The 57,671-nt window shown below is 57.7% G+C and carries 45 protein-coding genes, 3 pseudogenes and 1 riboswitch (2 of these 49 only partly in view); of the genes and pseudogenes, 30 read left to right on the top strand and 18 right to left on the bottom strand.

What is annotated here, in order from left to right:
* From Q1A74_RS02085 to Q1A74_RS02055, 7 genes are all read left to right on the top strand, one after another.
* On the top strand, positions 1–2,613 hold the 3' portion of the coding sequence (locus Q1A74_RS02085) for a [protein-PII] uridylyltransferase (RefSeq protein ID WP_299591935.1). 123 nt of this gene lie to the left of the window's left edge; 2,613 of the gene's 2,736 nt are visible here — the last part of the coding sequence; its start codon lies off the left edge, out of view; it ends in the stop codon at positions 2,611–2,613.
* A gap of 82 nt (positions 2,614–2,695) precedes the next feature.
* Positions 2,696–3,871: a succinyldiaminopimelate transaminase gene (gene dapC, locus Q1A74_RS02080; protein WP_299593814.1), complete on the top strand. Its 1,176-nt coding sequence runs from the start codon at positions 2,696–2,698 to the stop codon at positions 3,869–3,871.
* Positions 3,872–3,894: 23 nt separating this feature from the next.
* Positions 3,895–4,563, top strand: a complete 669-nt coding sequence (gene nth / locus Q1A74_RS02075; RefSeq protein ID WP_299591933.1) for an endonuclease III — start codon at positions 3,895–3,897, stop codon at positions 4,561–4,563.
* A 39-nt stretch (positions 4,564–4,602) separates the two neighbouring features.
* Positions 4,603–4,947, top strand: coding sequence for an ArsC family reductase (locus Q1A74_RS02070; RefSeq protein ID WP_299591931.1), 345 nt, complete (start codon positions 4,603–4,605; stop codon positions 4,945–4,947).
* Positions 4,948–5,017: 70 nt separating this feature from the next.
* Positions 5,018–6,049, top strand: a complete 1,032-nt coding sequence (dapD, locus tag Q1A74_RS02065) for a 2,3,4,5-tetrahydropyridine-2,6-dicarboxylate N-succinyltransferase (RefSeq protein WP_299591929.1) — start codon at positions 5,018–5,020, stop codon at positions 6,047–6,049.
* 297 nt (positions 6,050–6,346) lie between these two features.
* Entirely contained in the window at positions 6,347–7,477 is a 1,131-nt protein-coding gene (gene dapE, locus Q1A74_RS02060) for a succinyl-diaminopimelate desuccinylase (protein ID WP_299591927.1), read from the top strand.
* A 138-nt stretch (positions 7,478–7,615) separates the two neighbouring features.
* Positions 7,616–9,580: a prolyl oligopeptidase family serine peptidase gene (locus tag Q1A74_RS02055; protein ID WP_299591925.1), complete on the top strand. Its 1,965-nt coding sequence runs from the start codon at positions 7,616–7,618 to the stop codon at positions 9,578–9,580.
* Positions 9,581–9,663: 83 nt separating this feature from the next.
* On the opposite strand, the gene Q1A74_RS02050 is transcribed toward Q1A74_RS02055, so the two are convergent.
* The 3 genes from Q1A74_RS02050 to Q1A74_RS02040 all read right to left on the bottom strand — a co-directional run bounded on the left by Q1A74_RS02050 (position 9,664) and on the right by Q1A74_RS02040 (position 11,353).
* Positions 9,664–10,041 carry a hypothetical protein gene (locus Q1A74_RS02050; protein ID WP_299591924.1) on the bottom strand — a complete coding sequence of 126 codons (378 nt, stop codon included), beginning with the start codon at positions 10,039–10,041 and terminating at the stop codon, positions 9,664–9,666.
* Positions 10,042–10,048: 7 nt separating this feature from the next.
* The gene (locus Q1A74_RS02045) at positions 10,049–10,600 is read right to left on the bottom strand and encodes a flavodoxin (protein ID WP_299591923.1); all 552 of its coding nucleotides are present in this window, start codon (positions 10,598–10,600) and stop codon (positions 10,049–10,051) included.
* Positions 10,601–10,855: 255 nt separating this feature from the next.
* Positions 10,856–11,353, bottom strand: a complete 498-nt coding sequence (locus tag Q1A74_RS02040) for a Spy/CpxP family protein refolding chaperone (RefSeq protein WP_299591922.1) — start codon at positions 11,351–11,353, stop codon at positions 10,856–10,858.
* 272 nt (positions 11,354–11,625) lie between these two features.
* Between Q1A74_RS02040 and Q1A74_RS02035 the strand changes: the two genes are divergently transcribed.
* The 3 genes from Q1A74_RS02035 to Q1A74_RS02025 all read left to right on the top strand — a co-directional run bounded on the left by Q1A74_RS02035 (position 11,626) and on the right by Q1A74_RS02025 (position 14,586).
* Complete coding sequence (locus tag Q1A74_RS02035; RefSeq protein WP_299591920.1) at positions 11,626–12,330, top strand: response regulator transcription factor; 705 nt, start codon at positions 11,626–11,628, stop codon at positions 12,328–12,330.
* A gap of 9 nt (positions 12,331–12,339) precedes the next feature.
* Positions 12,340–13,713 carry an ATP-binding protein gene (locus Q1A74_RS02030; protein WP_299591918.1) on the top strand — a complete coding sequence of 458 codons (1,374 nt, stop codon included), beginning with the start codon at positions 12,340–12,342 and terminating at the stop codon, positions 13,711–13,713.
* 165 nt (positions 13,714–13,878) lie between these two features.
* Entirely contained in the window at positions 13,879–14,586 is a 708-nt protein-coding gene (locus tag Q1A74_RS02025) for an SRPBCC family protein (protein WP_299591916.1), read from the top strand.
* Between the two features lie 370 nt (positions 14,587–14,956).
* Here Q1A74_RS02025 and rluB read toward each other — a convergent pair.
* The 5 genes and pseudogenes from rluB to Q1A74_RS02000 all read right to left on the bottom strand — a co-directional run.
* Positions 14,957–15,781, bottom strand: a pseudogene (gene rluB / locus Q1A74_RS02020) (23S rRNA pseudouridine(2605) synthase RluB); the annotation flags it as partial.
* Positions 15,778–16,785, bottom strand: a complete 1,008-nt coding sequence (gene scpB / locus Q1A74_RS02015) for an SMC-Scp complex subunit ScpB (RefSeq protein WP_299591912.1) — start codon at positions 16,783–16,785, stop codon at positions 15,778–15,780. The gene scpB and the pseudogene rluB, both read right to left, overlap by 4 nt.
* Positions 16,786–17,118: 333 nt before the next feature.
* Positions 17,119–18,054 (bottom strand): annotated as a pseudogene (locus Q1A74_RS02010) (ScpA family protein); the annotation flags it as partial.
* Between the two features lie 114 nt (positions 18,055–18,168).
* Positions 18,169–18,792: an L-threonylcarbamoyladenylate synthase gene (locus tag Q1A74_RS02005; RefSeq protein WP_299591911.1), complete on the bottom strand. Its 624-nt coding sequence runs from the start codon at positions 18,790–18,792 to the stop codon at positions 18,169–18,171.
* Positions 18,793–18,841: 49 nt separating this feature from the next.
* Positions 18,842–19,786 carry a PHP domain-containing protein gene (locus Q1A74_RS02000; protein ID WP_299591909.1) on the bottom strand — a complete coding sequence of 315 codons (945 nt, stop codon included), beginning with the start codon at positions 19,784–19,786 and terminating at the stop codon, positions 18,842–18,844.
* 337 nt (positions 19,787–20,123) lie between these two features.
* Between Q1A74_RS02000 and Q1A74_RS01995 the strand changes: the two genes are divergently transcribed.
* From Q1A74_RS01995 to Q1A74_RS01960, 8 genes are all read left to right on the top strand, one after another.
* Positions 20,124–20,861 (top strand): VC0807 family protein, encoded by a 738-nt coding sequence (locus Q1A74_RS01995; protein WP_299593812.1) that lies wholly within the window; start codon positions 20,124–20,126, stop codon positions 20,859–20,861.
* A 76-nt stretch (positions 20,862–20,937) separates the two neighbouring features.
* Positions 20,938–21,237: a YciI family protein gene (locus Q1A74_RS01990; protein ID WP_299591908.1), complete on the top strand. Its 300-nt coding sequence runs from the start codon at positions 20,938–20,940 to the stop codon at positions 21,235–21,237.
* 73 nt (positions 21,238–21,310) lie between these two features.
* Positions 21,311–21,994, top strand: coding sequence for a TIGR04211 family SH3 domain-containing protein (locus Q1A74_RS01985; RefSeq protein ID WP_299591906.1), 684 nt, complete (start codon positions 21,311–21,313; stop codon positions 21,992–21,994).
* A gap of 113 nt (positions 21,995–22,107) precedes the next feature.
* On the top strand, positions 22,108–22,752 hold the full coding sequence (locus tag Q1A74_RS01980) for a peptidylprolyl isomerase (protein WP_299591905.1): 645 nt from the start codon (positions 22,108–22,110) through the stop codon (positions 22,750–22,752).
* The gene (locus Q1A74_RS01975) at positions 22,749–23,504 is read left to right on the top strand and encodes a pyridoxine 5'-phosphate synthase (RefSeq protein WP_299591904.1); all 756 of its coding nucleotides are present in this window, start codon (positions 22,749–22,751) and stop codon (positions 23,502–23,504) included. Before Q1A74_RS01980 ends, Q1A74_RS01975 begins: the two co-directional genes overlap by 4 nt.
* On the top strand, positions 23,505–24,461 hold the full coding sequence (locus Q1A74_RS01970) for a Rossmann-like and DUF2520 domain-containing protein (protein ID WP_299591902.1): 957 nt from the start codon (positions 23,505–23,507) through the stop codon (positions 24,459–24,461).
* A 4-nt stretch (positions 24,462–24,465) separates the two neighbouring features.
* On the top strand, positions 24,466–25,236 hold the full coding sequence (locus Q1A74_RS01965; RefSeq protein WP_299591900.1) for an RNA methyltransferase: 771 nt from the start codon (positions 24,466–24,468) through the stop codon (positions 25,234–25,236).
* Between the two features lie 305 nt (positions 25,237–25,541).
* A complete protein-coding gene (locus Q1A74_RS01960) occupies positions 25,542–26,633 on the top strand; it encodes an OmpA family protein (RefSeq protein ID WP_299591898.1) in 1,092 nt (363 codons plus the stop codon).
* Between the two features lie 538 nt (positions 26,634–27,171).
* Here Q1A74_RS01960 and Q1A74_RS01955 read toward each other — a convergent pair.
* Genes Q1A74_RS01955 through Q1A74_RS01940 form a run of 4 tightly spaced genes read right to left on the bottom strand, consistent with a single transcriptional unit; the run spans position 27,172 to position 31,624 of the window.
* Positions 27,172–28,191 (bottom strand): ABC transporter ATP-binding protein, encoded by a 1,020-nt coding sequence (locus Q1A74_RS01955; protein WP_299591897.1) that lies wholly within the window; start codon positions 28,189–28,191, stop codon positions 27,172–27,174.
* 8 nt (positions 28,192–28,199) lie between these two features.
* On the bottom strand, positions 28,200–29,726 hold the full coding sequence (locus tag Q1A74_RS01950) for an iron ABC transporter permease (RefSeq protein WP_299591895.1): 1,527 nt from the start codon (positions 29,724–29,726) through the stop codon (positions 28,200–28,202).
* Positions 29,723–30,760, bottom strand: a complete 1,038-nt coding sequence (locus Q1A74_RS01945) for an extracellular solute-binding protein (protein ID WP_299591893.1) — start codon at positions 30,758–30,760, stop codon at positions 29,723–29,725. Before Q1A74_RS01945 ends, Q1A74_RS01950 begins: the two co-directional genes overlap by 4 nt.
* A gap of 45 nt (positions 30,761–30,805) precedes the next feature.
* Entirely contained in the window at positions 30,806–31,624 is an 819-nt protein-coding gene (locus Q1A74_RS01940) for a hypothetical protein (protein ID WP_299591891.1), read from the bottom strand.
* A 386-nt stretch (positions 31,625–32,010) separates the two neighbouring features.
* Here Q1A74_RS01940 and Q1A74_RS01935 point away from each other — a divergent pair, with 386 nt between their 5' ends.
* Both Q1A74_RS01935 and Q1A74_RS01930 read left to right on the top strand, forming a co-directional pair.
* Positions 32,011–33,534 (top strand): adenylate/guanylate cyclase domain-containing protein, encoded by a 1,524-nt coding sequence (locus Q1A74_RS01935; RefSeq protein WP_299591889.1) that lies wholly within the window; start codon positions 32,011–32,013, stop codon positions 33,532–33,534.
* Positions 33,527–34,615 (top strand): hypothetical protein, encoded by a 1,089-nt coding sequence (locus Q1A74_RS01930; protein ID WP_299591887.1) that lies wholly within the window; start codon positions 33,527–33,529, stop codon positions 34,613–34,615. The genes Q1A74_RS01935 and Q1A74_RS01930 overlap by 8 nt, the downstream gene beginning before the upstream one ends.
* A gap of 27 nt (positions 34,616–34,642) precedes the next feature.
* On the opposite strand, the gene guaA is transcribed toward Q1A74_RS01930, so the two are convergent.
* Complete coding sequence (gene guaA, locus Q1A74_RS01925) at positions 34,643–36,220, bottom strand: glutamine-hydrolyzing GMP synthase (RefSeq protein ID WP_299591885.1); 1,578 nt, start codon at positions 36,218–36,220, stop codon at positions 34,643–34,645.
* Between the two features lie 112 nt (positions 36,221–36,332).
* Positions 36,333–37,817 carry an IMP dehydrogenase gene (guaB, locus tag Q1A74_RS01920; RefSeq protein WP_299591883.1) on the bottom strand — a complete coding sequence of 495 codons (1,485 nt, stop codon included), beginning with the start codon at positions 37,815–37,817 and terminating at the stop codon, positions 36,333–36,335.
* 160 nt (positions 37,818–37,977) lie between these two features.
* Here guaB and xseA point away from each other — a divergent pair, with 160 nt between their 5' ends.
* The 3 genes and pseudogenes from xseA to Q1A74_RS01905 all read left to right on the top strand — a co-directional run.
* Positions 37,978–39,333, top strand: coding sequence for an exodeoxyribonuclease VII large subunit (xseA, locus tag Q1A74_RS01915; RefSeq protein WP_299591881.1), 1,356 nt, complete (start codon positions 37,978–37,980; stop codon positions 39,331–39,333).
* 88 nt (positions 39,334–39,421) lie between these two features.
* Positions 39,422–41,734 carry a transporter substrate-binding domain-containing protein gene (locus tag Q1A74_RS01910; RefSeq protein ID WP_299591879.1) on the top strand — a complete coding sequence of 771 codons (2,313 nt, stop codon included), beginning with the start codon at positions 39,422–39,424 and terminating at the stop codon, positions 41,732–41,734.
* A 58-nt stretch (positions 41,735–41,792) separates the two neighbouring features.
* Positions 41,793–43,829, top strand: a pseudogene (locus tag Q1A74_RS01905) (transporter substrate-binding domain-containing protein); the annotation flags it as partial.
* Between the two features lie 238 nt (positions 43,830–44,067).
* On the opposite strand, the gene Q1A74_RS01900 reads toward Q1A74_RS01905, so the two are convergent.
* Entirely contained in the window at positions 44,068–45,045 is a 978-nt protein-coding gene (locus Q1A74_RS01900; RefSeq protein WP_299591877.1) for an NAD(P)H-quinone oxidoreductase, read from the bottom strand.
* Positions 45,046–45,148: 103 nt separating this feature from the next.
* Positions 45,149–47,461 (bottom strand): TonB-dependent receptor, encoded by a 2,313-nt coding sequence (locus Q1A74_RS01895; protein WP_299591875.1) that lies wholly within the window; start codon positions 47,459–47,461, stop codon positions 45,149–45,151.
* 675 nt (positions 47,462–48,136) lie between these two features.
* Between Q1A74_RS01895 and Q1A74_RS01890 the strand changes: the two genes are divergently transcribed.
* Positions 48,137–49,336: an acyl-CoA dehydrogenase family protein gene (locus Q1A74_RS01890; RefSeq protein WP_299591873.1), complete on the top strand. Its 1,200-nt coding sequence runs from the start codon at positions 48,137–48,139 to the stop codon at positions 49,334–49,336.
* Positions 49,337–49,351: 15 nt separating this feature from the next.
* On the top strand, positions 49,352–50,473 hold the full coding sequence (locus Q1A74_RS01885; protein WP_299591871.1) for an acyl-CoA dehydrogenase: 1,122 nt from the start codon (positions 49,352–49,354) through the stop codon (positions 50,471–50,473).
* A gap of 63 nt (positions 50,474–50,536) precedes the next feature.
* Here Q1A74_RS01885 and pdxH read toward each other — a convergent pair whose 3' ends face one another.
* On the bottom strand, positions 50,537–51,175 hold the full coding sequence (pdxH, locus tag Q1A74_RS01880) for a pyridoxamine 5'-phosphate oxidase (protein ID WP_299593810.1): 639 nt from the start codon (positions 51,173–51,175) through the stop codon (positions 50,537–50,539).
* A gap of 268 nt (positions 51,176–51,443) precedes the next feature.
* On the opposite strand from pdxH, the gene Q1A74_RS01875 reads away from it, so the two are divergent.
* The 5 genes from Q1A74_RS01875 to tdh all read left to right on the top strand — a co-directional run bounded on the left by Q1A74_RS01875 (position 51,444) and on the right by tdh (position 57,504).
* Complete coding sequence (locus Q1A74_RS01875) at positions 51,444–53,069, top strand: 5-guanidino-2-oxopentanoate decarboxylase (RefSeq protein ID WP_299591869.1); 1,626 nt, start codon at positions 51,444–51,446, stop codon at positions 53,067–53,069.
* 114 nt (positions 53,070–53,183) lie between these two features.
* On the top strand, positions 53,184–54,614 hold the full coding sequence (locus Q1A74_RS01870) for an aldehyde dehydrogenase family protein (protein ID WP_299591867.1): 1,431 nt from the start codon (positions 53,184–53,186) through the stop codon (positions 54,612–54,614).
* 65 nt (positions 54,615–54,679) lie between these two features.
* Positions 54,680–54,810, top strand: a riboswitch (SAM-I-IV-variant riboswitch).
* A gap of 84 nt (positions 54,811–54,894) precedes the next feature.
* On the top strand, positions 54,895–55,110 hold the full coding sequence (locus tag Q1A74_RS01865; RefSeq protein ID WP_299591866.1) for a hypothetical protein: 216 nt from the start codon (positions 54,895–54,897) through the stop codon (positions 55,108–55,110).
* Between the two features lie 160 nt (positions 55,111–55,270).
* Positions 55,271–56,470: a glycine C-acetyltransferase gene (locus Q1A74_RS01860; protein WP_299591864.1), complete on the top strand. Its 1,200-nt coding sequence runs from the start codon at positions 55,271–55,273 to the stop codon at positions 56,468–56,470.
* Positions 56,471–56,478: 8 nt separating this feature from the next.
* The gene (gene tdh, locus Q1A74_RS01855; RefSeq protein WP_299591862.1) at positions 56,479–57,504 is read left to right on the top strand and encodes an L-threonine 3-dehydrogenase; all 1,026 of its coding nucleotides are present in this window, start codon (positions 56,479–56,481) and stop codon (positions 57,502–57,504) included.
* Between the two features lie 100 nt (positions 57,505–57,604).
* Here the strand turns inward: tdh and Q1A74_RS01850 are convergent, their stop codons facing one another.
* Positions 57,605–57,671, bottom strand: partial view of a phospholipase A gene (locus Q1A74_RS01850; RefSeq protein ID WP_299591860.1) — the 3' portion only. 947 nt of this gene lie beyond the right edge of the window; the window shows 67 of its 1,014 coding nt (coding positions 948–1,014); the start codon falls outside the window, past its right edge; the stop codon is at positions 57,605–57,607.

The raw sequence follows: 57,671 nt of genomic DNA, 5'->3' as shown, positions 1-57,671 counted from the left end.
GCGGTGGGCGCCGCCGACACACATATGGGCCGCCGCTTTCGCGAGGGCGAAGACGTGCGCACCCTGGTGTACGAGCGCGCCCTGTTTGTGGACTGCCTGCTGCACTATGCCTGGCACCAGTTCCAATGGTCGGACGATATCAGCCTACTGGCGGTGGGCGGCTACGGCCGCGGTGAACTGCACCCAAAATCTGACATCGACCTGCTGATCCTCAGCCGCGAAAAGCTCGACGGCTGCACTGTGGACAATATCGAACGCTTGGTCGCCTTCCTGTGGGACCTGAAGCTGGACATTGGCCACGCAGTGCGAACTGTTGACCACTGTATTGAGATGGCCGCGGAAGACATCACCGTGGCCACCAACCTGATGGAGTGCCGCACGGTTGTCGGCAACCCGGCCCTGGGTGAAGACCTGGCCGAACGCATGACTCCGGAGGAGATCTGGCCTGCAGACAAATTCTTCAGTGCCAAATACGACGAGCAAGAATCCCGCCACAGTCGGCAACAGGGAGCCGAGTACAACCTCGAACCCAATATCAAAAATGCCCCCGGTGGCCTGCGGGATATCCAGACCATCAACTGGGTAGCCAAACGCTACTTCAAAGTGCGCACCCTCAAGCAGCTTCAGGGCAAAGGGTTTTTCACCGAAGAAGAGTTCGCCATTCTGCAGTCCGGCGAAGACTTCCTGTGGCGGGTACGCTACGGCCTGCACCTGCTGGCCGGACGCCCGGAAGAGCGCCTGCTGTTCGACTACCAGCGCGAGCTGGCGCGGGAATTCGGTTATAAGGACAACGACACGCACCTGGCGGTCGAGCAGTTCATGCACAACTACTACCGTATCGTCATGGCGCTACGGGAACTGAACGACGTAATGCTGCAATTCCTCGACGAGGTAATTTTGCAGCGCGGTAAACACCTGCCAGTTACCCCTATCAACGAGCGCTTCCAGCTGCGCGGCAACACTATTGAAGCCGCAGTCACGCGTACGTTTATCGAATACCCTCCGGCGCTGCTGGAGATCTTTGTGTTGATGGCCAACAACCCGGAGATTCACGGCGTACGTGCGTCCACCATCCGCTTGATCCGCGAGCACCGCCACCTGATCGACGACCAGTTCCGCGCAGACCCGGCCAATACACGCCTGTTTATGCAACTGTTGCGCAGCCCTCGCGGGCTGTCCACACAGTTAACCCGCATGACCCGCTACGGCATTCTCGGGCGCTATCTGCCCGAGTTCGGTCGCGTGACCGGGCAGATGCAGCACGACCTTTTCCATATCTATACCGTGGACGCCCACACCCTGCAGGTGGTGCGCAATATGCGCAGTTTCCGCGGCGAAGATGCCTGGGAAAAATACCCGCTCGCCGCCGAGATACTGTCGCGTATGCGCAAGCCGGAGCTGCTGTACATCTCCGGCCTGTACCACGATATCGCCAAGGGCCGCGGGGGCGACCACTCCAAGCTGGGCGTTATCGACGCCGATGCCTTCTGCCGCCGCCACGGGCTCTCCGCGCGGGATCGCCGCCTGGTATGTTGGCTGGTGGAAAAACACCTGCTGATGAGTGCGGTATCCCAGAAGCAGGATATTTCCGACCCGGAAGTGGTACACGCCTTCGCCGCCGAAGTGGGCGACCGCGAACACCTGGATTACCTGTTTGCATTGACCGTCGCCGACATCAATGCAACCAACCCGGACCTGTGGAACAGCTGGCGTGCCAGCCTGATGCGCCAGCTCTACCAACACACCCAACGCGCCCTGCGCCGCGGTCTGGAAAACCCCATCGACCGCGACGAAATCTACGTGGAAACCCAGGCGCAGGCACGCAATATGCTGCGCGCCATGGGGCTGCCCAGCAATGCGGTGGAAGACATCTGGTCGGAAATGGGTGAAGACTATTTCGTGCGCGAAAGTGCCGACAATATTACCTGGCACACCGCCGCCATTTATCAGCTGCAAAAAGATCCGCAGCGGGACGAAGACACCGATACTGTGGTGCTCACCCGCAACTCCGGCCCCGGTGAGCACGACGGAGCCACCGAAGTGTTCGTGTACACACCCGACCGCGCCAACGTGTTTGCCGCGGTGGTAACCGGCCTCGACATGCTCAACCTGAACATTCACGACGCGCGCCTGTACAGCTCCGCCGGCGGTTATACCCTGGATACCTTTTATGTACTGGACGAATCCGGGCAACCACTGCTGGACGAGCCCCACCGCCTGGAACAGATCCGCAATACCCTGCAGCAGGAACTGAAACTGGTTGAGGACTACTCCAAGGTCATCAAACGCCGCACCCCGCGTCGTCTGAAAATGTTCCACCTGCCCAGCCAGGCCCACATTTCCACCGAGCCGGAAGACACCTACAGTACTCTGGAAATCACCAGTGCCGACCGCCCGGGCCTGCTGGCACGGATCGCACGTATTTTCATTACCCACGACCTGCGTCTACACAACGCCAAAATTTCCACATTGGGGGAGCGCGTCGAAGATATCTTCCATATCACCGATGCCGAGGATCAGCCACTCACCGACGAAACGCTGATCGAGACACTGGAACAGGCCATCTGCCAGGAACTGGATGCGCACCAGGCAACACTGCCACCACAACCCTGATGTGCAGCTGCGTTACACACTGAGACCGAAACATTCAGACCAGAACACTGGCACCGAAAAAAAGCCAGCAAGCAGAAAAATGATGAACCCGAATTTGCAACAGCTGCAGCCCTACCCCTTCGCCAAACTGGCGAAACTGAAGGAGGGGCTGGAACCACCGGCAGAACTCGCGCATATCGCACTATCGATTGGCGAACCCAAGCACACGCCCCCCGCGTTTGTGCGTGATGAACTGATTGATAACCTGAACAAACTCTCCGCCTATCCGCTCACCAAAGGACTGGATCCTTTGCGGGAAACCATCGCTGGCTGGCTGTGTGAGCGTTTTAAACTGGACGTGGTGAATGCAGAAACCCAGGTCATTCCCGTCAATGGCACGCGGGAAGCGCTATTCGCTTTTGCCCAAGCGGTAGTGTCTCCCGGGGCAACGGTGTTGATGCCAAACCCCTTCTACCAGATTTACGAAGGCGCAGCGTTTCTGGCTGGAGCCACCCCGCACTTTATAAACTGCAGTGCGGAGACCGCATTCAAACCGGATTTTGATTCCGTCCCGGAAGACGCGTGGAAAAAGTGCGACCTGCTATACCTGTGCACACCAGGCAATCCCACCGGTGCGCTACTTGATATAGACGATCTGAAGCAACTGATCGCGCTCGCCGACCGCTACGACTTCACCATTGCCTCGGACGAGTGCTACTCGGAACTCTATTTCGACGAAGCCCATCCGCCGGCAGGATTGCTACAAGCATGCGCAGAACTCGGGCGCAACGATTACCGCCGCTGTGTGGTATTCCACAGTCTCTCCAAGCGCTCCAACCTCCCCGGCCTGCGCTCCGGCTTTGTTGCCGGTGATGGCGCAATCCTGGAAAAATTTCTGCTCTATCGCACCTACCATGGCTGCGCTATGCCGGTACCTACGCAATACGCCTCAATTGCCGCCTGGCAAGATGAGCAACACGTACAGGAAAACCGCGCCCTCTACCGCGAAAAGTTCGATGCCGTACTGGATATCCTCGACGGCTGCCTGGATGTACAGAAACCCCAGGCCAGCTTTTATCTGTGGCCCAAAGTCGGCGACGGTGAAGCCTTCGCTCGCGAGTTGTTCCGCCAACAACATATCACCGTGCTTCCCGGTGCCTATCTGGCAAGAGAAGCCAACGGCATAAATCCCGGCGCGGAATATGTACGCATGGCCCTGGTCGCCACTCTGGGCGAGTGCATAGAAGGCGCAAAACGCATAAAACAGTTTTGCCAGTAGGAGCCTGCCTTCAGGCGAACAAAATGACTGTAAAGAATCTGCTGAAAAACGAACGCGTAGCCTTCGTGCTGAACCGGCTGGAAGAACTCTACCCCGAAACCCCGGTGCCCCTGGATCACTTCGATGCATACTCGCTGCTGGTCGCAGTACTGCTATCTGCCCAGTGCACCGACGAACGGGTGAATCAGATCACCCCTGGTCTCTGGAAACTGGCAGACAACCCCTACGACATGGCGAAGGTCCCGGTGGAGAAAATCCGAGAGGTCATCCGCCCCTGTGGCCTGTCGCCACAGAAATCAAAGGCGATCCAGAGACTCTCCGAAATTCTGGTCAACGAGTACCACGGACAGGTACCGGAAAACATGGCCGCGCTGGAAACGCTGCCGGGCGTTGGCCACAAAACGGCGAGCGTGGTGATGGCACAATCCTTTGGCCACCCGGCATTCCCGGTGGATACCCATATCCACCGACTGGCCCAGCGCTGGGGGCTCACCTCTGGAAAAAATGTGGTACAGACCGAAAAAGACCTGAAGCGCCTGTTCCCGAAAGAGAAGTGGAACAAGCTGCACCTACAGATCATTTTCTACGGGCGCGAATACTGCAGCGCACGGGGCTGTGACGGCACCGTGTGTGAGATCTGCACCACCTGCTATCCCGCGCGCAAGCACCCCAAAAAAATCAAGAAAGCCTGAAGGTATTTCGGGCCAACGAACACAGCGACAGGAAACAACATGATTACCCTTTACGGCATCAAAAATTGCGACACCGTAAAAAAAGCTCGCAAGTGGCTGGAACAAAACAGCGTGGCGTACACCTTCCACGATTTCCGCGAAGATGGCATGAACACAGTGCCGCTGGCGGAGTGGCTGGCGGAGTTTGGCTGGGAGCAGGTGCTGAACCGCCGCTCCACCAGCTGGCGCGCCCTCAGTGAGGCGCAAAAATCAGATATGGACAACAGCAGCGCCGCCGCGCTCGCAGACGAAACGCCCACCCTCATCAAACGTCCAGTAATGACAAAAGGTGAAAGCACCCTGTTCGGCTTCAAGGCCGACAGCTACGCGGACTTCGTCAAGTAACAAACAAAGCACGAAAGTCGCTCCGAACATTCATTCCCAGATTATTCAGACTCAGGAAAAGGAAACGATCATGAGCAACGTATACAGCATCGGCTTCGGCGTCGGTACCTGCAACAGTAAGGGCGAGTGGCTGGAAGTCTATTTCCCTCAGCCACTGCTAAACCCGCAAGACGCCGTATCCACAGCCGTCACCAGCGCACTCAATATCGATGGTGGCAATGTGGCGCTTGCGCTTGAAGAAGCGCAGTTGCAGCCATTGGCCGATCAACTGGAAAGCGCGGGCGCCAACGAACAGGCCGCCATCCTGCGCCAGTTTACCGGCAGCCAGCGCCCGCTGGTCGCCGTGGTTCTGCACAGTGACGAAGCCCCGCAGTCTGTCCCCGAGTCTTACCTGAAGCTGCACCTGCTTTCCCACCGGTTGGTAAAGCCCCACGGCACCAAACTGGACGGTATCTTCGGCCAGCTGGCCAACGTGGCCTGGACCAACCAGGGTGCCATCGACCTCGAAGAGCTCCCTCAGCGCCAGCTGGAAGCGCGCCTGAAAGGCGAGCTGCTGGAAGTATCCTGCGTAGACAAGTTCCCCAAAATGACCAACTACGTGGTACCCAAAGGCGTACGTATCGCCCACACCGGCCGCGTTCGTCTCGGCGCTTACCTGGGTGAAGGCACCACCATCATGCACGAAGGCTTTGTTAACTTTAACGCGGGCACCGAAGGCCCGGGCATGATCGAAGGCCGCATCTCTGCGGGCGTATTCGTCGGTGCCGGTTCCGACCTGGGCGGCGGCAGCTCCACCATGGGCACCCTGTCCGGCGGTGGTAATATCGTCATTTCCTTGGGCGAAGGCTGCCTGCTCGGCGCCAACGCGGGCACCGGCATCCCTCTGGGCGACCGCTGCACCGTAGAGTCCGGCCTGTACATCACTTCCGGTACCAAAGTCGCCCTGCTGGACGACAAAGGCGAAGTGGCCGAGTCTGTAAAAGCCCGCGACCTCGCCGGCAAATCCGACCTGCTGTTCCGCCGCAACTCTTCCACGGGTGCGGTGGAATGCCTGACCAACAAAAGTGCTGTGGAACTGAATGCAGAGCTGCACAGCAACTAAGTTGAATGGACGCTACGGGGCGCACCTAAACGCGCCCCTGTGGCGGCAAAGCGCCTGGTCGAACTTCCCGGCTTCGAACGATAGAACCGGGTAGCCAACTGAATCCATTTAGAATTTTACGTTTTAATGCGAAGGCCTGACTGCTGGGGGCTGTTCGCGAGACCTTCTGCGAGAGGGACCTCGCGGAAGAGTCCCCATGGATGGGTTCACGGCGTGTCTCGCGAACAGCCACCAGCAGGCAGGCCGCCCTACAACAGGAACAGCGCTCCCGATACCACCGAGCAAGAAGATCCCCCCATGACCCCGACTGTAAAACTGACCTGCGACCTGATCAGCAAAAAATCCGTAACCCCCGAAGACGCAGGGTGTATGGAACTGATGCTCCAACGCCTGGAAAAAATCGGTTTCAAAACCGAACACCTGCGCTTCGGCGATACCGACAATTTCTGGACTGTGCGCGGCGAAGACGGCCCATTGTTTGCCTTCGCCGGCCACACCGACGTGGTGCCCACCGGCCCCGAAGAAAACTGGCAGTACCCTCCATTTGAACCACAGATCGTCGACGGCATGCTCTACGGCCGCGGTGCAGCGGATATGAAAGGTTCACTGGCCGCCATGGTCATCGCCTGCGAAGAGTTTGTCGCTGCTCACCCCGACCACAAAGGCCGCATCGCCCTGCTGATTACCAGTGACGAAGAAGGCCCGGCCAAACACGGCACCGTCAAAGTGGTCGAATGGCTGGAAGAACGGGGAGAGAAAATCGATTGGTGCCTCGTGGGCGAGCCCTCCAGCACCACTCTCGCCGGCGACGTCATAAAAAACGGCCGCCGTGGCTCCCTCGGCCTCGAACTGACCATCTTCGGTATCCAGGGTCACGTGGCCTACCCGCACCTGGCCGAAAACCCGGTGCACAAATTGGCCCCGGCCCTCGCCGAACTGGCCGCAGAAGAATGGGATCAGGGTAACAATTTTTTCCCCGCCACTAGCTTCCAGGTCTCCAACATCAACGGTGGCACCGGCGCTACCAACGTGATTCCCGGCGATGTGAAAGTCGTATGCAACTGGCGTTTCTCCACCGAGACAACCGCCGAGCAACTGGAAAACCGCGCCCGCGCCATCTTTGACAAGCACGGCCTCAATTACGAAGCCAACTTCAACCTCTCCGGACACCCCTTCCTCACCGCCGAAGGCCCACTGGTCGAGTCCGCGCAGGCCGCCATCCGCAAGGTCACCGGCCGTGAAACCGAGCTCTCTACCGCCGGCGGCACCTCCGACGGTCGTTTTATCGCCCCAACTGGTGCCCAGGTGGTTGAGCTGGGGCCTGTTAACGCCACCATCCACAAGGTGGACGAGTGCGTAAAAGCAGAAGATCTGGACCTGGTGAAAGACATGTACCGGGAGATTCTCGTTGGCCTGCTGGCCAAGTAAGCGTCGCCAATCGCCGAGAACGTGATGAAAATCACAAACTGGTCGCCCGTTCTATTCTTCAATGGGGAACGGGTGGCGAGCCGATCTATCCCCAGCCCCCTTTTGCCAATTTCCCATACCGCATGACATGGAGTTGATATGCGCCTGGCCACCGCCCTCTGCTTTGCTTTTTCTCTGCTTTCTCTGATTATCCCCTCCGCTTTCGCAGCGCCCGTCGCGCTCGATGACCTGATCCGCCACCCGGAGGTTCACCAGGTAAAACTCTCCCCCACCGGTACTCATATGGCCGTTGCCCGCAGCCACGAAGGGGAGCGGATACTGGTGATTATGACACTGTCACCGCTGAAGATTGCGGGCGCCCTGAGATTTGGTGGCAAGGAACAAGTGGGCGAGTTTTACTGGGCGAATGACGAGCGCGTAGTCGCGGAAGTCATGAGCCGGCGTGCAGCACTGGAAGCACCGGTCAATTACGGCTCCCTGTTCGCAATGAATGTGGACGGCACCCGCAAAAAGACTATTTTTGGCTATGCCGCCGGCGAGCAACAGACCGGCTCCCGTATCAAAAAAGCGGAAGCGACCTACGCGCACGCCACCATTATCGACCCCTTGGTGGACGAGAAAGACGAGATTCTGATCTCCACCTCTCCCTGGGCCAGAGACTGGGAAAGTCACGGCGATGTTTACCGCCTGAATATCTACACCGGGGTACGCAAAAAGGTAGTCGGCCTGCCTCAAGTGGACGGTCGTGCCTACACAGATGGCAAAGGAAACCTGCTGTTTGCGACCGGCAGCAACCGCGACAACGACTACGAACTCTATGCCAAAGCGGAAAATGGCTGGGAACAGGTTACCCACCCGGTGTTACGCAATGCACGCCCGGTAGGGTATGACCACACGCACAATCTCAGCTATCTGGTGGTCGACACCCCCAACGACACCGAAGCCCTGGTGACCTGGGATGCAGAGAACCAGAAGCTGGAAACAATACTGCAACACGATATTGCCGATATCACCGGGATCATCCGCCAACCCAAAACTCACACGCCGATAGGTGCCAGCCTCAACCCGGACTACCCCATTACGGAATTTTTTGACGAGGGCGAGGGCTTTGCGCCTTTTTATCGCGGCCTGAAAAAGGCATTCGAGGGTTACCATATCAGTTTCACCAGCTTCACCCGCGACGGTAAAAAAGGTGTACTGCACGTGTCTGGCGACCGCTTACCCGGAGACTTTTTCCTGGTTGATATGGATTCCAAAAAAGTGGATTTCCTGCTTTCGTCCGCCGACTGGCAAAACCCACACGACCTCAACCCCATGCGCGCAGAGAGTTTTGAGGCGTCCGATGGCTGGCGTATCAGTACCTACCTCACCTTCCCCGCCGGCGGCGAAGACGCCGCCAAATTGCCGATGGTGGTCATGCCACACGGTGGGCCGCATGCGCGGGACTTCTGGGGTTACACCCGCGACGCGCAGATACTGTCCCAGAACGGTTACCTGGTACTTCAGGTCAATTTCCGTGGATCCACCGGTTTCGGCGATCATTTTTACGATGCGGGAAAAAATGAATGGGGCGGAAACATTCAAAGAGATATCGCTGAGGCAGTACAGTGGGCCGTGGCAGAAGGCCACGCCGACCCAGAGCGCGTCTGTATCTACGGGGCCAGCTTTGGCGGTTACTCCGCGTTGATGAATCCCATCCGCTACCCGGAGCTTTACCAGTGCGCCGCGGGCTATGTGGGTGTCTACGATCTGGAACTGCTTTACAAGAAAGGGGATATCCGTCGCCGGGACCGTGGTATTGCTTACCTCAGTGAAACCGTTGGACTAGACCCGGAACATATGCGGGCCAACTCACCGCTCTACCACACCGACAAACTCGACCTGCCGCTGTTTATCATTCACGGTGAAGAGGACGAGCGCGCGCCGGTAGCCCACGCCGAGGCCCTGCTGGAAAAGCTGGAAGCGCAGGGAAAATCGGCACAATCCCTGATTGTGAAGCACGAGGGGCACGGCTTCTACAATGAGGAAAACCGCAAAATGCTGTACACCCAGTTACTCGGGTTCCTCGATGCGCATATTGGTGTGGGTGCCGCAGAGGATTGATGTAGGGCACCCAGACAAAACACGAAACCAGAAACGAAAAAACGCGGCCAATGTGCCGCGTTTTTTTGTGGTGTCCGTTCCGGTCAGTGCAATCTGCCGTGCCGGGTGGTCGGTACCGGAGTCTCACTTTCGTCCAGGCCGTGCGCCATCACGAAATAGTAGAGCACCTGCTCCTCGCCATCGGCTTCCGCCATCAGGTCAAAAATTACTTCGTCTTTTTCACCCGGCGTCACACGTACTGAACTGACCATTTCCGGCTCGATGAATACCTCGCCGATCAGACGCTTGCCGCGCATCAACTGAACCAGCAATGTACGCGGGTTCTCCTGGGTAAAACGCCAGTGGAAATCGTCATCGTCGTAGACGATGGAATCCGGGGTACCGGCGCGAAGAATGCAATTGCAGTGATCGGCAAGCCAGGGCCAAAAGTCCTGTAGCGGTAACGAATCAGTATTGGGCATGGCCGGATCAATCCTCCAGCCGCGCGACGCTTTGCGCACCGCCTTCAAGCCCAAACTCCTCGGCAATCTGCTCGCACCAGTCGTTCAGGCGGTTACCGGTCATCTCTTCCTGCTGGTCTTCATCGATCGCCAGCCCCACAAAAATGTTCTGCTCCGGCACCTCCGCCTTGGAAGCTTCAAATTCATAACCTGTGGTGGGCCAGTGCCCCACAATCACAGCGCCATTGGCCACGATCACGTCGTGCAGCATACCCATGGCATCGAGGAAATAATCGCCGTAGCCGAACTGATCACCGAGGCCAAACAGCGCCACAGTTTTACCGGTAAAATCGATTTCCTGCACATCTTCCCAGAATTCTTCCCAGTCGGACTGGATCTGACCGAAGTCCCAGGTAGGAATGCCGAGGATCAACTGATCGTATTCGCCGATTTCCAGCTGAGTCACGTCGGCGATATCGTGGATCTCCACCCGCTCCTCCCCCAGCCGCGCGGCGATACGCTGGGCGATGCCTTCGGTGTTGCCTTCGTCACTACCGTAAAACAGGCCGATCTTGCTCACTATCACTCCTCAACTGCCAGGTTCTGCCCACACAGCGAATGTGTATGGCAGGTTGCCGGGACTGTACGGCCCCGGTTTGCGGCGGGCATTTTCCCAACAATAGGCAGGTTCAGCAAGGAGCAGGGCCCAGTCTGGGGCGACGGGAGCCAAACAAAAAAGCCCCTGTGGGGTACAGGGGCATCAGGGGGATGGTCTACCGGCTGTTGGGGTGGGCGCCGGTAGCCCGTCAAGCAATCCAATGGAGCGAAGCGGCAATCAGTCTTGGTCGCTCTTTTTGCGCTCCATACGCTCTTCGTGGCGGGCCTTGCGCTCGGCCTTCATCGCGTCCAGCTTGGCTTTCTGCTCATCGGTCAAGATAGATTCGAACTGGGCGCGCTTCTGCTGCATACGCTGCATTTTCTGCACTTCCATCTGACCAATCTTCGCACCGAGGGCGTCCAGAGTGGCCTGGTCGGCACCGGACGCCACTGCTTCGCGCAGCTGCTTGTGCAGCTCCCGCGCCTCTTTGCGCGCGGCTTTGCGGGACTCTTTACCGGCCTCACGGTCGGCTTTCAGCTGTGCTTTCTGGCCTTCAGTCAGGTCCAGCTTTTCCGCCATGTGTTCAAACATACGCTCTTTATGGTGGCCGCCACCGTGATGGCCTTTGTGGCCGCGGTGACCTTCACCGCCATCCGGGAATGCCAGAACCATGCCCGAGGTGGTCAGTGCGCTGCCCAGAACCAGGCTACCTGCAAGTGCTTTCCATTTGTTCATATGCTCATCCTCAAGTGATGCCGATTGGGGATACCGGCTCTGGGTATCCCGGGTTTGGTGTGTTTCGTTTCGTGTTTCCCGAGTCGGTAAGTGCATACTAGGCTCATGCACTGTAAACAGGGGATAACGGCGGTAAACATTTGTTAAGAACGGTAAAACACGCAAAACCTTTCCCCGGAACCCGGTGCTGCTGCGCATATAATCCCTCCATACACAGGCGGTTGCCCTGATTGAGCGAACCGAGAAGCGAATCAACCGGACACACAAGACCCATGAGCCATATCCTGCTGGTCGATGACGACACCGAACTGACAGAGCTGCTGGAAGAGTTTCTGGTAGGAGAAGGATTTGACGTAACCGTTGCGAACGACGGTGGCCGCGGCCTGGAGCTGGCCCGCAGCCAGCCATTTGACGCCCTGGTTCTCGACGTGATGCTGCCGGTACATAACGGCTTTGATGTCCTGCGCAAACTGCGTGAGGACTCAGCCACCCCGGGACATTCACTGCCGGTGGTGATGCTCACCGCCAAAGGCGACACCGTGGACCGCATTGTAGGGCTGGAGATGGGGGCCGACGACTATCTGCCCAAGCCCTGTAATCCCCGGGAACTGGCCGCGCGCCTGCGCGCGATCCTGCGCCGCGGGCGCACCGAAGTGGAAACAAACGATGACAACCTCACCAGCGGCCCATTGCGCCTGCTACCTCGCGAGCATCAGTGCCTGTGGGACGACCAGAGCGTCAACCTGACCGGCGCAGAGTTCTCCGTACTCAAGGTTCTGGTAGAAAATGCTGGCGAGGTGGTCAGCAAGGAAGTCCTTACCGAGCAAGCCCTTGGTCGCAAGCTGATGCCCTACGACCGCTCCATCGATGTGCATGTGAGTAACCTCCGCAAGAAGCTGGCGGAACAGGGTGCCAGCCGCGACCTGATCATCAATATCCGTGGCGCCGGATATATGCTGACGCGCAGTCAGGGGTAAGGGCACGTCATGAGCAGTCTATTCGGCCGGATATTTTTTGGCGCCTGGCTCACCGCAGTAATCATGGTACTGGCGGCGGTATATATCACCCATATCCGCGAGTTTGGCGACCCGGCACAGAAGGACCGCTGGGAGGGTCCGGAGCTGTTCCGGGAGATTACCCACAACCTGCGCATGACCCGCCGCCACGGCAGCGAGCACTTCGTCCATTGGCTGGAACGCCAGCCCGACGACGTCCGCGACCGTATATTCGCCATTGACCGCAGTGGTTCAGAGATTCTCGACCGCCCCATTCCCCAGTCCATGGCGCCCCTGTTCAGCGCACTCAACTACCGCAACCGCGAAGCACACGGCCTGGTGGACAAAAAACCCAGTGTCGGATTTTTCGTGCCCCAGCGCGGCACCGACAATCTGCGCGTGGTGTTTATTGCGGGCAAGAGCAAAGGCGAACTGTTGCTGCGCTTTATCCTGCGCAGCTTCTGGCCGATTCTGGTACTCGCCACCCTCGCCTCCGGGCTCGCGTGCTACTGGCTGGCCCGCTACCTGAGTAAACCCCTCGACAACCTGCGCACTGCAACGCGCCGGGTGGCGGCTGGCGACCTCAGCTACCGGGTCACCCCCACCCTGCGCGGCCACGGCCGGGAGCTGGGTGAACTGGCGGCGGATTTCGACTCGATGACCGCCCAACTACAGGAATCCATGGGCGAACAACGCCGGTTGATCAAGGATGTCTCTCATGAACTGCGCTCGCCCCTGGCCCGTCTGCAAGTAGCCCTGGGCATCGCGCGGCAGAAAAACGTACAGGCCCTGGACCCGGAACTGGACAAGATTGGCAAGGCAGCCGATTACCTGGAAGACATCATCGCCGACATTCTCTCCCTGCCGGTGAGCGGCGACGAGGAACGGCCACTGGACGACGTGGTGGAGGTCAACAGCCTGCTGGCCGCGTTGACCGAAGACCTGAAAGATGAAGCTCGCCAGCGCGGGATATGCCTGGACACTCGCAGCGATGGTCGCGAGTTACTGGTGGCCACCCGCGGCAGTTCACTCACCGCCGCGCTGGAAAACATTTTGCGCAACGCCATCAAGTACAGTGAAGATGGCGGCCGGGTCGCGGTGGAAATAAAACACATAGGCGATCAGTGCACCATTCAGGTCACCGATTCCGGCAACGGCGTGCCGGAATCCGAACTGCAGGCAATCTTCCGCCCCTTCTACCGCACGGATGAAGCCCGCAGCCGCGAGAGCGGGGGGTTTGGCCTGGGGCTGGCCATCGCCCAGCGCACCGTAGTGCAACACAGCGGCACCATTGACGCATTCAACGTACCCGCGGCGGGTCTGGGAATCCGGATTACCCTGCCCCTGCTCGACACAAGCTTTTAATCTGGGAAAGATTGTTCTTCCCTCCCACCCGGCTGGCGAAGAATCGCACTAGTCAGTAAACTCCTCAGTCACAGCTGTACCTGATACCACCCCTCAGCACGGGGTGGAAAACAAAAATGCCGGCCCGCCGGGGCGGCTGACATAAATCTGATCGGGGAGTCCATCGTGCGCTGGATACTGTACATTCTTATTTTTCTCGCCCTGCTGGTACTGGCCGGCTTTCTCTTTCCGCGGGTCGCCACCACCGAACGCAGCGTGTATATCGCGGAACCGCCACAAGTGGTGTTCCCCTATCTGAATAATTTCCGCAACTTCAACAAGTGGTCCCCCTGGTACCAGATAGACCCCGAAACCGAGTACAGCTACGAGGGCTTCCCGGAAGGCAACGGTGCGGTGATGAAATGGACCAGCGACGACCCCAGTGTTGGCAACGGTTCCCAGACAATCACCGCCAGTGAACCCTATTCCCGCGTGGCCACTGCGCTGGATTTCGGTGCACAGGGCCAGGCCAATGCAGAGTTCACCCTGCAGCCCCAGGGCAGCGGCACCAATGTCACCTGGTCTTTTTCCTCCGAGATGGGCGGCAGCCCCATCGCCCGCTGGATGGGATTAATGGTATCCAGAATGGTGGGGCAGTCCTTTGAGCAGGGCCTGCAGAAGTTGAAAAGCACCGTGGAAGAGGAAGCGGGCAACCCGGCGCAAGCGTCACCAGACGCCTCTATGCCTCCTCCCACATCCTCCGAGCCCGGCACCCTGGAGCCGGAAAATGTCGACCCCGGCATGGAAAACCAGATCATTGAAGGGGATGACATCGAAGAGCCGGATACGGATGGCGATGCGCTGGAAGAATTTGATCAGGAAGAACAACCCTGACCCGAGTCAAAAACGAGAAAAGGCAGCTTTCGCTGCCTTTTCTATTTTTACGCCAATGCGTGTACTAAGGTTCTCACCGTCTCCGCGACGGCTTGATGTTGCCCTTCTTCGACGCACCGTTTCCGCGGGTTCCTCGCGATTCGCGCGACCCTCGGGAGTCATCCCCGAAAGAGCTCTTCCCCGAAGCCCCCCTTCCTGAGAAGCTTTTACCGGTACTTTTGCCCGCGGACACTCTCCCCGAGACACTTTTCCCTGAACTGCCTTTCCCCAAACTGCCTTTTCCGGCAGCGGATTTCGCAGGCTCGGCTTTGCCCTCGGCCGATTTTTCAGAGGCGCTTTTGACCGGCGTCCGCCCGCCAGAGGGGGCGGGGGATTTACGCAGCTTGCGACGCTGGCGTTGCAGGGTCTCTTTCTCGGCCGGTGTCAGTGGGCGCTGGCCCAGCTTCGGCAACCCAGCGGTGATACACAGGTCGTCGATCTCTTTGGGCTCCATTTCCACCCACTGACCAACACGCACATGGGACGGAATAAACACGCTGCCGTAGCGCACACGTTTGAGGCGGCTAACGCGCACCCCCTGAGATTCCCACAGACGACGCACTTCACGGTTGCGCCCTTCCATCACCACACAATAGAACCAGCGGTTGGTACCTTCACCACCACTCTCAACAATATCGGTAAAGCGCGCCTGCCCGTCGTCCAGCAACACGCCCTTGGTCAGGCGCTCTTTCACGTCATCATCCACGTGCCCCTGGATTCGCACCAGGTATTCGCGATCGATGACGGAAGATGGGTGCATCAACTTATTGGCCAGCTCGCCGCTATTGGTAAACAACAACAGACCACTGGTATTGAAATCCAGCCGCCCGACGGAAATCCAGCGCCCGCTTTTCAGGCGCGGCAGACGGTCGTACACCGTGGGGCGCCCTTCCGGGTCGTGGCGGGAACAGATCTCACCAATGGGTTTGTTGTAGAGGATTACCCGCAGACGGTTTTCTTCGCCGCCAGGCAGGCGCTTGCCATCAAACTGGACCTGATCATCTTCGGTAACCCGCTCGCCGAGGCCCGCCACTTCACCATTGACGGTAACACGGCCCGCCTCGATGGCGCGTTCCATTTCCCGGCGCGAACCGAGGCCCGCACGGGCCAGGACTTTTTGCAGTTTTTCGCCCGCTGGCGCTGCGTCATTACTCATGAATTGAGGTTTTCCGGGGATTTGTTTTCATCATCATTGACGGCTTCCTGCTCGGGCGATTCCTCGGACTCCGGCACTTCATCAAATTCATTGGGCAAGGATTCGTCGTCTACGGAGCTCTCCGCAGTCGTTTCGTCCAGGTTCGTTTCATCCTGGCTCAGATCCGACACGTCAGAGGTAGCTTCGTCGAGATGCTCAGCCTCCAAATTCACGTCGATTTCCGGGCTTTCCGCTTCTTCAGCGTAGTCTTCCGCTACCGCCTGCTGATCGTTTTCTTCTCCGGCGTCCGCCTGATCGCCAGAAACTGCCTCATCGGCGGCCTCTGTGTGCGTTTCTTCCTGCACGTCGCCAGAGGTAGTTTCAGTATCGGCCTCAACCGCTTCCGGCGCTTCGTTGTCGGTATCCGGGGTTACATCGTTGGGCTCGGCAGGGGCGCCACCTTCACCCAGGTCGAGTGCCGCATTGAGGCTTTCGATATCGCGAATCTCTGCCAGGGTCGGCAGGTCTTCCAGGCTCTTGAGGTTGAAGTAATCCAGAAACTCTCTGGTAGTGGCATAGAGCGAGGGCTTGCCCGGTACATCGCGCTGCCCCACGACCTTGATCCAGCCCCGCTCAGACAGGCTTCTCACAATATGCGAGCTCACCGCCACACCGCGGATTTCCTCGATATCACCGCGAGTAATCGGCTGGCGATAGGCGATAATGGCGAGCGTCTCCAGAGTCGCGCGGGAGTACTTCTGGGGCTTTTCTTCCCACAGCTTGTTGACCCAGGGCGCCAGATCCTCCGGCACCTGATAGCGCCAGCCGCTGGCCACCTGCTTGAGCTCGAAACCGCGCTCGGCACAGCTTTCCGCGATTTCCTCCAGCGCTTCGCGCAGTGCGGACTTCTCGGGTCGCTCGCCCTCCTCGATCAGAGAGAGCAGACGGTCTTCTGACAGCGGTTGTGCCGCTGCCAGCAGTGCGCCTTCCACAATCCGGCGCAGTAGTTCCGGGGCAATAGTCATCTGATTGCGTTCACTTGCTATCTATCGGCTGAACAGCGACGGCGCTGTTTCAACTTCGGGTTCTTGTTCGCTTTCGGCCGCAGTTTCGTCACTGGGTGCGTCACCGGGGTCCGGTTCAGCATCGGATACGACGGTATTCGGCTCTCTATCCAGGGTGCTATCCACGGTACTATCCACGATGCTATCCAAGGCATCACCCAAGGCTCCGACCGGCTGTTCGTTCGGCTCGTCCAGCAGCTCCGAATTACTTTCTCCGAACACATCGCTGTCATTGTCAGGTTGTGGCTCTGCCCGCTCGTCGTCGCGGTCCAGATCATCGGACGGTTGCTCGACCTCACCGCGGGCGCGCACGTGAATCTGGCCAAAAGCTTCGTTCTGTACCAGCTCCACCAGAGATTCTTTCACCAGCTCCATCACCGCCAGGAAGGTAACCACCACGCCCAGGCGCCCCTCCTCCGCACGGAACAGGCTCACGAAGGGCACAAACTGGCGGTGTCGGATTTTGTCCAGCACCTGGGTCATCCGCTCGCGGGTGGAGAGTTTTTCTTTCTCTACCTGGTGGCTCTCGAACATGTCGGCACGGCGCAATACGTCTGCCAGCGCGACGAGCACCTCTTTCAGGTCCACCTCCGGCTCGGGGCGGGTGAGCTTACGGTCTGGGCCGGCGGCGCTGGCCTGGTGAATATCGCGGCCCATACGGGGCAGCTCGTCTACATCTTCTGCGGCAGTTTTAAAGCGTTCGTATTCCTGCAGGCGGCGGATCAGGGCCGCGCGGGGATCTTCACCCTCCTCTTCTTCCGCTTCCGGTGGGCGCGGCAGCAGCATGCGCGATTTGATCTCCGCCAGCATGGCGGCCATCACCAGATATTCCGCGGCCAGCTCGAAGCGGATCGCAGTCATCATGTCCACGTAGGTCATGTACTGGCGGGTGATGTCGGCCACGTTGATCTCGAGAATGTCGAGATTCTGGCGGCGGATCAGGTACAGCAGCAGATCGAGGGGGCCTTCAAACGCCTCGAGAATGACTTCCAGTGCATCCGGTGGGATATACAAGTCGCTGGGCAGATCGGTAAACGCCTTGCCTTCCACCATGGCGAAAGGCATCTCACTCTGGCGGGGGCCCGCGTTGTGGGCCTGCTCGACGGAGGGCGCCCCTGAGTCGAGGCCCTCTTGGACGCTATCGGGCGATGCCTCGCCAGCGGTCTCTTCAACCGCCTTGTGTACCGCTGCGGCAGCGGCCTCCACGGGATCTACAGGGGCTTCGCCCACGACCTCGTCATCCCCGCGGGTTTCACCGGCGGCGACCGCGATCGCTTCTTCTAATTCTTCACTGGACACACTGCAGTCCTTCGGCAAAACCAAACGGGCGATTATACATCAGTGTCAGCTGAGAATTTCATCAATCGCACCGCAGCCCTGACGCACCAGTACTGCTTCGTCCCCAGTCAGATCGACCACGGTGGTAGCTTCGAGACCGCAGAATCCACCATCAATTACCAGCTCTACCTGATGCTCCAGGGTATCGCGGATATCGTAGGGGTCAGTGAGTGGCTGTTCATCGCCGGGCATGATCAGGCTACAGCTCATCAGGGGCTCGCCCAGAGCGGCAATCAGGCCCTGCACAATGGGGTTATCGGGCACCCGCAGGCCAATGGTCTTGCGCTTGGGATGCAGCAGGCGGCGCGGCACCTCGGAGGTCGCCGGCATGATAAAGGTATAGGGGCCGGGCGTGTGATTTTTCAGCAGGCGGAACATCTGGTTGTCCACCTTGGCGAACCGCGCCAGCTCGGACAGGTCCCGACACATCAGAGTGAAATTGTGATTTTTATCCAGCTGACGGATCGCGCGAATACGCTCCACCGCGAGCTTGTCTCCCAGTCGGCAGCCGATGGCGTACGCGGAATCGGTGGGAAACACGATCACACCGCCGGCAGAGATGATATCTGACGCCTGACCGATCAGACGGGACTGAGGATTTTCCGGGTGAATCTGGAAGAACTGCGCCACTAACTACCCCCTGAAGACAAAAGAAGCGACCTGCTGTTATGGGCCTCTGTTATTGGGCCTGAATGCTGCCAGTTTGCCACAGATTCCACACCGGCTCGACGCCTGCCGGCAAGCGCACACAGCCCAGCGCCCGCCAGGGCTGGTCCGGCTGGTGGAAATCGCTGCCCACAGAGGCGAGCAGCGGCCGGGATTGGCGCTCATCACTACTCAGACTGGCGACGCGCTCTACCAGAGCGAGGATCTCACGGGTCTGCACCGGGTTTTGCTGACCACACACCACTTCTACTGCATCGCCGCCAGCGCGCTGGAAATCGGTCAGCAGCGCCTGTAATCGGGTCCGGGTCAGGCCGTATTTCAGAGGGTGAGCCAGGACGGAAGCGCCACCGCTGGCGCGGACGCTGGCGAGTGTATCCGCAAGCTCCGGCCAGGGCACCGACACATCGCCTATCTTGCCGGCGCCGAGGTAGCGCTTGAAGGCCTTGGCGGTATCCGGCACATATCCCTGATCCACCATCCAGCGCGCAAAGTGTGGCCGGCCAATCACGCCGCCATCTGCCAGTGCCCGGGCACCGTCAAAGGCACCCGCAAAGCCGCGCTTTTCAAGACGCTCGGCAATCTGTGCCGCCCTGCTGCGGCGCAATGCATCCCGCTCGCTGATCGCGCCTTTCAGTGCGATGGCATCACAGTCGACATTCAGCCCCACAATGTGGACGACACGTCGCCCCCAGCGCGCGGTCAGCTCGATACCCGGCAGGAGCGTCATCTCCAGGCGGCCAGCCTCTTGCCGGGCCTCGTCAATTCCCGCCACGGTGTCGTGGTCGGTGAGGGCCAAAAGTGTCACACCAGCGGATTTCGCCCTCGACACCAGCGCTGCAGGGCTTAAAATACCGTCAGATGCGGTACTGTGGCAGTGCAGGTCGACCCGACCGGATAGCGCCTCCTCAGTCAGCCTGAGGAGCGCAGTGGATTGTTGTTCAGGGGCGATAAAGGCCATACTCAAACTTCATAATTGGGTTCCTGGTTGCCGGATTAGTGGCGCGGCTAAAACCGTGTTCTGAGAAATACGCACTGGCGAGAACAGGCCTTCGGCCTCCCCCATGCGCAGGTATGCGGATGGAACTTTTACACTGCCCTGTCGTCTCAATACTTTGCGGCGTCAGGAAGACTAGCCCAGAGCGCGCCAGACCGGTTTCAGGGATAAGGCCCCGCGTAGGGGATCCAATTTCGCCACTGACAGCTGTACCGTCAGCCAGCGGGCATTATCACCGGAACAGACCATGACCGATAGTAATCAACGCAATTCCAGCCAGCTGATCGACACCAGTGATCCGATGGCGCCCAATAACGAAACGCTGGATAACCCCCAGGGCAGCGCTTCCGAGAAAGCCCCAAAGAAAGAGAGCTTTCTGGGCAACCTCCTAATCAACATTGTCATTCCCACGCTGATTCTCACCAAGCTGTCCGGTGATGACTGGCTAGGCACCAAGTTGGCTATTGTGGTGGCACTGGCATTCCCGCTGGCCTACGGGCTGCGCGACTTGCTGAGCTCCGGCAAAGTCAATTTCTTTTCCGCCCTCGGCATCATCAGCATTCTGCTAACTGGCAGCATCAGCCTGCTCGAGCTGGATGCGGAATATATGGCCATTAAAGAAGCGGCCATTCCCGGCCTGCTCGGGATTGCCACCATGGCCTCCCTGTATACCCGCTGGCCACTGGTAAAGACTCTCATCTACAACGACCGGCTCCTCGATACGGCGAAGGTTGCCCGAGCACTGCAGCACCAGGGTAATACCGCCGCGTTTGACCGCACTCTGCTGCACACCTCCTGGATGATCGCCGGCTCGTTCTTCCTTTCATCCGCACTCAATTACATTCTGGCGAAAATCATGCTGGTAAGCCCACCGGGCACCGAGGCGTTCAATGCCGAGCTCGGGAAGATGACCGCCATGAGCTACCCGGTTATTTTTGTACCGGCCACCATCATTCTGATGTTTGCCCTGTTTTTCCTGTTTCGCCGGATCGGCAAACTGACCGGGCTGAAACTGGAAGAAATCATGATCGAGCAGTAGTGAGCCGGCAGCGTGCTCCGCACACAAAAAAACGATCGAATTAATAAAAACGGAACTCAGGAAACAGAATTTAATTATGTGGTACGCCATCATCAGTCAGGACGTGGAAAACAGTCTGCCACTGCGCAAATCTGCTCGCCCGCAGCACATCGCTCGCCTCAACGATCTCAAAGATCAGGGGCGGTTGCTGATCGCAGGCCCACACCCAGCGATTGACAGCGAAGATCCGGGCGAAGCCGGTTTTACCGGCAGCCTCGTAGTGGCTGAGTTTCCATCTCTCGATGATGCCAAAGCCTGGGCAGACGCCGACCCGTATATGGAAGCTGGCGTCTACTCGGCGGTCACCGTCAAACCGTACAAACTGGTGCTGCCCTGATTTACGAACTGGCAGTCACCACGATGTCCAAACGCACGAAAACTATTTTCCAGTACACGATTTATCCCAGACCATGAAAAAGCTATTCAACACCCTCGCCGCCTCCCTGATTGCGCTCGCCGCAAGTCACAGCCAGGCCATCAGCTCCGAGCGCTATATTACCGATGAGCTGCATGTCCCCATGCGCTCAGGCCAGGGTAACGAATTCCGCATCCTGCACCGCGGCCTTCCCAGCGGCACCAAACTGACCCTGCTGCAAGACTCCCCGGACACCGGCTGGGCTCAGGTCCGCACGCCCGGTGGCGAAGAGGGCTGGATACGCCGTCAGTATCTTGAAGCAGAGCCAGTAGCCAAGCTGAAACTGGCGCAGGCAGAAGCCCGCCTGGAACACATCGAAAGCCTGCAGGGCAACCTGGGCGGTGAAGTCCGTCGCCTGGAGGAAACCAACAGCAAACTGACTACCGCACTGAAAGCGGAACAGGCGCGCGCCGAAACCCTGGCAAAAGAACTGAAAGAGCTGAAGTCTCTATCCGCTGAAGCGGTAGCGCTAAACCAGCGCCATCAGAAGCTGCTCAATCAACACGAACTACTGAAACAGAAGCAGTCCATGAATCAGGCCGAGATTCAGCGCCTGTCTGGCAGCGAAACCCAGAAGTGGTATATGTACGGTGCCATTTCCGTACTGATGGGCGCAATCCTGGCCATGGTCGCGCCACACTTCAGGCCGCGCAAACGCAACTCCGAGTGGGCAAATTAATCAATACCTTCCCCACGACACTGAGCAGCGGTTAGAATTTCGAAACCGGCTCATAAGGCCCGGTCACTGACCGGGCCTTTTTGTTTTGCAGAAACATAACCAGAGACTACCGTATGAAGCACACCGCCAAGCTCAGTACCCTGATTGCCGCCACCCTGTTGTGTTTTTCAAGCCTTACCCTGGCCATTACCAACAATCCTCGGGTGGAACTGGAAACAGATCTGGGCACCATCGAGCTGGTACTCTACGCAGACAAAGCGCCGGAAACCGTAGAAAACTTTCTCGCCTATGTGGACAGCGGCTTTTACAACGGCACGATCTTTCACCGGGTAATCCCGGGCTTTATGGCCCAGGGCGGCGGCTTCACTTTCGACTTTCAGGAAAAGCCCACCCGCGATCCGGTGGTCAATGAGTCGGACAATGGCCTCTCCAACGAGCGCGGCACCATTGCCATGGCCCGCACCAGTGACCCGAACAGCGCCACCGCCCAGTTCTTCATCAACCTGGTGGACAACAGCCGCCTGGACGGCAGCGCCAACAAGCCCGGGTACACGGTATTCGGCAAAGTGTTACTGGGCATGAACGTGGCACAGCGCATTGCCGCGGAGCCCCGCGGCCAGCACAAAGCGTTCACTGATGCACCCAATACACCGGTCCGCATACTGAAGGCTCAACGCAAAGACCGCGACGCCAGTTCCGAAAGCAGCCCCGACACCGATGCCCAAACCCCGTCCGCAACCGGAGAGAACGGCCAGTGATTGCACTCAGCGTCAACCTCAACAAAATCGCCCTGATCCGCAATTCCCGCGAAGGCAATTTTCCCGATGTGGTCGCGCACGCCCGTACCTGTCTGGATGCAGGCGCCGATGGCATTACCGTGCACCCGCGTCCGGATCAGCGACATATTCGCCCCCACGATGTGCGTGACCTCTCCTCTCTGTGTGCCACACGGCAGATTGAATTCAACGTGGAAGGCAACCCCTTTGCCGGTGCAATGGGCAGCTACCCCGGGCTTCTACCACTGGTACTGGAAACCCGGCCGCAACAATGCACCCTGGTACCCGACAGCAACGACCAGCTGACCTCCGACCACGGCTTTGACCTGAATAAAGATGGTGCACGCCTGGAACCCATCATCCAGCAACTGCGCGATGCGGGTATCCGTGTGAGCCTGTTTATGGATCCGGACAAAACCCAGATCAGCCTCGCCAGGGAAATAGGCGCCGACCGCATTGAGCTGTACACCGGACCGTACGCAGAGGCCGTTGCACGCCAGAGCAAAGACCTGGAGCCTATTTTCACCGCCCACTGCGCCGCTGCGGAACACGCGCTGCACCTGGGGCTCGGCATCAATGCCGGGCACGATCTCAACCTGATCAACCTGCCCCGCTATCGCACCCTGCCGGGGCTGCAGGAAGTGTCTATCGGCCATGCGCTGACGGTTGATGCAATCAACATGGGGCTCGCCAACGCCGTGGCCGCCTACGCCAACTGCCTGGCGGGCAAATAGTTGCACACACCGAAGTTGCGCACCCTCAACATCATCGGCGCGGGCAACCTCGGCCGCACCCTTGCACGCTTGTGGTCTGAGCGCGGCGTCTTCCGCGTTGGCAATATCTGTAATCGCACCCTAGCCAGCGCCACGGATGCCACAGCCTTCATCGGCGCCGGTGCCCCGGTCGCCGATATTCAATCGATGGCGCCGGCAGATTTCTGGTTGATCGCCGTGGCCGATGACCATATCGAAGCGGTTGCCGCAGAGCTCGCCATTCGACTGCAAAGCGCAAACGCCGAAGCACAATCCACCGGCGCTACCCCCGTGGTTTTTCACTGCAGCGGCGCCTTGTCGTCCAGCGCACTAACTGCCTGCGCGCCGGCAAAAATTGCCAGCGCCCACCCGGTGCACAGCTTCGCCGACCCAGAGCGCTCCGTGAACAGCCTGGCCGGCACCTTCGTCGCCCTCGAGGGCGATGCACTTGCCAGGGAATACCTCGAGGGCATGTTTGCCCAACTGGACTGCACCAGTATTACCCTGAGCCCCGAGCAAAAGGTGCTCTATCACACCGGCTCGGTGATAGCGTGCAATTACCTGACCGTATTGATGGATCTCAGCCTGCAAACCTTTGCCGCTGCAGGTATCGACGAAAATACCGCACGCAAGCTGCTCGAGCCGATCGTGCTGCAGACTGCAAAAAACAACTTTGCTCTGGGCCCGGAAAACGCCCTCACCGGCCCGCTGGCACGCGGCGATCTTCAGACCGTGACTCGACAGCTTGGTGCGCTCACCGAAGTGGCAAAAACACAACCACAAGCTGCGCCACCGCCGCTCGCCGACATCTACCGGCTGCTGGGTAAAGCCGCACTGCCGATGGCCACCAGAGCCGGCCTGGATTCCGCCGTGGCGCACAATTTCCAAACCCTTTTCGACAACCCACCCCAAGTCAACCCATCCCAGGCCAAACTGTAAAATCGTGAACGACTCCCCCGAATACCTGAAAAAACGCGCCTTCTTCGATAGCCTGTTGACCATTTACGGGCGTAAACCCGTGCTGGAAGCACTGGAAGACGACAGTCTGCCGGTGCACAAACTGCATCTGGCGGACAGCAACCGTAAGGATCAGCTTATCTCGCGTATCGAACAGCTGGCCGCTGAGCGCAAGATCGAAATTGCCCACTGGGACCGGAAGGGGCTGTCGCGAATCTCAAAAAATGCGCGCCAGGATCAGGGTGTGGCACTGGATCTTGCACTTCCCCGCTACGGCACAGCGGAAACGTTTCTGGACGAACACCGCGGCACCCATTTCGAGCTGCTGGCACTCGACGGCATCACCAATCCCCAGAACCTGGGCATGATCATCCGCTCCGCCTGCGCCGGGGGAATCGATGGCATTATCCTGCCGCGCAAGGGCTGCGCACAGATCGATCCACTGGTGATCAAGGCCAGTGTCGGCACCCTGTTCAAAACCCGCATCCTGCGTTGCGAGCAACTGGCACCGATTCTTGAAAAGTTCGCGGATATCGGTGCCCGGGTGTGCGCCCTTTCCTCCCACGCGGATGACACCCTGCGCACCATCGACTCGGCACAGCCAAACATATTCGTACTGGGCAACGAAACCCATGGGGTCGGGCCCGCAGTGGAGAAAGCCTGCACCCACCGCCTGCGTATCCCCATGCAAAACAACGTCGAGAGCCTGAATGTTGCCATTACTGCAGCGCTGATCAGCTTCCGGCATCAGCATTGATCCTCAGGAATCAAAACACTCCGTCAAATATCTCCCGCCCCGCTATCTGATCAATTCGCGCGCGTTTTCCGACGCGCCGATGCCATATAAATAAATCCCCGCCAAAAGTTTGTATTTGGTACGCCCCAGCACTGGAAAAGTCGCCAAGATCAACTAATAAGTAACGGGTATAAACCAGATTACTCGATCCGGTCATAAAGTAAGCGCGCTGTCCAAACAACCAATTCGAAAGCCAGTAGCCCTCGCGCTTGTCCAAACCGATTTCGGACACTTTGAATAATCAACAAAACCCAAGGAAGCCATTTATGCACTCAACACACGTGCCCATGAAAAAAATTGCGGGGATTGCACTGGTCGCGGCGCTGACCGCCACCACACAGGCAGTAGCCCAGGAAGACAAGTACATCGACATCATGCCCTTCCTCACCCGCGTGGATGAAGAACGCAATACCGAGCGCCAGGCTGCCGGTCTGCGCGCCGCCTACGGCTGGCAAACCAGTGGCAACTGGTTCACCGAAGTCCACCTGTTTGGCACCCAGCTGGATGAAAATGACAGCAACTTTGCCCCTCCCCCACCCCCGTTTTCCGATGAACTTTACCCCAGTGGCGATAACGACCTCTCCGGGCTGGGCATGGATGCGGTCTACCACTTCAATGGCCGACAGGGCTATTCACCATTCCTGCTGGGCGGCGTCGGGGTAACCCACAACAACACCAAATACGACTACGGCTATCAGGACACCAATGCCTTCGTAAACCTGGGTGCGGGTATCACCAGTGGAGCCATCAGCCGCAGCGGCCTGAAGATACGTGCGGAAGTGCGGTACATGCGGGACTTCTTTGCGGGTGATATGAACGACTGGCAGTTTGGTTTTGGCCTCAGCATTCCGCTCAGCTGCCCTCCGGTAGCCACCCCCGTTGCCGCACCACCGCCCCCGGAACCCAAACCGGAAATTGTCAATCTGGACAGCGATGGCGACGGTGTTCTCGACCGCAACGACCGCTGCCCCAACACCTTGCCCGGTGCCCAAGTGGACGAGTTTGGCTGTGTGGTGGCCGAGCAGACCATCACTCTGGAAAACATCCAGTTTGAACTCAACTCCGCCAAACTGACGGCGAGAGCAGAGGCCTCACTGAATAAGGTAGTCCGGTCTCTGCGCGACCAGTCCAACACCCAGGTGGAAGTAGCCGGACACACCGACAGTCAGGGTGACGATGGCTACAACCTGCGCCTTTCCGGCCAGCGCGCCGAGTCCGTACGCCGCTATCTGATCCAGAATGGCATCAGCGCTTCCCGCATCAGCGCAAAAGGCTACGGGGAAACCCAACCGGTGGCGAGCAACGCAACCAAAGCCGGCCGCGCCCAGAATCGTCGGGTAGAGCTGACATTCCGCTGATCTGGTATGACAACCGCGAGGCGGGTTGAGCGCGACGCAGCGGAGCGCCAACTCGCCAATGCACTATTGAGCGCTCACGAGTAGCACAAAAGCCGGCAATCGCTGGCTTTTTTATTCACAATCCACAGAATCTGTGGATATGTCTGTGAACAACAGTCTGGAAAACGCCGCCAGCCCGCATTACGCCGTTGTAACCACTTTGTGAAGAAAATTTAACCAAATGGAAAATCCATTAAAAATCAATAAGTTGTAATCGACTTCAAAACACACTTGACAAATTTGCGACGTAACTGAAGCCCCCGAAATGTTCACCGGACGCTGTGGAAAGGTTTTCGCACTAGCCCGAATGGGCTACTGAATTTACCGCCGGATGTAGAACAAGTAACGGGGATTGGTAATTTGCACAGGAGCAACGCGCGGATTGATCGAAGGGTAAGCGGAGCAACCAATTTTGGCGCACCGGCCGCCTCCGCAGGTCCGCAATTTACGGTTGAGAGGGAAAAGCGGAATTAAAAGCAAAGTTGGCCTGACCAACCCCTCAGCCCAGATCGCCGCGCTGAAAGGCCGCCAGCGGGTGGGTGGTGATGATCGCAAGCTGCACGCGATCACCGGGGCCCGCCTGCACCTCGTGGCTGGTGCGCACCCGCACCTGGGAGCCGCTGCCGACCGTCACCGCATACAGGCGAGAGCAACCTTCATAGCGGACCCAGTCAACCACACCATTGCCGCTCGCAGAGGGCGCCAGCGAAAGGTCATCCGGGCGCATCAGGAGATCCACCGCCCCCCGCGCACCCTCGATAGGAATACCGGGGGCCACCCCGAGTTCGGTTTCCACCTGCGCTTGCTGCAGTTGCCCTGGCAGAAAACTCGCCTCACCCAGAAACCGCGCCACAAACCGGCTCGCCGGTTCAGAAAAACAGCGCTCGGGGGTATCCAGCTGCTCCAGCTCCCCGCCATTGAGCACCCCAACCCGGTCGCCAATAGATAGCGCTTCTTCCTGGTCGTGGGTCACCCAGATTGCGGGGATACCCGCCGTCTTTAGCGCCTCGCGAATTTCCCAGCGCAAGCTGTCTTTGAGCGCTGCATCGAGGTTGGAAAGCGGCTCATCAAGCAGCACGAATGCGGGCTCGTGTGCCAGCGTTCGCGCCAACGCCACCCGCTGCTTCTGCCCACCGGATAAGCTCGCCGGTTTCACCTGACGAAAGCTCTCCAATCCGAGCAGATTCAGCCAGTGGTCCGCCAACGCGGTATCGGTGAGCCGGAAGCAGACGTTCTGCTGTACTGTCAAATGCGGAAACAGCGCGAAGTCCTGGAACACCATGCCCACATTGCGCTTCTCCGGCGGTACCGACTTATTCGGGGTAGACCGCCAGGGCCCCAGCTGTATCTCCCCTTCGGAAACCGGAATCAAACCGGCCAGCGCCTGTAGAATGGTGGTTTTCCCACAGCCTGTGGGTCCCACCAGCATCAGGACTTCGTCGTCTCCGAGGGCGAGATTCAGATTCTTTACTACTCGGGTAGAACCGTAATTGACCGACAGGTTGCTCACTTTCAGCATGGCTGCGCTTATTTCCCAGTAACATCAAATTCGGCGCGACGCTCGCCGGACAACATCAATGCCAACCCCAGCGCAGACATCAATACCAGAAGCAGGCCAGGAATGGCCGCGCGGCCAAAATAACCCGCCTCATACACTCGCCACAAGTAAGTGGCCAGAGTTTCAAAACCGGTAGGCCCGAGCATCAGCGTCGCCGGCAGCTCCCGCATGGCCTCCAGAAAAACCAACGCGGCACCAGCCACCATACCGCGAACCGTGAGCGGCAGCGTGATGCGCTGAAAAGCTTCGCGCGGACTTGCCCCCAAAAGGCGTGCCGCTTTTACCAGGCTGGGATCCAGACCTTCGGCGGTGGAGCGTACAGAACCAACGGCCAGTGGCAGAAACCGTAAAACATAAGCCAGCACCAGCAGGCCCAGGGTCTGATACAGGAAGGGTAACTGCAGCCCAACGTACACCAGCGCGGTACCCATGACGATGCCTGGCACACCGAAGCCGAAATAGGTCAAACGCTCCATAAAGCGCCCGGCACGGCCGGCAATCGCCGCGTGTGCAACCGGGATAGCCAGTACCACTGCCACCAGGGCAGCGAGAAAGGAGGCGTGAGCAGAATTCCACGCGTAGGTAAAATCAAATCCCCCGGTACCCTCGCGCACCAACCAGATCCCGAATACCAGTAGCGGCAGCACAATGGCGAGCAGAATCACCGGCGCAAACACCAGTACCATCAACCATTTTTGCCCGCGCGAGGGCCACAGAGTCAAGTGGCGGCCTGGCCGCTCCGCGCTGCCGCGCACGCGGGATTCCAGAAACAGCACCAGCCCCACAATAACCAATAATTGCAACGACAACATCGCCGCCTGGCTCAAGCCGAATGCGTTGTACTCGACGAAAATCACCCGGGTAAAGGTGTCCAGGCGCATGATCGCCGGCGTGCCGAAATCAGACAGCGTGTACAGCGCAACCAGCAAAGCGCCCGCGGCAATACCGGTAACGACACGCGGCAACACCACTCTCCACAGACTCGCACCGATCGTCATACCGAGGGTCCGCGCAGCGTTTACCAGGCTTGCGTCCAGACTCAGCAGAGACGCGCGTGTAGTGAGCATCACGAAGGGATAGGAATAAAGTGTCATTACCAGTGTCGCACCGGCGAGGCCATTCACTGCGGGCATTGGCCAACCGAGCAGCTGCTGGATTTCTCCACCGCGACCAAAGGCCGCATACAGCGTGAATGCACCGATATAACTGGGAATTGCCAGAGGCGCGGCCAGCACAATCAACCACAATCTGCGCCAGGGTAATTGTACGTAGGCGGTTATCAAAGCCAGCGGCACTCCGATCGCGACGGATCCGAGTACCGTAAACAACATCAGTAACAGGGTATTAGTGAGAACCCGAAGGTTGTGCGCATCGAACAGCTCCGCACTGTCAGACGCGAGCCCCACGAGTACGCCCACGGGCACGAATGCCAGTAGCGCAATCACCAGCGCCAGCGGATAAGACGCTGGCCATCGCACCCCTTGCGGCAGGCTCATAGAACCCCGACACGGCGCATCAGGTTCAGAGTGGGACGAAGATCCGCCAGTTGCGTAAGGTCAACTTTCGGCGGCGAGATAGTACTGAGGGAAGGCAGTCCCTGCGGTGGTTTGACGCCGTCCACCAGCGGGATTTCGTAGGCTTCGCTGGCGAGGTAGGACTGCACTTCTCTGGTCAGCAGGTAGCGGATGAAATTGATCGGCAGGTCGCCTTCAGACAGCGCCAGAATCCCCGATGCATTCACCAGGCAACCGGCGTCATTTTTGGTAAACGCGAGATCAACTTTTGCATCCGGCTTTCCGCTTTTCAGGCGCAGGGTGTAATAGTGGTTGGCAAAGCCCAGATCCACTTCTCCGCGCTCTACCGCCATCACCACACCCAGTTCACCCGCGTAGTTAGTAGCGCGCTCATTGACCCCGCGCAACCAGTCTGCCGTGGCTTTTTCGCCTTCCAGCAGGCGCATGGCGGTAACAAAGGACTGGAAAGATGCATAGGCCGGCGCCCAGCCTATGGAAAAGTCGCTATCGGCGAGCGCCATAACGCTGTCCGGAATCTGCTCCGCAGTCAGCCGGTCGGTATTGTATGGCAGGGTGCGAACACGCCCGGTCACCGGCGCCCACTCAGGGTACTGGAAGCCGGGCTTCAACTGGTTGGTGAGATCTGCCGGCAGCGGTCGCGCCAAGCCCGCGTCACTCACCAGGCCGATCGCCCCGGAATCCACCGCCCAGAAAACATCTGCACGGCGCACACCAGCCTTGGCCTCGGCCACGATACTGTTGGCCAGTGCCGCAGTAGCACCGCGGCGAATCTGCAGGTTCAGCTTTGGATTGCGCTTGCGAATGGCCTCAAGGACATTTTCATACAAGCCACCCTCACCTCTTCCGAGGTACAGAGTGATGTCGCCTTCCAGCTTCGGCAACTGATCCACGGAAACAGCGCCGGCTTGCGCCGCCAGGCTGCGCTGGATGGACATTGGCAAGCAGCTGATCGCACCAACTGCAGCCAGGTTGTGTAAAAAATCTCTGCGCTGCACTGACTGTCCTTACTGTGACATGTTCAAAGCGGTTTTACCGAATGATCAGAAAACATCCTTGCGGTTTTTCTCCGCTTCAACGAGAAGCGACTTGGCTTTATCCAGCTTCACCTGCATGGACTCCACCACCTTGCGCACTTCGTCCACACTGGTTTTTCCGTCCAGCGCCTGCGGCAAAGTTACGTTGAAATCTTTTTCCAGGTCTTCTACCAGAGCGGCATCCTGCTCGATCAGCGCACCTTCCACTCCTTCAAAACGATGCAGGTAAGTGTCATGCACGATGGAGGTGGCGGCTTCCGGCAGTTTCTCAGCGTATTTTGCCACAACGCGATCCAGGCGGTGTTTGATATCGTCCAGGGTTGCCGGCATGGTGGTAGGCTCGGCTTCCGTGGTCTGGACCTTTGCCAGCAGGCCTTTTTCCTGGAACTGAGCGGCAAGCTTCACTGCGCCCAACGCCTGCCAGAAAGCGCTGTTCAGTTTATCCTGCTCGGCGCGCACTTCGGCCACTGGCTTACCCGCTTCAATCGCCTGTTTCACACCGTAAATACCCTGCCAGATGTTGGCGTACACCGGTACGTAATTGGTTTCAATGGCGGAGTGGAAGTCCACCTCTTCCCAGAAGTCGATCAACTGCTGAGTATCGGTGCCTTTCTTGCCTTTTGTTTCGTAAGTGTTCACCACACCATCGTATTTGCCGACCAGCCAATTCACTTCTTCGGAGTACTGACCCAGGTGCGCTTTCAGATCGTTGACGTGGTCACCGATGGCGCCATTGGCAGATACCTGGCCCGCAGTCACAAGTGCGAACAGGCCGAAGATCAGGCCCAGCGCGTGATTCTTCCGAAGTTGGTTTTGAGGTTGCATAGTCACTCCTAGTGTTCGAATCCCGCAAATGATACTCATTATCAAAATCGAGATAAAGCGCTATCGGCTTCCCCCCTGGTCCTGCAAACGGGCAAGGGCTGGATAACCGGTCACTTCCGTCGGAAGATGGTGTTACGACTGATGGTGGGATCGAGAATCTATTCGCGTTCCCGGCTGCGGCAGAATGCTACCAGCCCGAGGCAGGCATTTCACCTACAATCTAGTCTTGAGAATCACGTGGTCCCGAGTGGTTAAATACGCCAAAACCAATCCCCCGACCAGCCGCCGAACGCCTCAAGATTGGTCATAAATTCACCCAAAAACTGGTATAGTCCCGTCTGAACTGCCCAAAGCACCTGATACTTTTATAAAGAAGAGCGCACCCGTTGATCACCAAGTCGAAAGTCATCTTGCGGCACATTGCTAACGGTCTACAAGTGCGCCTGCAAAATATGCGCCCCGCTCACGTTCCAATCGCGCTCAAGCTGGCACTGGTGATGACATTACTACTGGTGCTGGGTATGACGAGCCTCGGGCTGGTGATCAGTGACAACCAGAACCGCCTGATTCGGTCACAGCTACACGACTTCGGCAACACCATGGCGCGACAACTGGCGAAGCTGGCCAGTGAACCCATCCTGTCAGAAAACAGCCTGAACCTGAGCATGCTCACTGCCAACCTGGGCCAGGATGAAAAAATCCTCGGTGCCGGTATCTACGCACACAATGGCGATTTGCTGTCGTCGGTGGGCGTTCAACCTGCTACCACAAAAGTCCCTTCCGCGGCTGATGAGATCATTGCGCAGCCCTGGTTTTACAACACCCCTGAAAACCAACAAGAGCGATTGATCAGCTTTATCGCCCCGGCTTCCTACCAAGGCGTACACGTCGGATCGGTGGTCGTGACTCTGTCCGCATCGCAAATGGATCAGGCTGCAGTCAGTGCCCGCGAAACGATTATCTACGCCACTCTCGCGATGACTTTACTGGCCTCCCTGTTGGCCTACTGGCTGAGCCGTCGCCTGTCTCTGCCCATCCACCACCTGATGGAAGCCACCGAAGCCATTGGCCGCGGCGATTTGGCAACCCGCATTGATCAGCGGCGCAATGATGAGATCGGCTACCTGTTTGAAGGTTTTAACAACATGGCGGCCGGCCTGTTGAAAAAGTCCCAAGTCGAGCAGGTCTTTTCCCGCTATGTGTCCAAAAACGTCGCCGACAAGGTGCTCGCCAACCTGGATGAAGTCCGCCTGGTTGACAGGCCCATTGAAGCGACCGTGCTGTTTGCCGATATCACCGGCTTTACCGCCATGTCGGAGGACCTGCAGCCGAGCCAGGTTTCAGAACTGTTAAACGAATATTTCACCTACATTTCCCGTGCCTGCTCGTTGTATGGCGGCGTGGTGGATAAATTTATCGGCGACTGTGCGATGCTGGTGTTCGGCGTGCTGGACGACGACAGCGACCACGCCTTCAGTGCCGTCAGCTGCGCTATATTGATTCAACAACTGGCGGCGCAACTCAACGAGCAACGCAGTGCAGACGGACGCCCCGAAGTACATTTTCGCATCGGTATCAACTGCGGCGCCATGCTGGCCGGCAACCTGGGTTCAGAAGAGCGGATGGAATACACCGTCGTCGGGGATGCCGTGAACCTCGCTTCGCGCTTGTGTAGTGAAGCGGAGCCAAAACAGATCATCATTCGCAAACAACTGTTTACCATGCTGGAGCCGCGCATCACCGCCAAAGCCGAACAGCTTCTGCCCATCCGCGGAAAATCGAAACCGGTACAGATTTACTCTGTACAGAGTATCCATCACGACGCGCTGCCTCAGTTGCAAGCCAACCTGCAAAACGTGCTGGACAGCCGGACTTCACCGCAGAGCGAGCGAGCAATAGACCATGCGTAATGGCCGGTTAACGCTTGCCTGTTTTGTATTGATACCCGCACTGCAGACCCTGCCCTCCTGCAGCGTACTTCCGTCTCAAGAAGCACTCCACGGCTTTCCCCCCGGCACAGCTCAACGGGTGCGCCAACAATCCATCGAATTGAACGACCTCCGGGGGCTGGAAGCACCGACGCCTGCCCAGCAGAAATCCATCCAGCAACTGGATACCCGGGTGCAAGAATTCGAACGTGAAGTAATAAACACCGCGAGCGGTCTCGAGCAGCAGGACGACTGGCACGGCGCGCAGCAAGTGTTGAGCAGCGCCGCCCGCATACTGCCGGAAAGCCGTGCTTTACTGACCGCGCAAACACAATTGGAAACGCGGCGGCAGTTGCGGGAAGAACGGGTGCGTATGGATCTGGAGATCCATCGGGGCGAACAATTGCTGAAAGACGTCGAGGCTTACCAGCGGCTGCACAAGCTGAAAGGCCCCGGCCTGATGAACTGGCTGGAATTAAAGAACTTCAATCGAAAACGCCGCGCGTCCGCCAAAGATTTGCAGGAACATGCGCAGGCAGCACTGGGGCGACGGGAATACGCACTGGCACAGCGCGGCCTCGAAGTGGCCAGAGGTCTTTACGGTGACGACCTGCAGCCAGACAGTGGCGAACTCGAAAAAATAGAATCGGACCTGGCGCTGACCAGGCAAAAGCTCAGCCCGCCAAAACGTCGCCCGGCCAGGGTTTCCCCGGTAAAAGATAACAAGGTCGCCATTCTAAAACTGCAAGAAGCATTGAGTGCCGGCGAGCTTATCGAGGCGCAGAAATACCTTCAGGAACTTCAGCAGCGATCGCCAGCCCCTTCACAGCTCCGCCCCCTGCAAATACAGTATCAGGCGCAGCTGGACGCTCGAGTCAACGGCGCGATTCAGCAAGGTGGTGAGCTCTATAGCCAGGGAAAAATCGAACAGGCTCTGGACGTATGGCGCGAAGCAAGAAACCTCGCGCCGGAGAATGTTGAACTGCAATCCAACATTGCCCGGGCGGAAAAACTGCTGGAAAACTTGAGGGCGCTATCCGCGCCCTTCGGTGCTGAGCGCTAGTCGCCACTCACACCTGCAACGCTCTACTTACTCCCACTCAATCGTCGCTGGTGGCTTGCTGGAAACGTCATAGGCTACCCGCGAGATATGCTCAATCTCATTGATGATGCGATTGGACACCTTCTCGATCAGTTCGTAAGGCAGGTGTGCCCAGCGCGCAGTCATGAAATCCACGGTTTCCACTGCACGCAGCGCAACCACATATTCATAGCGGCGGCCGTCGCCCACTACGCCGACCGACTTGACTGGCAAGAACACCACAAATGCCTGGCTGGTTTTGTGGTACCAGTCTGCGTTGTGTAATTCCTCGATAAAGATCGCGTCCGCTTCGCGCAGGATATCCGCGTACTCTTTTTTCACTTCGCCAAGAATACGCACACCCAGACCCGGTCCCGGGAACGGGTGGCGATAGACCATGTCGTACGGCAGGCCCAGCTCCAGGCCGATCTTGCGCACTTCATCTTTAAACAGTTCGCGCAGCGGTTCCACAAGCTCCAGCGCCATATCATCCGGCAGGCCGCCAACATTGTGGTGAGACTTGATCACGTGCGCTTTGCCGGTTTTCGCGGCGGCGGACTCGATCACATCCGGGTAGATGGTGCCCTGGGCGAGGAACTTGACGTCTTGCAGCTCCGCCGCTTCCTTGTCAAAAATTTCGATAAAGGTGTTACCGATGATTTTGCGCTTGGCTTCCGGTTCATCCTCACCGGCGAGGCGGGAGAGGAATAATTCTTCCGCATCAGAGCGGATGACCTTGACACCCATATTGTCAGCGAACATCTGCATCACCTGATCGCCTTCGTTCTTGCGCAACAGGCCGTTGTCCACGAATACACAGGTGAGCTGATTGCCAATGGCCTTGTGCAGCAGCGCGGCAACCACGGAGCTGTCAACACCCCCGGACAGGCCCAGCAGCACCTTGGAGCTGCCCACTTGTGCACGCACTTTGGCAATGGAGTCTTCGATGATGTTTGCCGGAGTCCACAACTTTTCGCAGCCGCACAGCTGCATCACGAAGTGCTCGTAAATACGGTTGCCCTGCAGGGTGTGGGTCACTTCCGGGTGGAATTGCACACCGAAGAAATTCTTCTCCGCGTTGTACATACCGGCAATCGGGCAGGAGGGTGTGGAGGCCATCAGCTCGAAACCCTCCGGCATCTTCACGACTTTATCACCGTGACTCATCCATACGTCCAGCAGCGCGCCGCCGTCGTCGGCAAGGTGATCCTTGATGTCGTGCAGCAGCGCAGACTCTCCTTCCACCTTTACCTGCGCATAGCCGAACTCGCGAACTTCGCTGCCTTCCACAGCGCCCCCAAGCTGGTGCGCCATGGTTTGCATGCCGTAGCAGATACCCAGTACCGGTACACCCAGCTCGAACACCGCCTGCGGCGCGCGCGGGGAACCGGCTTCCGGCACCGATTCCGGGCCACCGGCGAGAATCACGCCCTGGGGGTTGTACGCGCGGATCTCCTCGTCGCTCATATCGAAAGCGCGGATCTCGGAGAACACACCCAGCTCGCGCACACGGCGGGCGATCAACTGAGTGTACTGGGAACCGAAGTCGAGGATCAGGATTCGGCTGGAATGGATATCTTGGCTCATGGCTTACTCGTAACGGTTTTATAAACGGCAAACGGACCCTGAGAGGTCCGTTTGCGGTTCACTTGAAAGTGCACTTCTAATTTTTTACGGGACACGAAGGCGTTTACAGGAATTAACGACCACCCACCGGGTAGTTCGGCGCTTCCTTGGTAATCTGCACATCGTGCACGTGGGACTCGCCCATACCGGCAGCGGTAACCCGCACGAACTGCGGCCGGGTACGCATGGTGTCCATATCGACACTACCCGTGTAACCCATGGCAGAACACAGGCCGCCCATCATCTGGTGAACGATGGCGGAAATCGGGCCTTTATACGGCACGCGGCCTTCGATGCCTTCCGGTACCAGTTTCTCGGCGCCTTTGCTCGCGTCCTGGAAATAGCGGTCGGAAGAACCCTGAGTGCGCGACATAGCACCGAGGGAGCCCATGCCGCGATAGGACTTGTAGGTACGGCCCTGATACAGCTCGACCTCACCCGGCGCCTCTTCGGTACCGGCGAGCATGGAGCCCATCATGACCGAATAGGCACCGGCCACAACGGCCTTGGAAATATCGCCAGAGAAACGGATGCCGCCATCCGCGATCAGCGGAACGCCAGTGCCTTCCAACGCCTTGGCCACTTCTGCAATAGCAGAAATCTGCGGTACGCCGATACCGGTCACAATACGGGTAGTACAGATGGAACCGGGGCCAATACCGACTTTCACGGCGTCGGCGCCGGCTTCCATCAACGCAATGGCGGCTTCGCCAGTGGCGATATTGCCGCCGATCACATCCACCTGCGGATGCATTTCCTTGATCCGGCGTACGCGGTCCAGCACATTCTTGCTGTGGCCGTGGGCAGTATCCACCACCAGCACATCGACGCCCGCTTCCACCAGTGCCGCTACACGGTCGTCGGTATCCGGGCTGGTGCCAACAGAGGCGCCGACACGCAAGCGGCCGTCACTGTCTTTACAGGAATTAGGGTACTGCTCGGCTTTGTTGTAGTCCTTGACAGTGATCAGGCCTTTCAGCTCGAACTTGTCATTGACCACCAGCACCTTCTCAATACGATGCTTGTGCAGCAGCTCGCGCACCAGCTCCGGCGCGGCGCCTTCTTCACAGGTCACCAGACGCTCTTTGGTCGTCATGATCTTGGCAACAGGAATATCCAGATTGGTCTGGAAACGCACGTCACGGCTGGTAACGATGCCCACCAGGTCACCCTTCTCCATCACCGGCACGCCGGAAATGTTGTGGTGACTGGTGAGTGCGATCAGCTCGCGAACACTGGCGTCAGACTCGATAGTAATCGGGTCCTGTACAACACCAGCTTCAAATTTCTTCACAGCACGCACCGCGAGCGCCTGCTCTTCGATACTCATGCTCTTGTGAATAATGCCGATACCGCCTTCCTGGGCCAACGCAATGGCCAGGCGCGACTCGGTCACGGTATCCATCGCAGCGGACACCAGCGGGATATTCAGTGTGATGTTGCGAGACAGTTTTGTCTTCAGGGAAACGTCTTTCGCTGTAACCTCGGAATAACCGGGCACAAGTAGGACGTCGTCGAAAGTGAGGGCTTCGCGTGCAATACGCAGAGATTCAGACATGGACACTCAAACCTCTAGGGAGCGGGGTTGGGTATCGGCGCGATTATAGCCGCAACAATCCCCGAAACAAAACCCTATTTCGCCCGGATTGGCAAATCTCTTTACCTGAGCGGGCATCCTTGCAATATTGACCGCTTGATTTGAAGTACAAGAGCCCGAAATGCCAAATACTCCGCCCGGCGCAGCCAACCCCCTGCCCACCGACGGCCGCCCTGTAATGTCTGTCAGTGAGCTGAACCGGGAGGTCAAGCACCTGCTGGAGAGTAGCGTCCCCCTGCTCTGGATTGGTGGAGAGATCTCCAATTTCGCGGCGCCCAGTTCCGGCCACTGGTATTTCACCCTCAAGGATGCGCGCGCTCAGGTGCGCTGCGCCATGTTCCGCGGGCGCAACCGCACAGTGCGCTTCCAGCCGGGCAACGGCCGCGAAGTCCTGGCACGGGCCCGGGTCAGCCTGTACGAGGGGCGCGGAGAATTCCAGCTGATTATCGAGCACCTGGAAGAAGCCGGGTTCGGCGCCCTGATGCGCCAACTGGAGATGCTCAAGGCCAAGCTGCAAAGTGAGGGGCTTTTCGATCAGGAGCGCAAAAAGCCCCTTCCCTATCTGCCGGCCACCATCGGTATTGTCACCTCCCCCACCGGCGCCGCGGTACGGGACATGATCCAGGTACTCGGACGCCGCTACCCAGCGGCAAAAATTGAGTTGATTCCGGTGGCAGTTCAGGGCCAGGGCGCCGCGCAACAGATTGCCGATGCGATTCACCTCGCCGGCCGCCTGCAGCGTCACGATCTGCTGATCGTCGGCCGCGGCGGCGGCTCGCTAGAGGACCTCTGGTCATTTAACGAGGAGATCGTCGCCCGCGCGCTGGCCGCATGCCCGATTCCCACCATCTCCGCTGTGGGCCATGAAACCGACACCACTATTGCCGATCTGGTAGCCGATGTACGCGCGCCCACCCCCTCTGCCGCAGCAGAGATCGCCAGCGCCAACGCCGCCGCTCTCAATGAAGAGATTGAGAGTGCACGTTGGCGCTTGAGCCGGGCTATGGACTTACAATTGCGTCATCAACGGCAGCAAGTCCAGCTGGTCAGCAATCGTATCCGCCACCCCCGGGAGCAACTGCAGAATCGCGCCCAGCGCCTGGACCATCTGGAATTGCGGTTGCAGTCCGCGGTGCGCAATCACACACAAAACAATGCACAACGACTGACACAACTTGAACGCGCCCTGGCGCAGGTACACCCTCGCCACCGGCTTGAGCAGGGGAACACTCAACTAAGCCACGAGACCCGGCGCCTGCACAAATCCGTACAGACACTACTCCGGCACAAGCGGGAACAGGTGAGCCATGTTGGCCAGCTGCTCCATAGCGTTAGCCCTCTGGCAGTACTGGATCGCGGTTACGCGATTGTCCAGGATGACAGGAAGCAGATTATACGGCGCGCCCAGGATGTAAAACCCGGACAAAAAATCCACGCTCGACTGAATGAAGGGGAAATTACTGCCGTCGTTGAGTAGCTCCCGCATATTTCTCCCCTTGCAACCGAATTTTCCCCCGCGACCTTAGGATTACCCAATCGTATTATTCGAATGCGCGGAGTAATCCATGGTCGCAACCTTTGCACAAAAATGTCTGCCGGCTTTTGTCATCACCATCTGTGCATTGCTGTTCGGGTGTGACACCAGACAAGATCCCAAGCGGGATGGCTCCGCAAAAGCGCCCCATGAATTCCTTACCGAGCGGGACACACGCTTTGAAAACTACACGGAATCTGGCGATTTAAAGGCACTAAAAAAACGCGGCGTAATTCGTTTCGTCACACTCGCCGCTACAGAAGACGACATTCTTCCCCGCGCGACCATCGTCGGCCAGCTTCATAATGAACTGGCAACTGACCTCGCCAAAACACTCAAACTTACCCCTCACTGGTTAGCCGCTGCGTCACCCGAGCAGGCTCTGGAAATGATTCAAAGTGGCCGCGCTGACATCTTCACCGGCAATCTCGCCCGCACCGAAGAGCGCGCCAAAAACTTTGACCTGTCCGAAACCATCAGCAAATCCCACCAGATCCTGATTACCGGTCGCAATGGTCCCGATATCGACAACCCCAACGCACTCGGAGACATCACAATCGCGGTTATGGAAGGCAGCACTTATGTGCCCACTGCCAAGGAGCTCCATAGAAAAAACCCCGGTACAAAAATTGAAATGCGCGCACTAACCAAACACGACTCTGTCGATTACTTGATCGACAGAATCAACCAGCGAAAGAATGTTGCCGCTGTTATCGACAGCAACATCATGGAGGGTGTCAAACACTACCGCGACGATTTCAAGATCGGCGCCCGAGTAAGTGAAGATGAGAATATTGTCTGGGCTATGCGCAAGAACTCAAAGGAATTGAAACAGCGCGTCAACAACTACCTCACTCGAAAAATGGTGAATGCGCCCACCGACAGGAAATCCGATTGGAGATCCATTAAGAAATCGAAGGTCATCCGCTTTCTCACCTACAACGGGCCGACCAGCTATTACATGTGGAAAGGCACCTTGATGGGCTTCGACTACGACCTCGCCAAAGCCTTTGCCGAGAAGCACGGTCTGGAGCTGGAACTGATCGTAGTCCCTTACGACCAGGAGTTGATCGAGTGGCTGAAACAGGGCCGCGGTGATTTTGCGGGCGCTTCAACAACCATTACCGATAAACGCAGGGCCGAAGGGGTTGACTTCAGTACGCCTTATATCGCGATGGCGGAGCAGATTCTGGGTCACAGCGGCAAGCCCGAGATAAAAACGATTCAAGACCTGAACGGGCGCACACTCACCCTGCGCGCCTTCTCCATTTTTGAGGACATTGCGAAAAATCTGCAGAAAAATGGCATCAAGGTAAAAGTAAAACTGGCGGACCCAGAAGTAAGCTACGAGCAGATTATCAATATGGTGGCAGAGGGAGAAGCAGATGCCACCATTGTTGACGTGAGCGCAGCTGAAATTAGTGCCGCGCTAAGAAAAGAGCTAATTGTTGGTCCAGTGGTCAGCGATCCACTACCTCAAGGGTGGATGGTAACCAAAGGCAACGACAGCCTATTGAAAAAGATCAACACCTTCATTCAGGATTTCAAGAAATCTGAACAATATACCAAGAAGGTCGATTTTTACTTCAAGCCCAATGAATCTGCCCGCAACAAGCTGCAGGCAAGATTGAAACCAGGGGAAGACCTCTCGCCGTACGACAAGCTGGCCAAGCACTCTGCCCGCGAGCACAAATTCGACTGGCGCCTGATCGTGGCCCAAATGTGGCAGGAAAGTAGCTTCAACCCGAAAGCAGAATCACCTGTCGGCGCGCAAGGTCTGCTTCAGGTCATGCCCCGCACCGCGGAAGAAGTCGGCTACCCGCCACCATTGTTTGAACCCAAGCGCGGCATTGAAGCCGGCGTAAAATACCTGAACTGGATCCGTAAACGACTTGACCCGGGCATCAGCCTGGAGAACAAGCTCTGGTTTTCGCTCGCCGCCTACAACGCCGGTATCGGCCACCTGTACGATGCCCAGCGGCTTGCAGAAGAGCTGGGGCTGGATCGCGACACCTGGTTCGACAATGTGGAAGTGGCCATGATCAAACTCTCCGAGCCACGCTACTTCAACAAGGCACGCTATGGCTACGTGCGCGGCGCTGAGCCAGCTCAATATGTACGCAACATCAGCAATCTGTATCGCGCCTATACAGACATCACCCCTGGAGAGGTGGCTCTGCGCCTCCGCTACCTACCCGAGTTTACCCGATCACTTATTGCGATAGAGCCGTTTTGTATAGATAGCCGGTGGCCGCGAACCTGTCGGCCCCTGATGCCCCGGGTGTCTGGAAGCCGCCTCAGCAATGACCTCGATAAAACGATCATGGAAACAACACCGTGGTAGGTCAGTTGAGTAGCGGCTAGCAGCATCAGAATAGCGAGTACGGAGGTCGTCAGACGTGATGATGGCAAAAATTACCGTAACCAGTACAGCTACAGCGAGCATGATGCGCTACGCACTCTTTCTCTGCGTGTTTGTCCTTGCCAGTGTTATTACTGCTTGTGACCACAAGAATTCATCCTCAACCATGCAAAACCCTGGTGGAGTTGAACAAAAAAATGACGAAAACGGAAATCCCCGCAATACAGAACCATTGGCAACCCGACCCAATGAGACAGGTTCAAAAGATGACGCGGAAATCGAAAATTATATAGAGGCGGGAGACCTGGAATCGATCAAGAAACGCGGATTTATCCGTTTTGTCAGCATGACCGGTGACAACCAGCCCATTCTGCCTCGCGAAGCCATTGTCAATCAAACCCACCGGCAAATGGCTGAGGCCTTTGCCAAAAGGATAGGGCTCCCCTCTCGATGGTTTATCGCGCAAACTCCGGAAGACGCCCTCAGAATGGTGAATGAAGGCGAAGCAGACATCGTCGCAGACAACATCAGCATCACTTCAGAGCGCCAGGAAGTTGTCGAATTCAGCATCCCGATTTTACAGACTTCTGATGTTTTGGTGTCCGGAAAAAATGGGCCAGACATCAGCCGCCTGGAGAACCTGGTCGGTACAGAGTTCATTGTTCTCGCAGGCAGCACATACGCTGAACAGGCCCATGCAATCGCCTCGAAGTATCCGGATGCCAACCTGTCGGTTCGGGAAGTTTATCTGACCACCGAGCGTGACACGTTGTTTGACATGATATCGGAAGTGGACAATGCGGTTACCATACTGCACAAAAATCTGGCAGAAGAGACGCTAGAATACCGCGACGACTTGAAACTCGGCGTAGCCATCGGCCCCACTGAAAACATCGCCTGGGCGACCCGCAAGGACTCTGTCCGACTAAAAAATCGCATCAACAACTTTCTTACTCGAACACTGGTAACTGCAGTTCCAGAACGCACCTCGCACTGGTATGCCATTAAAAAATCCGGGGTGCTTCGCTTTGCAACCTACAACGGCCCCACAAGTTATTATTTATGGAAAGGTGTATTGCGCGGCTTTGATTACGATATGGCCAAGGCATTCGCAGACAAGCACAAACTGCAACTACAAATCGTTGTGGTACCCAGCGAGGAAAACCTTGTGGACTGGGTAGTGGAGGGCCGCGCCGATATCGCGGGAGCCTCGACCACCATCACCCAAGAGCGCATCAAACAGGGCGTCACTTTCAGCACACCATTCATAGAAACCACCGAGAAAATCATTAGCAATCGCAATCTCCCAGCAATTGAAACACTTGCCGACCTGAATGGACGAACGATTACACTACGCGCCTATTCATCGTTTATTAAAACCGCTCGTACATTACGCGAGCACGGCGTTGATGTGCGAATCGAGATCGCTCCAGTAGAGATGTCGTTTGAAGAGGTGCTTAACAAGGTTGCCGAGGGCGAGTTCGAGGCAACGATTGAGGACGGCTATATAGCCGACATTCAAGCGGCGCTGCGCCCAGACCTGGTGATCGGCCTGCAGGTCAGTGAAGGGCGGCCGCAAGGATGGATGATCAAGCAGGGAAATAAGGACCTGTTGCGAAAAGTGGATCGCTTCCTGAAAAAATTCAGTAAGAGCGAAGAATTCGAAAGCCTCCTTGCAGCCTATTTCAAACCCGACAAGCACCTGGTACAAAAAATTTCCGCACGGATAATACCCGGTGAGGCACTTTCGCCCTACGACGAGATCATTCAGTCAACCGCCCTTCAACATAACTTCGATTGGCGTTTGATTGTCGCGCAGATGTGGCAGGAAAGTAACTTCAATCCCAAGGCAGTATCCCCTGTTGGGGCCCAGGGACTGCTACAGGTCATGCCGCGCACAGGTGAAGATATGGGTTACCCTCCGCCCCTATTTGACCCTGAAAAAAACGTCAAAGCGGGCATCAAGTATATGGAATGGGTTCGAAATCGTTTCAAAGATCCCCTGCCGGTCAGCGAACAGCTGTGGTTTACGCTTGCGTCCTACAATGCAGGAATTGGCCACCTGTACGATGCACAGCGTCTTGCCGAAGAACTCGGTCTCGACCCCAACAAGTGGTTCGATAATGTTGAAGTCGCGATACTCAAACTTTCTGAACCACGCTACTTCCAAAAGGCGCGGTATGGTTATGTCCGCGGCTCAGAGCCCGTAGCCTACGTACGCAAGATCAGTAACCTGTACCAGGCATATACTAATGTCGCTACCGGTGACTTTGCCACGAGCGCTCTGACACCATCAAGAAAGACGCAAGCCGCGATCATGGCCTCAATACAATCTTGCCAATATGTTTATTGGACTCCATCAACCGGTGTGCATCCGCCACGTCTTCAAGCGGAAATGTGGCCGCAACCAAGGGTCGGATCTTGCCCTCAGCCAGTAAGGGCCAAATTTTCGTTTCCAGGTCACTGGCTATGGCCGCCTTCACCTCCGCTGATTCCGGCCGCAGGGTAGACCCCGTCAATACCAAACGCTTAAGCATCACTGGCAGCATGTTTATCTGGACTTTCGCTCCAGCCAAAAAGGCGATATTGACGATACGTCCATCGCGGGCGGCGAGCTGAATATTGCGGTCGACATAATCTCCGCCCACCATATCCAGAATTACATCAGCACCGTGCCCCCCGGTCGCCTCCCGAATGACATTGACAAAATCTTCGCGGTGGTAGTTGACGGCCCGCTCGGCACCGAGCTGTTCACATGCGTGACACTTTTCCTCGGAGCCTGCGGTAACAAACACCCGCGCGCCCAACGACCGTGCGATCTGAATCGCCGCGGTACCAATACCCGAGGAGCCACCATGTACCAGTAGAATTTCTCCGCCCTTTAGATTCGCGCGACGAACCAGGTTACTCCACACGGTAAAAAACGTTTCGGGGATGGCCGCTGCTTCCAGCTCACTGACGCTTTCGGGTACGGGCAAACACTGGCCCTCCGGCGCCAGCGCGTACTCCGCGTATCCACCGCCATTCGTCAGTGCACACACGCTATCGCCAACGGTGTAGCGCTCGACGCCCGGGCCTACGGCAGCAATTTTTCCCGCCACTTCCAGCCCGAGCACCGGGGAGGCGCCGGGCGGAGGTGGGTAGAAGCCCGCTCGCTGCACAATATCCGGCCGATTGACACCCGCCGCCGCAACCTGGATTAACACTTCACCGGCCCCCGGTGCCGGCACATTGCCTTCGGCAAGCACCATGCTTTCCGGGCCACCGTGTTCTGGTACATCGATATAGCGCATTCACTAGCTCCTGTTTCTCAGCAATCACTTTAGCGAATTCCCAGGATAAAAAAAGCCCGGCGCAGGGCCGGGCGAATGATAAGACTGGAGGAGTTGAGGAAGGTCAGATTTCGTAGTTAAGCTCGATACCGACAATGCGACCGCGGTTGAGCGGCGTGAAGGTGGAGTTCGGACCCAGTGGTACCGGACCGAGCATACCCGGCAACTGGGTGTCATTACCCTCGCTGACTTCATCCAGCATATTCTTGCCGAACAGTGCCAAGCGGTAGTTGGCGGAATCCGGAGTAAAGCCGATACTGAAGTCCACCATTTCCACTTCGCTCAGCATACCGAGGTTGTTATCGGTGTAGGCCGACGCATCGCGATGGTTGTAGTTGATACGGGAAGTCAACGCACCCCAGCTGCCCAGCTGCAGGTCGTGCACCATGCCGATGCCATAAGTCCAGGGGGCGAGGCGGGGGATTTCGAGCGCGTAGTCGGCGCTGTCAACCACGCCGTCGGTACCACTAATATCTAGCCAGATATCATCGTACTCGCCGTCGACATAACCCAGATTCATGGTCATCAACAGCGAATCCGTCAATCCAGCCATCATTTCAAACTCGGCACCGCGAATGGTGGCATCCGCCGTATTGCGGATTAACTGAGTTACACCGGCAGTGGCGCTGGGTAGATTCAGCTCACGCTGCATATCGTCGATGGTGTTGTGGAACAGTGCGACATTGGTTTTCACCCGGCCGCCCAACCACTGGCTCTTGGCACCGATCTCAAAGCTATTCTGCTCTTCCTGATCGGTAGGGCCAGGGAGGTACGGCAGCCCTGAAGCAGGATCGACACCAGTATTTCGCATATTGTAGCCACCGCTGCGGAAACCCTTGGTCCATACCGCGTAGGCCTGGGCGGAGTCGCTCATCACCCACTGCATACCCACTTTCGGGGTAAACGCGCTCCACTCTTCACTATCGCTGAAGTCATAGGCAGTACAACCTTGCCTATCGCAATCATTAAGTCCCGGGAGAGGGATAATCGAAGCGATATCCACAGACTTCTCTTCGATGGAGTAGCGTCCACCCAGCGTCAGTACCCAGGACTCATTCAAGTCGATATCCGCCTGAGTAAAGACGCCCTTGGCCGTGTGATCCTGTACACCACCACCCGTCATTACCAGTGCGCCGCCCAGCAGGTTTCGCTCTTCGATATATTTCAGATCCTGGGTAAACCAGTAAACACCACTGGTCACAGAGGTATTGCCAAAGCGGCCGGAGTAACGCAGTTCGTTACTCAGCTGATCTTGGTCAATCAGGCTGTAGGAATGGAAAAGATGTACCGGCAGGGAGTCGATATCGCCTTCGCCCACGGTCTCGTAATCCCGCCACGCAAGAATATTGGTGATGGTGCCATTACCGAAGGAGACATCGTGGTTGTACTCGGCAATGGCCTGAGTCCAGTCGGTTTCCGCCCAGCCTTCCTCGTCAATCGCCACCTCAAAGGAGTCTTCACTATTGTCCCAATTGGTAACACCGGCGGACTCAGCGATCGCCTGAGAGAAGTCTCCTCGGTTTTGCCCAATAGGACCATCCGCATCAACATGCCCAGACTCAAGCCGCACGATCAGATCCGCGGACTCGCCAATATCCACGGTAAAGCTCGGACGCACAAACCACGTGGTGGAGGCCCCAAGGTTATCGTTGCCGTTAGCCTTGTTTTCAAACCAGCCTTGATCATCGCTGTAATAAGCGGTCAGGCGGCCGTTGACAGTCTCGCTGATCTGGCCAGACACGGTGCCCGCCAGGTTGGTTTCCTGTTGTGCGGTGGTTGAGAAGCGCACCTTGCTAACAAATTCTTCGGTAGGCTTGGCGGTTTTAACCACCACGGCACCACCGGTTACGTTGCGACCGAACAGCAACCCCTGAGGACCGCGCAGCACTTCGATCCCTTCCAGGTCGAACAGGTCCAGAATCACACCCGCGTTGATACCCATGTACATACCATCGACAAAAACACCGACAGTGGGATCAATAGATGGGATGGAGCTGTTTACACCGAGGCCACGCACGGTGAAGTTGGCGGTACTTTTAATGGTGCCGGCATCGTCCATTTGCACGTTGGGCATTTTGAATGCGAGGCTTTCCAGATCGCGGGTCTGCAGTGCTTCCAGCTGATCACCGGAGTAGGCCGTGGCCGCCACTGGAACATCCTGCAGGCGTTCTGCGTCGCCGCGTTTGCGCGCAACAACTTCTACTTCTTCGAGCAGTGTATTGATGGAATTCTCTGCCGCGTGTGCAGCGCCGACACCACAGGCCATGGACATGGCCGCGAAAGAGCAGGCCGAAGCCAGAACCAGGTTCTTACTTCTAGCACTGGCCGTTTTCAGGGTGAGTGATTGTGAATTGAAAGCGTTAGATTGGCTTCCCATGTTTTCTCTCCATTGCACCGAGTTATTTTTATGTAATTTCCAGCAACAGAACCACCGCGATCGGTACCACTTGCCGCCGCCACATCAGGCGACCCGATCAGCAACCGCGCTGTTTTCTGCCGACCTTTCTCCGAAGCCGGCAGAGGAAAGACTACTAGAGGTTTTTCCGTTACAAAAGCTTATTTTATTGAGGAATTCATTCTATTTATTCCCGCGTCCCTAAAACATGAATACAAGAATAATACAGAAAAAATGACCCCATCGTCACACTTTTAAACCGTGAGGATTCGTTTCCAAATTTCTCCAAATTACTACCGGGGTAGCAGGAACAGGAGCAATTGATCCCTTACGTAACACTTGCTAAGCCGTACCAAATTAAGTGGACGAATATCAGCTATCTGCCCTGCCTATAACCGTGATACGAGCTGTTGACAGTACCGAGTGTGTGCCGGGTTATATCCACACACCATAACCTCGCCGGTAATGCTCAAAAGGACTTCCATGCCGGCCCTGACAGGTCATGGCCCGGCCAGAAACGTCAGGTATCACTGCCTGAAGCGAATACTCCCCGGTACTCCCAGTGGCCTCCATTACCCCAGTGGTAGTGGCACAGTTCACACGGCAAGTTCACCCTGTTTGTCAGACAAGTTGAATAATTACGGGGGTAAACCGCAGGTGAACAACGAGTACACGCTGGAAGAACAACAGTTTAGAAGTCAGGTTCGGCAGTTTTTGCAAGACAAACTACCTGAGGACATTCGCCGCAAGAGCCTTCTGGGCATGCACCTGGAAAAGGACGACTGTGTCCGCTGGCAAAAAATTCTGTATCAACAGGGATGGGCCGCAGTGAACTGGCCGGAACAACACGGTGGCACCGGTTGGACCGCAACCCAGAAAAACATTTTCGAAACCGAGTGCGCCCTGGCGGGCGCCCCCGAAGTCGTTCCCTTCGGTTTGAAAATGGTGGCACCAGTCATTTTCACCTTTGGTAACGAGGATCAAAAGCAGCGATTTTTACCCGACATCCTTACCAGCAATGTTTGGTGGTGCCAGGGCTACTCCGAACCCAATGCCGGCTCGGACCTCGCCTCCCTGAAAACCACCGCCCACCGGGATGGCGAGCACTATGTGGTAAACGGGACCAAAACCTGGACCACGCTGGCACAGTATGCGGATTGGATTTTCTGCCTGGTGCGCACCGGTGGCCCTCAGGAAAAAAACCAGACCGCGATCAGCTTTCTGTTGATTGACATGCATAGCCCCGGCATCAGCCTCTCCCCTATTCTCACCGTTGACGGCTACCGGGAAGTCAACGAAGTGCACTTCGACAATGTCCAGGTACCGGTGGAAAACCGCATCGGCGAAGAGGGCAAAGGGTGGACCTATGCCAAGGTACTGCTCACCCACGAGCGTACCAATATCGCCCGTGTCGCCCATTCCCGCTGCCAGCTGCAGCGCGCCCGGGAACTGGCCAGCGATACCGTAGACGGACATCAAACCCTGATGGAAAACCCTGCTTTTGCGCAGAAGTTTGCCGAGATCGAAATTGAATTGCTCGCCCTTGAATACACGGAGCTACGCACCCTGGACGCCATTCGCACCGGCCAGGCACCGGGGCCCGAGTCTTCCATCCTGAAGATCAAGGGCACCGAGCTGGCCCAGAGTATCGACGAGTTGCACATGGAAATCGCGGCCTGCGGCGGCCTGCCCTATGTGCCCTGGCAACTGGAACAAGACTTTGATGGCGAGCGGATCGGCACTGATAGCGCGGTCAACAGCTGGCTGCGCTATTTCAATAACCGCAAATCGTCCATTTACGGCGGCAGCAACGAAATCCAGAAAAATATTATTTGTAAGGCCGTCTTGGGCCTGTAACCGGAGGAAGTGGATATGGACTTTTCATTCAGCGAAGAGCAACAACTACTGCGCGACAGTGTCACCCGGTTTATTCGACAGGATTACACCTTTGACACCCGGCAGAAAACAGTCACTTCGAGCGAGCCGTTCAACCGGGAGTACTGGAAGACGTTTGCCGAATTGGGCTGGTTACTGGTGCCCTTCTCAGAAGACGAGGGCGGCCTCGGCGGCTTCGCGGTTGACCTGATTGTGGTTATGGAAGAATTTGGCAGAGGCATGGTGGTCGAACCCCTGCTGGCCAGCGCCATACTCGCCGGCGGACTGATCGCCGAAACCGGCAGCGACGATCAGAAACACGACTGGCTCACCCCCCTGATGGACGGCAGTCTGCAACTGGCCTTTGCCTTTGCCGAGCCCCAGCAGCGCTTCGACCTCGGCAATGTAGCAACCTCCGCGGAGCCAGCTGGCGACCACTACATTCTGAGCGGCCACAAAACCGTGGTACTGAACGGTGGCGCAGCGGACGCTATGGTGGTTTCTGTGAGCACCGACAGTTCGAAACCTGGCAGCGTCAGTCTGTTACTGGTGGACGGCAAAGCCTCGGGCGTAACCCGTACCAGTTACAAGACTGTGGATGGTCACAATGCCGCAGAAGTATACTTCGACAGAGTCCGAGTACCCCGCGCCAATCTACTGGGCGCGGAGAGCGAGACCCTGCCCGCCATCGAAAAGGTCATCGATCGCGCCACCCTCGCCATTTGTGCCGAGGCGGTCGGCGCCATGGAGAGCGCGCTGGAAAAAACCGTGGAGTACACCAAAACCCGCAAACAGTTCGGCGTGTCCATTTCGACCTTCCAGGCTCTGCAGCACCGCATGGCGGATATGTTTATCGAGTGCCAGCAGGCGCGCTCAATCCTGATGATGGCGGCTATGCAGCTGGACACCAGCAACGGCGCGGCACCGAAGGCGGTCTCCGCCGCAAAAAGCCGCATCGGCAAGGCGGCCCGCAGGGTGGGACAGGAAGCGGTACAGGTTCACGGTGGAATTGGTGTAACGGACGAGCTGGACGTGGCGCACCTGTTCAAGCGGCTTACCGCTATTCAGTACCTGTTTGGCAGCACGGATTACCACACCCAGCGTTTTATCAGCGCCTGACAGCTACGCAACAAAAACAAAAAAAGCGGCACCCCGGGGTACCGCTTTTATCATTGCAGAGAACTACGGGCTCAGGCGCTCCAGCTGCCACTCACCATCGTCCAGCGCGCGGTACACAAATCGGTCGTGCAATCGCGATGCGCGCCCCTGCCAGAACTCGACTGCGTGGGGCTCCACCCGGTATCCCCCCCAGAACTCCGGCCGCGGCACATCCTGACCATCGAACTTCTGACGGAAAGACTCAAAGCTCTCCTCCAGCACCTGGCGGGACACAATGGCATCACTCTGGTGGGATGCCCAGGCGGCAATTTGGCTGTCCCGGGGGCGGCTGCTGAAGTAGGCATCGGCGTCCGCATCAGCGAGCGGTTCCGCAACGCCGCGCACGATCACCTGACGCTCGAGAAAGTGCCACGGAAACAGCAGTGACACCTTGGGGTTGGCAGCAATATCCCAGGCTTTCTGGCTTTTCAGGTTGGTGTAAAACACAAAGCCGCGCTCATCAAACCCTTTTAGCAGCACAACGCGCTGCGAAGGTTGTCCGCCCGCATCTGCGGTGCTCAGGCACATGGCACTGGGATCGGAGATATTTGCTTTCACCACCTCTTCCAGCCAGGCGCGAAACTGGCTTACCGGGTCATCCGCCAGATCGTCGCGCTGCAGCCCGCCCTGTAGATATTCGCGTCGCCACTGATCAATTTCCATCGCTGTCATATCCTTACTGCTGATTCTCACACTCTAAATGCACGAACACTGAATTTACGAAAAGTCTGCCGGCAAGTTTACGCAGTTATGTGCCAAATCCCAATTTGCGCAATTTTCCCCGCCACAGCCTGTGACTACACTCAATTATCCAGCGTATTTTCCACCGGAAACGCAGACTCTGCGGGCGCTTGCAGGGCCTGTTTGCGCCCGTTACGCTCCGGCGCACATCGGATAAAACAGTCTTATTGAGTGAGTCGGGATATCGCCCATGCAAACCGCAGAAAATAGCAGTTCACAAAGTCCATCCTGCGCGCAGGTATTGATGCACCTGTTGCGTCAATATGACGTCGATACCGTGTTCGGTATCCCCGGCGTGCATACCATCGAACTCTACCGGGGGCTGCCGGGCAGCGGCTTGACCCATATCACTCCGCGCCACGAACAGGGCGCTGCATTTATGGCCGATGGCTACGCGCGCGCATGTGGTAAGCCCGGCGTGTGTTTTCTGATCACCGGCCCCGGTGTTACCAACGCGGCAACGGCCATGGCCCAGGCCTATTCCGATTCCATTCCCATGCTGGTGATCAGTGCGGTGAACCGCCGCGAAGATCTGGGCATGGGGCGCGGGCGACTCCATGAGCTGCCGCGCCAACAGGACGTGAGCCGCGGCTTTTGCGTCTGGCAGCACGCGCTGACCACTGCCGAACAACTGCCGGAAACCCTGGCCCGCGCATTTCAGGTTATGCGCACTGGTCGACCGGGGCCTGTACATATCGAAATCCCCATCGACCTGTTCCCCGCGCCCATGCCCGGGAAGCTCGATGATTACCGGGCCGCGCCGGCACCCAGCCAGCCGGGAGCTAGCAGTGAAGCGGTTGTCACCGCCAGCAAGTGGCTGGCGTCGGCAAAAAGCCCGGTCATCCTGCTCGGTGGCGGGGCGCAGCACTGTGGCAAAACGGCGACCGAGCTGGCGGAAAAGCTGGCGGCACCAGTATTCGAATCCCTCGCCGCCAAAGGTATTGTGGACGAAAACCACCCATTGTGTGGTGGCGCCAACCTGAGCTTTGACTGTGTACGCGAACGGGTCGAATCCGCCGATGTGGTACTGGCCGTTGCCACCGAACTCGCGGAAACCGACCGCAATCTTGTGCGCGACAATTACCGCTTTCATGGCAAGCTGATTCGCGTGGATATCGACCCCGCGCAGCTGGTGTGCAATGCACAGCCGGATCTCGCCATCTGTGCCGATGCGAACGCCACCCTGCACGCGCTCGCTGCCAACGTACCGGATGCAGGTGACGGTCGCCGCCAGTCCAGCGCCGCGGAAGTAGAGTCCCTGCTCCACACTTGCCGCAGCGAATGGTGGCCCGGCTCCGAAGAGCGCTTACCCTGGGTACAGGCGCTACGCGACGCCCTGCCCACCGACGGCATACTGGTAACGGATTCCACGCAACTGGCGTACAACACCAACCACGCGCTGCCGCTGCACCAGGCCCGCAGCCACCTTACCTGCACCACCGGTTACGGCACCCTGGGGTTTGCCCTGCCCGCCGCCATCGGCGCGGCACTGGCAAGCTCGCGCCCGGTGATCGGACTGATCGGCGATGGTGGCATCATGTTTACGCTGGGTGAGCTGGCCGCGGCCGTGGAGCAGAAACTGGCACTGCCGATTCTGGTGTGGAACAACAGCGGCTACGGAGAGATTCGCGACTTTATGGACGAAGCCGCGGTGGAGCAGGAAGGTGTCAACCTGCACGCGCCGGATTTCGTCGCCCTCGCCCGCGCCTTTGGCGCCGAAGGCTGTCGTATCGATCGTCCGGAACAGCTGAGTGCCGCGGTTGCCGAAGCCTTCGCCCGCAAAGGCCCGACACTGATTGAAATTACTGCTCCCTGAAGACCTGACACACAGTGCAGAAATAGAACCCATTTTGCAGGCCGATAGGCACTTTGCTTCACTATCGGCCCAGCCTGCTCTGAAACAAGAGAACAAACATTGGAAACCGACGTAATGGATTTATCGAACCTGAAAACAAAACAGCTTTACATCAATGGCGAGTGGCGCGACTCCAAAGGCGGCAACCTGCACCCGGTCATCAACCCCGCCACCGAAGAAACCCTGTGCGAAGTGATACAGGGCACCCTGGACGATGTGGACGATGCGGTTGCCGCGGCCAAAGCCGCGTTTAAAGAGTGGCGCCACAGCCGCGCCGCCAAACGCCAGGCGCTGATGCACGCGATTGCCGACGGTATGGAGGCGCGCAAGCAGGACCTGATCCATGCCGTATCCCAGGCCCTCGGCTGCCCTCCACACATCACCGAGTGGCTGCATATCGATGGCCCGATTTACGCCATGCGCTACTACGCTGACCGCGCCGCAGTGATGGAAGAAACCGAACAGGCCGGCCACTCCGTAGTACTGCGTGAGCCAGTAGGTGTGTGCGGGTTCATTACCCCATGGAATTACCCCTTGCACCAGTTTGTGGGCAAAGTGGCGCCGGCACTGGCCGCCGGCTGCACCATGATCCAGAAGCCCTCTGAGATGACCCCGCTGCAAGACTATGTAATGACCGAAATCATCGACGCCGCCGGCCTGCCCGCCGGGGTATTCAACCTGGTGCCCGGCGCTGGCCCCATCGTCGGTGCGGCGCTCTCCAGCCATGTGGACATCGACATGATCTCCTTTACCGGCTCCACCCGCGCCGGCATCGAAGTGGCCAAGTCCGCAGCACCCACCGTAAAACGGGTGACCCAGGAACTGGGGGGCAAGTCTCCACTGATCATCACGCCGGACGCCGATCTGGAAGCGGCCGTGCGCTGGGGCTGTGAAGATGTATTCATCAACAGCGGACAAACCTGTACCGCACTGACCCGTATGCTGGTACCCGCGGAGCGCTACGACGAAGCGGTAAACATCGCAAAAAAAGTTGCCGAAGAGATCGCCATGGGCACCGGCAGCGACGACTTTATGGGCCCGCTCTCCTCCGCTCGCCAGCGCGACATAGTGCGCGGCTATATTGAAAAAGGTATTGGCGAAGGCGCGCGCCTGGTTACTGGCGGCAGTGAAATTCCCGAAGGCTTCCCACAGGGGTTTTATGTAAAACCCACCGTCTTTGCCGACGTAACCAACGACATGGCCATCGCCCGGGAAGAAATCTTTGGCCCGGTCACCTGCATGATTCCCTACAAGGACATGGACGAAGCCATCGCCATCGCCAACGACACTGAATACGGCCTCTCCAGTGGCGTTTGGGCCAAAGACGCCGAAACCGCCATGCCCGTAGTACGACGTATCGAAGCTGGCCTCTGCTTCGTCAACGGCGGCGAGTTCAATTACGACGCCCCCTTCGGCGGAGTGAAGCGATCTGGCAATGGACGCGAATTTGGCGCAGCCGGCCTGGATGAGTTCATTGAACTGAAATCCGTGCAGCTTCCGGAATAAAATCCTGACGCGCCGCCACTTGCGGCGGCGCGGTTGACTGCCCGTTCCGCCATCGCTATCTTTGCTCCCGACATCAAGAGAGTGGCTGACGCCAACGCCAACCTGCCTACCGGGGCAAGGTGGTTTCTCGTCACAGAATGTACAAAGGTACGATCTGTGTTGAGGATGGGGCTCTCGCTGAACCAACATGGTTACAGCGTTGCAATCCTACCGGGATGCGATGGGTTTTCTGATACCCATCCGCTTCCGCCGTCAGCCCTCCAGAATTTTTGGAGGGAACATGTCCGAATTTACGCTATCCAGCACCGACGTTATCGAAATCCAGATTGCCCCGCAGCGCAGTCGCACGGCAGTCCGGGCGGTAAAACGCACCGATCGACAACTGTTGTGGCAATTGCTGTTCGACTCGACGGAAGACGCGCTGGCCTTCGCCACCCATTGCCGAGCCAGCGACGCACCAGTCACAGCCCACAAGGCATGTGAGCTGGTGGGATAACCAACACTAATATGACAGGGCAGAGTGGATCGCTACCGGCGACTACTCATCCTACACTTACGGCTAATTTAATCGCGGACTCTGCGCGAATCCTTCGCGACCAAAGTTCGGTTAGAAACGCCCTATTGCCAAAAGCACCACAGGAGCCAATAACAACGCCATGTCCAAGCCCGAGCAATTTTTCCAGCACCTGCGTGATGAACTGAAACAGATTCAGGCCGACGGCCTCTACAAGCGCGAGCGCATCATCACGTCGCAGCAGAGTGCCGAAATTCAGGTCAACAACGAAGACCAGGTACTCAACTTCTGCGCCAACAACTACCTCGGGCTCGCCAACCACCCGGACCTGATCGAAGCCGCCAAAGAAGGCCTCGACCAGTACGGCTTCGGCATGGCCTCCGTGCGCTTTATCTGCGGCACCCAGGATATTCACAAAGCCCTCGAATCTCGCCTGTCAGAATTTTTGCAGACAGAAGACACCATCCTGTATACCTCCTGTTTCGACGCCAATGGCGGCCTGTTTGAGACACTCCTGGGCCCGGACGATGCCATCATCTCCGACTCGCTCAACCACGCCTCCATCATCGATGGCGTGCGCCTGTGTAAAGCCAAGCGCTTCCGCTACGCGAATAACGATCTGGCTGATCTCGAGCAACAACTGAAAGCCGCCGATGCCGCCGGTGCAAAAACCAAACTGATCGCCACCGACGGCGTCTTCTCCATGGACGGCGTCATCGCCAACCTCAAGGGCATCTGCGACCTGGCCGACAAATACAACGCACTGGTGATGGTAGACGACTCCCACGCCGTCGGTTTCCTCGGCCAACACGGCCGCGGCACCCACGAATACTGCGATGTGATCGAACGCGTCGATATCATCACCGGCACCCTCGGCAAAGCCCTCGGCGGTGCCTCCGGCGGGTTCACATCCGGTCGCCAGGAAATCATCGACCTGCTGCGCCAGCGCTCGCGCCCATACCTGTTCTCCAACTCCGTCGCCCCGGCCATCGTCACCGCATCTCTCAAGGTACTGGACATGCTGGTCGAAGGTGGTGAACTGCGTGCGCAGCTACAGGAGAACTCCCAGTACTTCCGCAAGCGCATGACGGAAGCCGGCTTCACCATGGCCGGCGCCGACCACGCCATCATTCCCGTTATGATCGGTGACGCCGCCCTGGCCCAGAAGATGGCCGACAAGTTGCTGGAGAAAGGGATCTACGTCGTTGGCTTCTTCTACCCAGTGGTGCCCAAAGGGCAGGCACGCATCCGCACCCAGATGTCCGCGGCACACACACGGGAGCAACTCGACCGCTGTATCGACGCATTTATTGAAGTTGGCAAAGAACTCGAGATTATCTGAGCAGTTTTATGAAAGCACTATCCAAGCTTCAGTCTAAGCCCGGCATCTGGATGACCGATGTCGAGGTGCCCGAGCCCGGTCACAACGACCTGCTGATCAAAATTCGCAAGACCGCCATCTGCGGCACCGATATGCACATCTACAACTGGGACGAGTGGTCGCAAAAGACAATTCCCGTGCCCATGGTGGTGGGCCATGAATATGTGGGTGAAGTAGTCGGCATGGGCCAGGAAGTAGCCGGCTTTAAAGTGGGCGACCGCGTTTCCGGCGAAGGCCACATCACCTGTGGCCACTGCCGCAACTGCCGCGCCGGCCGCCGCCACCTGTGCCGCAACACCTACGGTGTCGGCGTAGACCGCCAGGGTGCCTTTGCGGAGTATCTGGTCATCCCGGCATTGAATGCCTTCAAGATCCCGGACAATATTTCCGACGAGCTGGCGTCGATTTTCGACCCGTTCGGCAACGCGGTGCATACCGCGCTGTCGTTCGATCTGGTCGGTGAAGATGTGCTGATTACCGGCGCCGGCCCCATCGGTATTATGGCCGCCGCCGTGGCCCGCCACGTGGGCGCGCGCCACGTGGTGATTACGGACATCAATGACTATCGGCTGGAGCTAGCCAAAAAAATGGGGGCGACGCGCACGGTCAATGTCAGCAAAGAAACGCTCACCGACGTAATGACCGATATCGGCATGACCGAAGGCTTTGATGTTGGCCTGGAAATGTCTGGCGTTGGCGTAGCCTTCCGCGACATGCTTGCCGCCATGAATCACGGCGGCAAGATCGCCATGCTCGGCATTCCCCCCGGTGAGATGGCCATCGACTGGAGTCAGGTGATTTTCAAAGGGCTGATTCTGAAGGGAATCTACGGACGGGAAATGTTCGAGACCTGGTACAAGATGGCGAGCCTGATTCAATCCGGCCTCGACCTTTCTCCGATCATTACCCACCAGTTCCCTGTCGACGAATTCCAGACCGGGTTCGACACCATGGGGTCCGGGGAATCGGGCAAGGTTATTTTGAACTGGCAGTAATCGCTTCACACCGGGGGGAGATGAAAGTTCGCATCTTCAGCCCCTGGCTCACCTGAGGTTTCTGTAAATCAGCCCTTCAATGGAAGGGCTGTATTTCAGCTCAAAAGAAGCCCGGCGCCACTTCAAACCCAACCCCCAATGTCCGCACCCGTACCGAATAGTCAATC

Source organism: uncultured Microbulbifer sp., assembly GCF_947504145.1.
GTDB lineage: Bacteria > Pseudomonadota > Gammaproteobacteria > Pseudomonadales > Cellvibrionaceae > Microbulbifer.
This window is presented reverse-complemented; position numbering and strand designations above follow the sequence as displayed.

Coding starts and splice junctions, on each gene's coding strand:
- Q1A74_RS01870 (WP_299591867.1), top strand. CDS start 53,184: ATGGATTTATCGAACCTGAAAACAAAACAGCTTTACATCAATGGCGAG.
- Q1A74_RS01940 (WP_299591891.1), bottom strand. CDS start 31,624: ATGCAACCTCAAAACCAACTTCGGAAGAATCACGCGCTGGGCCTGATC.
- scpB (WP_299591912.1), bottom strand. CDS start 16,785: ATGACTATTGCCCCGGAACTACTGCGCCGGATTGTGGAAGGCGCACTG.
- Q1A74_RS01985 (WP_299591906.1), top strand. CDS start 21,311: ATGAAAAAGCTATTCAACACCCTCGCCGCCTCCCTGATTGCGCTCGCC.
- Q1A74_RS01895 (WP_299591875.1), bottom strand. CDS start 47,461: ATGGGAAGCCAATCTAACGCTTTCAATTCACAATCACTCACCCTGAAA.
- dapC (WP_299593814.1), top strand. CDS start 2,696: ATGAACCCGAATTTGCAACAGCTGCAGCCCTACCCCTTCGCCAAACTG.
- dapE (WP_299591927.1), top strand. CDS start 6,347: ATGACCCCGACTGTAAAACTGACCTGCGACCTGATCAGCAAAAAATCC.
- Q1A74_RS02050 (WP_299591924.1), bottom strand. CDS start 10,041: ATGCCCAATACTGATTCGTTACCGCTACAGGACTTTTGGCCCTGGCTT.
- Q1A74_RS02070 (WP_299591931.1), top strand. CDS start 4,603: ATGATTACCCTTTACGGCATCAAAAATTGCGACACCGTAAAAAAAGCT.
- Q1A74_RS01930 (WP_299591887.1), top strand. CDS start 33,527: ATGCGTAATGGCCGGTTAACGCTTGCCTGTTTTGTATTGATACCCGCA.
- guaB (WP_299591883.1), bottom strand. CDS start 37,817: ATGTCTGAATCTCTGCGTATTGCACGCGAAGCCCTCACTTTCGACGAC.
- Q1A74_RS02040 (WP_299591922.1), bottom strand. CDS start 11,353: ATGAACAAATGGAAAGCACTTGCAGGTAGCCTGGTTCTGGGCAGCGCA.
- Q1A74_RS01960 (WP_299591898.1), top strand. CDS start 25,542: ATGCACTCAACACACGTGCCCATGAAAAAAATTGCGGGGATTGCACTG.
- Q1A74_RS01910 (WP_299591879.1), top strand. CDS start 39,422: ATGGTCGCAACCTTTGCACAAAAATGTCTGCCGGCTTTTGTCATCACC.
- pdxH (WP_299593810.1), bottom strand. CDS start 51,175: ATGGAAATTGATCAGTGGCGACGCGAATATCTACAGGGCGGGCTGCAG.
- Q1A74_RS01860 (WP_299591864.1), top strand. CDS start 55,271: ATGTCCAAGCCCGAGCAATTTTTCCAGCACCTGCGTGATGAACTGAAA.
- Q1A74_RS02035 (WP_299591920.1), top strand. CDS start 11,626: ATGAGCCATATCCTGCTGGTCGATGACGACACCGAACTGACAGAGCTG.
- Q1A74_RS01955 (WP_299591897.1), bottom strand. CDS start 28,191: ATGCTGAAAGTGAGCAACCTGTCGGTCAATTACGGTTCTACCCGAGTA.
- Q1A74_RS01865 (WP_299591866.1), top strand. CDS start 54,895: ATGTCCGAATTTACGCTATCCAGCACCGACGTTATCGAAATCCAGATT.
- Q1A74_RS01950 (WP_299591895.1), bottom strand. CDS start 29,726: ATGAGCCTGCCGCAAGGGGTGCGATGGCCAGCGTCTTATCCGCTGGCG.
- xseA (WP_299591881.1), top strand. CDS start 37,978: ATGCCAAATACTCCGCCCGGCGCAGCCAACCCCCTGCCCACCGACGGC.
- Q1A74_RS01885 (WP_299591871.1), top strand. CDS start 49,352: ATGGACTTTTCATTCAGCGAAGAGCAACAACTACTGCGCGACAGTGTC.
- nth (WP_299591933.1), top strand. CDS start 3,895: ATGACTGTAAAGAATCTGCTGAAAAACGAACGCGTAGCCTTCGTGCTG.
- tdh (WP_299591862.1), top strand. CDS start 56,479: ATGAAAGCACTATCCAAGCTTCAGTCTAAGCCCGGCATCTGGATGACC.
- guaA (WP_299591885.1), bottom strand. CDS start 36,220: ATGAGCCAAGATATCCATTCCAGCCGAATCCTGATCCTCGACTTCGGT.
- Q1A74_RS02030 (WP_299591918.1), top strand. CDS start 12,340: ATGAGCAGTCTATTCGGCCGGATATTTTTTGGCGCCTGGCTCACCGCA.
- Q1A74_RS01990 (WP_299591908.1), top strand. CDS start 20,938: ATGTGGTACGCCATCATCAGTCAGGACGTGGAAAACAGTCTGCCACTG.
- dapD (WP_299591929.1), top strand. CDS start 5,018: ATGAGCAACGTATACAGCATCGGCTTCGGCGTCGGTACCTGCAACAGT.
- Q1A74_RS02055 (WP_299591925.1), top strand. CDS start 7,616: ATGCGCCTGGCCACCGCCCTCTGCTTTGCTTTTTCTCTGCTTTCTCTG.
- Q1A74_RS01875 (WP_299591869.1), top strand. CDS start 51,444: ATGCAAACCGCAGAAAATAGCAGTTCACAAAGTCCATCCTGCGCGCAG.
- Q1A74_RS01980 (WP_299591905.1), top strand. CDS start 22,108: ATGAAGCACACCGCCAAGCTCAGTACCCTGATTGCCGCCACCCTGTTG.
- Q1A74_RS01995 (WP_299593812.1), top strand. CDS start 20,124: ATGGCGCCCAATAACGAAACGCTGGATAACCCCCAGGGCAGCGCTTCC.
- Q1A74_RS02000 (WP_299591909.1), bottom strand. CDS start 19,786: ATGGCCTTTATCGCCCCTGAACAACAATCCACTGCGCTCCTCAGGCTG.
- Q1A74_RS01900 (WP_299591877.1), bottom strand. CDS start 45,045: ATGCGCTATATCGATGTACCAGAACACGGTGGCCCGGAAAGCATGGTG.